At 63.2% G+C, this 55,414-nt stretch carries 56 protein-coding genes (2 of these 56 only partly in view); 27 read left to right on the forward strand and 29 right to left on the reverse strand.

Annotated features, from left to right (window positions below; genetic code table 11):
* The 3 genes from CIT25_RS03480 to CIT25_RS03490 form a co-directional block, all read left to right on the forward strand.
* Nucleotides 1–552: the 3' portion of a phosphatidylserine decarboxylase gene (locus tag CIT25_RS03480; RefSeq protein WP_095483175.1), read on the forward strand. 147 nt of this gene lie to the left of the window's left edge; the window shows 552 of its 699 coding nt (coding positions 148–699); the start codon falls outside the window, past its left edge; it ends in the stop codon at nt 550–552.
* Between the two features lie 3 nt (nt 553–555).
* Nucleotides 556–1,371, forward strand: coding sequence for a CDP-diacylglycerol--serine O-phosphatidyltransferase (gene pssA / locus CIT25_RS03485; RefSeq protein WP_095483176.1), 816 nt, complete (start codon nt 556–558; stop codon nt 1,369–1,371).
* A gap of 266 nt (nt 1,372–1,637) precedes the next feature.
* A complete protein-coding gene (locus CIT25_RS03490; RefSeq protein ID WP_095483177.1) occupies nt 1,638–1,901 on the forward strand; it encodes a hypothetical protein in 264 nt (87 codons plus the stop codon).
* Nucleotides 1,902–1,904: 3 nt separating this feature from the next.
* Here the strand turns inward: CIT25_RS03490 and CIT25_RS03495 are convergent, their stop codons facing one another.
* A complete protein-coding gene (locus CIT25_RS03495) occupies nt 1,905–4,127 on the reverse strand; it encodes an AMP-binding protein (protein ID WP_095483178.1) in 2,223 nt (740 codons plus the stop codon).
* 230 nt (nt 4,128–4,357) lie between these two features.
* Here CIT25_RS03495 and CIT25_RS03500 point away from each other — a divergent pair, with 230 nt between their 5' ends.
* The gene (locus CIT25_RS03500; RefSeq protein WP_245329754.1) at nt 4,358–6,133 is read left to right on the forward strand and encodes a tetratricopeptide repeat protein; all 1,776 of its coding nucleotides are present in this window, start codon (nt 4,358–4,360) and stop codon (nt 6,131–6,133) included.
* Here the strand turns inward: CIT25_RS03500 and CIT25_RS03505 are convergent.
* A complete protein-coding gene (locus CIT25_RS03505; RefSeq protein WP_095483179.1) occupies nt 6,108–6,515 on the reverse strand; it encodes a tautomerase family protein in 408 nt (135 codons plus the stop codon). The two genes, CIT25_RS03500 and CIT25_RS03505, sit on opposite strands and share 26 nt — an antisense overlap.
* Nucleotides 6,516–6,621: 106 nt before the next feature.
* Between CIT25_RS03505 and CIT25_RS03510 the strand changes: the two genes are divergently transcribed.
* On the forward strand, nt 6,622–7,485 hold the full coding sequence (locus CIT25_RS03510; RefSeq protein WP_095483180.1) for a LysR substrate-binding domain-containing protein: 864 nt from the start codon (nt 6,622–6,624) through the stop codon (nt 7,483–7,485).
* A 130-nt stretch (nt 7,486–7,615) separates the two neighbouring features.
* Here CIT25_RS03510 and CIT25_RS03515 read toward each other — a convergent pair whose 3' ends face one another.
* Nucleotides 7,616–8,521 (reverse strand): DMT family transporter, encoded by a 906-nt coding sequence (locus CIT25_RS03515; RefSeq protein WP_095483181.1) that lies wholly within the window; start codon nt 8,519–8,521, stop codon nt 7,616–7,618.
* 617 nt (nt 8,522–9,138) lie between these two features.
* Between CIT25_RS03515 and CIT25_RS03520 the strand changes: the two genes are divergently transcribed.
* Nucleotides 9,139–9,645: an OsmC family protein gene (locus CIT25_RS03520; RefSeq protein ID WP_095483182.1), complete on the forward strand. Its 507-nt coding sequence runs from the start codon at nt 9,139–9,141 to the stop codon at nt 9,643–9,645.
* Between the two features lie 15 nt (nt 9,646–9,660).
* On the opposite strand, the gene CIT25_RS03525 is transcribed toward CIT25_RS03520, so the two are convergent.
* The 14 genes from CIT25_RS03525 to CIT25_RS03600 form a co-directional block, all read right to left on the reverse strand.
* Complete coding sequence (locus CIT25_RS03525; RefSeq protein WP_095483183.1) at nt 9,661–9,867, reverse strand: hypothetical protein; 207 nt, start codon at nt 9,865–9,867, stop codon at nt 9,661–9,663.
* Nucleotides 9,868–9,993: 126 nt separating this feature from the next.
* A complete protein-coding gene (locus CIT25_RS03530) occupies nt 9,994–10,623 on the reverse strand; it encodes a hypothetical protein (protein ID WP_095483184.1) in 630 nt (209 codons plus the stop codon).
* An 82-nt stretch (nt 10,624–10,705) separates the two neighbouring features.
* Complete coding sequence (locus CIT25_RS03535) at nt 10,706–11,458, reverse strand: SDR family NAD(P)-dependent oxidoreductase (RefSeq protein ID WP_095483295.1); 753 nt, start codon at nt 11,456–11,458, stop codon at nt 10,706–10,708.
* Between the two features lie 220 nt (nt 11,459–11,678).
* Nucleotides 11,679–13,148 carry an amidophosphoribosyltransferase gene (gene purF, locus CIT25_RS03545; protein ID WP_095483185.1) on the reverse strand — a complete coding sequence of 490 codons (1,470 nt, stop codon included), beginning with the start codon at nt 13,146–13,148 and terminating at the stop codon, nt 11,679–11,681.
* Nucleotides 13,149–13,227: 79 nt separating this feature from the next.
* On the reverse strand, nt 13,228–13,896 hold the full coding sequence (locus CIT25_RS03550; RefSeq protein WP_095483186.1) for a CvpA family protein: 669 nt from the start codon (nt 13,894–13,896) through the stop codon (nt 13,228–13,230).
* A gap of 27 nt (nt 13,897–13,923) precedes the next feature.
* Nucleotides 13,924–15,327, reverse strand: coding sequence for a DNA repair protein RadA (gene radA, locus CIT25_RS03555; RefSeq protein WP_095483187.1), 1,404 nt, complete (start codon nt 15,325–15,327; stop codon nt 13,924–13,926).
* A 250-nt stretch (nt 15,328–15,577) separates the two neighbouring features.
* On the reverse strand, nt 15,578–17,068 hold the full coding sequence (locus CIT25_RS03565; protein WP_095483188.1) for a replicative DNA helicase: 1,491 nt from the start codon (nt 17,066–17,068) through the stop codon (nt 15,578–15,580).
* A gap of 206 nt (nt 17,069–17,274) precedes the next feature.
* Nucleotides 17,275–18,246, reverse strand: coding sequence for a small ribosomal subunit Rsm22 family protein (locus tag CIT25_RS03570; protein ID WP_095483189.1), 972 nt, complete (start codon nt 18,244–18,246; stop codon nt 17,275–17,277).
* Nucleotides 18,247–18,249: 3 nt separating this feature from the next.
* On the reverse strand, nt 18,250–18,573 hold the full coding sequence (locus CIT25_RS03575; RefSeq protein ID WP_095483296.1) for a YnfA family protein: 324 nt from the start codon (nt 18,571–18,573) through the stop codon (nt 18,250–18,252).
* Between the two features lie 85 nt (nt 18,574–18,658).
* On the reverse strand, nt 18,659–19,948 hold the full coding sequence (locus tag CIT25_RS03580) for a cyclopropane fatty acid synthase (protein ID WP_095483190.1): 1,290 nt from the start codon (nt 19,946–19,948) through the stop codon (nt 18,659–18,661).
* 177 nt (nt 19,949–20,125) lie between these two features.
* Nucleotides 20,126–20,710, reverse strand: coding sequence for a 50S ribosomal protein L9 (rplI, locus tag CIT25_RS03585; RefSeq protein ID WP_095483191.1), 585 nt, complete (start codon nt 20,708–20,710; stop codon nt 20,126–20,128).
* Nucleotides 20,711–20,923: 213 nt separating this feature from the next.
* Nucleotides 20,924–21,172: a 30S ribosomal protein S18 gene (rpsR, locus tag CIT25_RS03590; protein ID WP_006203718.1), complete on the reverse strand. Its 249-nt coding sequence runs from the start codon at nt 21,170–21,172 to the stop codon at nt 20,924–20,926.
* On the reverse strand, nt 21,172–21,666 hold the full coding sequence (gene rpsF / locus CIT25_RS03595) for a 30S ribosomal protein S6 (protein WP_029354402.1): 495 nt from the start codon (nt 21,664–21,666) through the stop codon (nt 21,172–21,174). The genes rpsR and rpsF overlap by 1 nt, the downstream gene beginning before the upstream one ends.
* A 304-nt stretch (nt 21,667–21,970) precedes the next feature.
* Nucleotides 21,971–23,896 carry an LTA synthase family protein gene (locus CIT25_RS03600; RefSeq protein WP_095483192.1) on the reverse strand — a complete coding sequence of 642 codons (1,926 nt, stop codon included), beginning with the start codon at nt 23,894–23,896 and terminating at the stop codon, nt 21,971–21,973.
* A gap of 267 nt (nt 23,897–24,163) precedes the next feature.
* On the opposite strand from CIT25_RS03600, the gene fabD reads away from it, so the two are divergent.
* Nucleotides 24,164–25,105 (forward strand): ACP S-malonyltransferase, encoded by a 942-nt coding sequence (fabD, locus tag CIT25_RS03605; RefSeq protein WP_095483193.1) that lies wholly within the window; start codon nt 24,164–24,166, stop codon nt 25,103–25,105.
* A gap of 59 nt (nt 25,106–25,164) precedes the next feature.
* Nucleotides 25,165–25,902 carry a 3-oxoacyl-[acyl-carrier-protein] reductase gene (gene fabG / locus CIT25_RS03610; protein ID WP_095483194.1) on the forward strand — a complete coding sequence of 246 codons (738 nt, stop codon included), beginning with the start codon at nt 25,165–25,167 and terminating at the stop codon, nt 25,900–25,902.
* Nucleotides 25,903–25,908: 6 nt separating this feature from the next.
* Here fabG and CIT25_RS38395 read toward each other — a convergent pair whose 3' ends face one another.
* From CIT25_RS38395 to CIT25_RS03625, 4 genes are read right to left on the reverse strand one after another with little or no spacing between them, the layout of a single operon-like run.
* Entirely contained in the window at nt 25,909–26,262 is a 354-nt protein-coding gene (locus CIT25_RS38395; RefSeq protein WP_363226978.1) for a mannan-binding protein, read from the reverse strand.
* On the reverse strand, nt 26,219–26,386 hold the full coding sequence (locus CIT25_RS37370; protein ID WP_245329755.1) for a hypothetical protein: 168 nt from the start codon (nt 26,384–26,386) through the stop codon (nt 26,219–26,221). Before CIT25_RS37370 ends, CIT25_RS38395 begins: the two co-directional genes overlap by 44 nt.
* A 9-nt stretch (nt 26,387–26,395) precedes the next feature.
* A complete protein-coding gene (locus CIT25_RS03620; RefSeq protein WP_095483195.1) occupies nt 26,396–26,692 on the reverse strand; it encodes a hypothetical protein in 297 nt (98 codons plus the stop codon).
* Between the two features lie 25 nt (nt 26,693–26,717).
* Entirely contained in the window at nt 26,718–27,119 is a 402-nt protein-coding gene (locus tag CIT25_RS03625) for a hypothetical protein (RefSeq protein ID WP_095483196.1), read from the reverse strand.
* Between the two features lie 269 nt (nt 27,120–27,388).
* Here CIT25_RS03625 and CIT25_RS38400 point away from each other — a divergent pair, with 269 nt between their 5' ends.
* The 7 genes from CIT25_RS38400 to gmk all read left to right on the forward strand — a co-directional run bounded on the left by CIT25_RS38400 (nt 27,389) and on the right by gmk (nt 33,086).
* A complete protein-coding gene (locus CIT25_RS38400) occupies nt 27,389–27,589 on the forward strand; it encodes a DUF3011 domain-containing protein (protein WP_425351727.1) in 201 nt (66 codons plus the stop codon).
* 34 nt (nt 27,590–27,623) lie between these two features.
* Entirely contained in the window at nt 27,624–28,022 is a 399-nt protein-coding gene (locus CIT25_RS03635; RefSeq protein ID WP_095483198.1) for a hypothetical protein, read from the forward strand.
* A 453-nt stretch (nt 28,023–28,475) separates the two neighbouring features.
* Complete coding sequence (locus tag CIT25_RS03640; protein ID WP_006203723.1) at nt 28,476–28,712, forward strand: acyl carrier protein; 237 nt, start codon at nt 28,476–28,478, stop codon at nt 28,710–28,712.
* A gap of 34 nt (nt 28,713–28,746) precedes the next feature.
* Nucleotides 28,747–30,009: a beta-ketoacyl-ACP synthase II gene (gene fabF, locus CIT25_RS03645; protein ID WP_095483199.1), complete on the forward strand. Its 1,263-nt coding sequence runs from the start codon at nt 28,747–28,749 to the stop codon at nt 30,007–30,009.
* A gap of 102 nt (nt 30,010–30,111) precedes the next feature.
* Nucleotides 30,112–31,338, forward strand: a complete 1,227-nt coding sequence (gene mltG, locus CIT25_RS03650) for an endolytic transglycosylase MltG (RefSeq protein WP_095483200.1) — start codon at nt 30,112–30,114, stop codon at nt 31,336–31,338.
* Nucleotides 31,339–31,515: 177 nt separating this feature from the next.
* The gene (locus CIT25_RS03655) at nt 31,516–32,406 is read left to right on the forward strand and encodes a YicC/YloC family endoribonuclease (protein WP_095483201.1); all 891 of its coding nucleotides are present in this window, start codon (nt 31,516–31,518) and stop codon (nt 32,404–32,406) included.
* Nucleotides 32,407–32,411: 5 nt separating this feature from the next.
* Nucleotides 32,412–33,086 (forward strand): guanylate kinase, encoded by a 675-nt coding sequence (gene gmk / locus CIT25_RS03660; protein WP_164759298.1) that lies wholly within the window; start codon nt 32,412–32,414, stop codon nt 33,084–33,086.
* A gap of 33 nt (nt 33,087–33,119) precedes the next feature.
* Here gmk and rsmA read toward each other — a convergent pair whose 3' ends face one another.
* The 7 genes from rsmA to CIT25_RS36135 all read right to left on the reverse strand — a co-directional run bounded on the left by rsmA (nt 33,120) and on the right by CIT25_RS36135 (nt 41,247).
* Nucleotides 33,120–33,959, reverse strand: a complete 840-nt coding sequence (gene rsmA, locus CIT25_RS03665) for a 16S rRNA (adenine(1518)-N(6)/adenine(1519)-N(6))-dimethyltransferase RsmA (protein ID WP_095483202.1) — start codon at nt 33,957–33,959, stop codon at nt 33,120–33,122.
* A gap of 22 nt (nt 33,960–33,981) precedes the next feature.
* On the reverse strand, nt 33,982–35,010 hold the full coding sequence (gene pdxA, locus CIT25_RS03670; protein ID WP_095483203.1) for a 4-hydroxythreonine-4-phosphate dehydrogenase PdxA: 1,029 nt from the start codon (nt 35,008–35,010) through the stop codon (nt 33,982–33,984).
* A 12-nt stretch (nt 35,011–35,022) separates the two neighbouring features.
* Nucleotides 35,023–35,958 carry a peptidylprolyl isomerase gene (locus tag CIT25_RS03675; RefSeq protein ID WP_164759297.1) on the reverse strand — a complete coding sequence of 312 codons (936 nt, stop codon included), beginning with the start codon at nt 35,956–35,958 and terminating at the stop codon, nt 35,023–35,025.
* A gap of 250 nt (nt 35,959–36,208) precedes the next feature.
* On the reverse strand, nt 36,209–38,503 hold the full coding sequence (locus tag CIT25_RS03680) for an LPS-assembly protein LptD (protein WP_370453344.1): 2,295 nt from the start codon (nt 38,501–38,503) through the stop codon (nt 36,209–36,211).
* Nucleotides 38,504–38,631: 128 nt separating this feature from the next.
* On the reverse strand, nt 38,632–39,714 hold the full coding sequence (gene lptG, locus CIT25_RS03685) for an LPS export ABC transporter permease LptG (protein WP_095483301.1): 1,083 nt from the start codon (nt 39,712–39,714) through the stop codon (nt 38,632–38,634).
* Between the two features lie 16 nt (nt 39,715–39,730).
* On the reverse strand, nt 39,731–40,933 hold the full coding sequence (gene lptF, locus CIT25_RS03690; protein ID WP_095483204.1) for an LPS export ABC transporter permease LptF: 1,203 nt from the start codon (nt 40,931–40,933) through the stop codon (nt 39,731–39,733).
* Nucleotides 40,930–41,247 (reverse strand): hypothetical protein, encoded by a 318-nt coding sequence (locus CIT25_RS36135; RefSeq protein ID WP_126107128.1) that lies wholly within the window; start codon nt 41,245–41,247, stop codon nt 40,930–40,932. The genes lptF and CIT25_RS36135 overlap by 4 nt, the downstream gene beginning before the upstream one ends.
* A 28-nt stretch (nt 41,248–41,275) precedes the next feature.
* Between CIT25_RS36135 and CIT25_RS03695 the strand changes: the two genes are divergently transcribed.
* The 3 genes from CIT25_RS03695 (at nt 41,276) to CIT25_RS03705 (ending at nt 44,533) form a co-directional block, all read left to right on the forward strand.
* Entirely contained in the window at nt 41,276–42,451 is a 1,176-nt protein-coding gene (locus CIT25_RS03695; protein ID WP_095483302.1) for a flavin-containing monooxygenase, read from the forward strand.
* A gap of 101 nt (nt 42,452–42,552) precedes the next feature.
* Complete coding sequence (locus CIT25_RS03700) at nt 42,553–44,064, forward strand: leucyl aminopeptidase (RefSeq protein ID WP_095483303.1); 1,512 nt, start codon at nt 42,553–42,555, stop codon at nt 44,062–44,064.
* A gap of 19 nt (nt 44,065–44,083) precedes the next feature.
* Nucleotides 44,084–44,533: a DNA polymerase III subunit chi gene (locus CIT25_RS03705; protein ID WP_095483205.1), complete on the forward strand. Its 450-nt coding sequence runs from the start codon at nt 44,084–44,086 to the stop codon at nt 44,531–44,533.
* Between the two features lie 129 nt (nt 44,534–44,662).
* On the opposite strand, the gene CIT25_RS03710 is transcribed toward CIT25_RS03705, so the two are convergent.
* The gene (locus CIT25_RS03710; protein WP_095483304.1) at nt 44,663–45,385 is read right to left on the reverse strand and encodes a haloacid dehalogenase type II; all 723 of its coding nucleotides are present in this window, start codon (nt 45,383–45,385) and stop codon (nt 44,663–44,665) included.
* Nucleotides 45,386–45,653: 268 nt separating this feature from the next.
* Between CIT25_RS03710 and CIT25_RS03715 the strand changes: the two genes are divergently transcribed.
* From CIT25_RS03715 to CIT25_RS03755, 9 genes are all read left to right on the forward strand, one after another.
* Nucleotides 45,654–47,150, forward strand: coding sequence for an SLC13 family permease (locus CIT25_RS03715; protein WP_158302505.1), 1,497 nt, complete (start codon nt 45,654–45,656; stop codon nt 47,148–47,150).
* Nucleotides 47,151–47,182: 32 nt separating this feature from the next.
* The gene (locus tag CIT25_RS03720) at nt 47,183–48,427 is read left to right on the forward strand and encodes a glycerate kinase family protein (protein ID WP_095483305.1); all 1,245 of its coding nucleotides are present in this window, start codon (nt 47,183–47,185) and stop codon (nt 48,425–48,427) included.
* Nucleotides 48,428–48,714: 287 nt separating this feature from the next.
* Nucleotides 48,715–49,455: a FadR/GntR family transcriptional regulator gene (locus CIT25_RS03725; RefSeq protein ID WP_095483207.1), complete on the forward strand. Its 741-nt coding sequence runs from the start codon at nt 48,715–48,717 to the stop codon at nt 49,453–49,455.
* The gene (locus CIT25_RS03730; RefSeq protein WP_095483208.1) at nt 49,452–50,627 is read left to right on the forward strand and encodes a PLP-dependent transferase; all 1,176 of its coding nucleotides are present in this window, start codon (nt 49,452–49,454) and stop codon (nt 50,625–50,627) included. The genes CIT25_RS03725 and CIT25_RS03730 overlap by 4 nt, the downstream gene beginning before the upstream one ends.
* Nucleotides 50,628–50,654: 27 nt before the next feature.
* Nucleotides 50,655–51,914, forward strand: coding sequence for an ABC transporter substrate-binding protein (locus tag CIT25_RS03735; RefSeq protein ID WP_095483209.1), 1,260 nt, complete (start codon nt 50,655–50,657; stop codon nt 51,912–51,914).
* A 104-nt stretch (nt 51,915–52,018) separates the two neighbouring features.
* Nucleotides 52,019–52,954 (forward strand): carbohydrate ABC transporter permease, encoded by a 936-nt coding sequence (locus CIT25_RS03740; protein WP_095483210.1) that lies wholly within the window; start codon nt 52,019–52,021, stop codon nt 52,952–52,954.
* Between the two features lie 18 nt (nt 52,955–52,972).
* On the forward strand, nt 52,973–53,806 hold the full coding sequence (locus CIT25_RS03745) for a carbohydrate ABC transporter permease (RefSeq protein ID WP_095483211.1): 834 nt from the start codon (nt 52,973–52,975) through the stop codon (nt 53,804–53,806).
* Between the two features lie 10 nt (nt 53,807–53,816).
* Nucleotides 53,817–54,917, forward strand: a complete 1,101-nt coding sequence (locus CIT25_RS03750) for an ABC transporter ATP-binding protein (protein WP_095483212.1) — start codon at nt 53,817–53,819, stop codon at nt 54,915–54,917.
* 260 nt (nt 54,918–55,177) lie between these two features.
* Nucleotides 55,178–55,414, forward strand: the start of a protein-coding gene (locus CIT25_RS03755; protein ID WP_095483213.1) for a hypothetical protein. Its footprint extends 381 nt past the window's final position; only the first 237 of its 618 coding nucleotides appear in the window; the start codon lies at nt 55,178–55,180; the stop codon falls past the right edge of the window.

Here is a 55,414-nt window from a genome sequence, read left to right on the forward strand (position 1 = left end):
TGCGTCTATTTCTTCCGCGATCCCGAGCGCGTCACGCCTGTCGACGACCGGCTGGTGGTGAGTCCGGCCGACGGCATCATCACTGCGGTCGGCCCGGCCGTGCCGCCGCGCGAACTTGGCCTCGGCGGTGGTGAAATGACCCGTATCTCGGTGTTCATGGATGTTTTCTCCTGCCATGTGAACCGCGCCCCTGTGCGCGGCCGCATCACAAGGATCGAGCATCGGCCGGGCCAATTCCTCAACGCCGCGCTCGACAAGGCGAGTGCCGACAACGAGCGCAACGGGCTGGTCATAGATAGCCCCAACGGCACGGTGGCCGCGGTGCAGATCGCCGGCCTGGTGGCGCGGCGCATCGTCTGCTGGGCCGAGACCGGCGGCACGATCGGCATCGGCGAGCGCTTCGGGCTGATCCGCTTCGGCTCGCGCGTCGACGTGTTCCTGCCGTCGACCGCGACGCCGCGTGTCGCCGTCGGCCAGACCGCGGTTGGCGGTGAAACCATACTGGCCGAATTCGGCGGCATTGCCGCAACGCCGCTCGTGCGGGTGTCCTGAGCCGTGGGCGCGCCGTTCAAGAAGTTCGAGGCACATGGCAGCGGCGGTCCGCGCATCCATGAAATCCCGATGCGCATGGTGCTGCCCAACCTTGTCACCGTGCTCGCCATCTGCGCCGGCCTGTCCGGCATCCGCTTCGGCTTCGAAGGCCGTTTCGAGCCGGCAGTGGTAATGGTGCTGCTCGCCGCCTTCCTCGACGGCATCGATGGCCGCCTGGCCCGGATGCTGAAGGCGACGTCCAAATTCGGCGCGCAGATGGATTCGCTAGCCGATATCGTCAATTTCGGCGTTGCACCCGCGCTGGTGCTCTATGCCTTCCTGCTCGACCAAGCCGGCTCGCCGGGCTGGATCGCCGCGCTCCTGTTCGCCATCGCCTGCGGACTCCGGCTTGCCCGCTTCAATGTGCTTGACGAGGACACGGACCGGCCGGTCTGGCAGACCGAATATTTCGTCGGCGTGCCGGCGCCGGCGGGCGCCGTGCTGGTGATGCTGCCGCTCTATCTGTCCTTCCTGCGGCTAGGCCTGGAGCCATCCCGCACTGCCGCCTTCATTGCCACCGGTTTCACCATTCTGGTTGCCTTCCTGTTGGTCAGCCGGCTGCCGGTGTATTCCGGCAAGAGCCTGAAAGTCCCTGGCGACAGGGTGCTGCCGATCATCCTCGGCGTCGTCCTCTATATACTGCTGTTGATGACCTACCCCTGGTACACGCTGACGGCGTCGGTCGCCGGCTATCTGATCTTTCTGCCGTTCAGCATCCGCGCCTATTCGAGGCGCGCCAAGCGCGAAGGCGAGAAGGTGCCGCCTTCGGACATCGGCTGACAGACGTGTCGCCAATTCGCTCCGAAGGTTATCTGGAGCATTTTGCAGCCAAGTGGATCACTTGGCGTCACAGAAATGCGGCTAAACAAATAGATGGAGCGGGATGCCCAGTTCAATTTGAACGCATCCCGCTCTAGCGGGAACCTGCCGGCATCTTGACCGTTCTGTCTCAGCGGGCGAGGTGCGCGACCTCGCGAAACGCCTCGCCGTCGACCTCTCAAGCTGCTGCGCCAGGCGCGGCACCTGAAGAAGTGCGAGGAGAAGAAATGGTTGTCGTCCTCATCGGTGCGTTGCTCATTGTCGCTGGCGTTGTGTACATGGCTGGCGCAGCCCTAGGGCGCGGGCGGCTCAGTGATCCGGCGCCTGTTCGCGCGGCGCCGGATCGCTCGACGCCAAATCTCGCAACGCCAGGCCCGACACTTGAGCCGCGGCGGCGCGGCCTCGGCTTCCTCGGCCTGTCGCAGAATTGGCCGGGCCTGCTGATGATGGCGGTCGGCGTCATCCTGCTGTTGTCGGTGGTGGCCCTCTAGCCCTTAAGCTGCCGCGCTGAGCCCCAGCCGGTCGATCGCCAGTTTGCGGGTCGAGACATAGTCGGTCTTGCCCGAACCCAGCACCGGGATTTCCTCGACCTTGACGATGTCGTTCGGCACCATCAGTTCGGCGGCACCTGCCTGTTTGCCGAATTTGCGCAATTCGTCGGGGTTGGCGTCATTGGCGGTGGTGACCAGCACGATGCGTTCACCGCGGCGCCTGTCCGGCACCGCCACCACGGCATGGTGCTCTTCCGGCCATAGCGACTGCACCAGCATCTCGACGGCACCCAGCGACACCATCTCGCCGGCGATTTTGGCAAAGCGCTTGGCCCGGCCGCGAATGGTGAGGAAACCCTCGCGGTCGACCGAAACGATGTCGCCGGTATCATGCCAGCCGTCGAGCGGCTGCAATTCGCCGGGCCGATCTGATGTCATGTAGCCCATCATCAGGTTTGGCCCATCGAGCCACAACCGTCCGGCGCCGCTAATGCCCTCGATCGGTTCGAGTTTCATGCGCATGGCCGGCAACAGCCGCCCGACCGTGCCGTCACGGCCGTGGATGGCTGTGTTGACGGCAACGACGGGCGCTGCCTCGGTCAAGCCGAAACCCTCGATGATCTCGGCCTGGAAGCGCTCCCGGTAAACGCGGCGTGTCTCCGGTTTCACCGCCTCGGCGCCGGCGACAATGAAGCGCAGGCTGGAGAAATCGCCGTCCTTGGCGGTGCGCGCATAATTGGCGAGGAACGTGTCGGTGCCGAACATGACGGTCGGCCTTGCATTGCGTGCGACCTCAGGGATCAGTTTGTAATGGAGCGGCGAGGGATAGAGGAACAGTTTTACTCCGGTGACCAGAGGCAGGATGGTGCCGCCCGTCAATCCGAACGAGTGGAACACCGGCAGCACGTTGAGCAGGATATCGGCCGGCGAGATGGTGATGCGGGCTTCGGCCTGCATGGCGTTGGCGAGAAGGTTCCGGTGCGACAGCACCACGGCCTTGGGCGTGCCTTCCGAGCCGGAGGTGAACAGGATCACCGCCGGCTTGGCTGCATTCTGCGGCTGCAGCGGCCAGCGCCACAGCAAGGCGGCGGCGAGCTTGTCCAGCACGGTCACGCTGGTGCGCACATCCTCCAGCCACAGCAGCTTGGCGCCGCCTCCTTCCACCGCCGCGACGATGTCTGCGAGGCTGGCCTTGTCGACAAAGGCGCGCGACGAGACCACGGTGCGGATCTCCGCCGTGCGCACAGCGGCGGTGACGCTGGCCGGGCCTGCGGTATAGTTGATCATCGCCGCCACCCGGCTCGCCGACAGCAGGCCAATGAGCGACAGCACGACGCCATTGGTGTTGGGCAGCAGCAGTCCAACCGCTTCGCCCGGCGCCGTCACAGCCTCGAAGCGGCGGCCGAGCACCCGCGCGCCGATGAACAGCTTTCTGTAGCTCAGTGCGCCGCTGATCACGTCTTCGACGATAGGATGCGAGGCGCCGACACGGTCGGCGGCGTCGCGCATGGCGAGGAACAGGCCGCGATTAAGATCGCTGCCGAAAAGCCGGGCTTCGGCGAAACGGTCGAACAGCGCATTGGTGTTCGAGGACTGATCAGCGTTTCGCGCCACCAGCTCGGTGATGGTCATCGGCTCCAGCACGCTGATCGACAGGCGGGGAAACCAGCGCCGCGGCGCCTTGTCCGCCGGCGTCAGCGATACCGGCAGAGTGCGCGCGCCGGCGACGAAGATCGGCACGATGCGGGCGTCGGCCTGCATGGCGATGCGGGTGACGGCGCGAAACAGGCGAAATGTCTTGATATCAGGCTCGACCGCATCCGGCAGATAGACGGCAAGGCGGCCCTTGCCCTTCAGCACTCGCACCAGCCGACGGCTGACGAAGACGTGCTCGGCATTGAAGGCGATGGTGCGGCCAAGCTCGCGCCATGGTTCGAGCCAGGGCGACTTGGCAGAGGCCTGGTCGAGGATATGCAGCGTGTCTTCCGGCAGCAGCGACAGCATCAGCGCCGGTTCGAGGCGCGACTGGTGCGAAATGACGTAGATGACCGGAACAGCTGCTTTGCGGGCGATCCTGATGCGATCATCGACGACCCGGTAGGCGAGCTTGAACGGCACATAGAGCAGCGCCTGGGTGAAGCGTAGGCCGAGGCGGAATTTTTCCACCACACCGATCAGCAGCCAAGCCGCGACGAGGCCCGCAAGCAGCGCCAGTGTCAGGGTCATGCCGCGTCTCTCCCAACAGATTCTCACGTCGCGGTTCTTTCCCGACCGCTTCAATGAGAACCTAGACGAAGTGGGCTCAACGTCAATGCGGAGGTCCTTTCTTCTCGCCGCCCGCCGTGCCCGACTCCGGCGCAACTACAGATACTGCCGCCGCATTCGGCACCACGCCTACACAGGCTTGCCCGGAGTAGGGCATATACGTTGCCGCTATTTGTCCGTTGGGGGGTGCGATGCACGACTATTATAACGTCGGTCGATACAGCCGGCCGGTGACGACAAGCTCGTCCGAGGCTCAGGTCTGGTTCGACCGCGGCCTCATCTGGCGTTACGCATTCAACCATGAAGAGGCGGTCAAGTGTTTCCGCAAAGCGGCCGAATGTGATCCCGGCTGCGCCATGGCTCATTGGGGCATCGCCTATGCCCTCGGCCCGTATTACAACAAGCCGTGGGCCGACTTCAACGAGCAGGACCTCAAGCAGACGCTGGTCGAGGCGCGTCGCGCGACGGAGGATGCGCTAGCGCTCGCCGACGGTGCGGCACCGGTGGAGAAGGCGCTGATACGGGGGCTGGAGCGCCGCTACCAGTCGGATCACGTGGCGGATAACGAAGAGCTGCGCGCCTGGAGCGACGCCTATGCGGGCGCGATGCGGAAAGTCTACGCAGCGTTTCCGGACGATCCCGACGTCGCCGCGCTCTTCGCTGAGGCGTTGATGGACCGCACGCCCTGGCAGTTGTGGAACCTCGCGAGCGGCGAACCCGCTGAGGGCGCCGATACAGTCGAAGTCGTGGCGGTACTGGAACAAAGCCTACGCCTATCGGATGAGCGCGAGGTCGCGCACCCCGGCCTCATCCATCTCTATATTCACGCCATGGAGATGTCGCCGCATCCCGAACAGGCACTGCGCCCGGCCGATACTCTTCGCGATCTCGTGCCGGACGCCGGCCATTTGCGGCACATGCCCTCGCACATCGACATTCTCTGCGGCGACTATCACGCAGCGCTAGTCGCCAACGAGCGGGCGATCGAAGCCGACCGCAAGTATCTGGAGCGGGAGGGTCCCTTCAACTTCTATACCCTTTCGCGATGTCACGACTATCATTTCAAGCTCTATGCGGCGATGTTCCTCGGCCAGTACCGTCCCGCCCTGGACGCAGCCAACGAAATGCTTGCCACAATCCCGGAAGCGCTGCTGCGACAGGCAACGCCGCCGATGGCCGACTGGCTGGAAGGCTATATGCCCATGAAAGCGCACGTGCTGGTGCGGTTCGGCAAATGGCAGGAGATCCTGGACGAACCGCTTCCCGACGATCCAGACCTCTACCGGGCGACCACGGCGGTCTGGCGCGCATTGCCCATGCCGCACTCGGACAAACAGCCGTGGCCGAAGCGGAGCAGCGCCGCTTCGAGGAGGCGTTCGCCCGCGTTCCGGAAACGCGCATGTTCTTCAATTACCGCTACGTCGACATTCTGGCGGTCGCCGCGGAGATGCTTCGAGGCGAGATTGCGTATCGGAAGGGCGATCACGAAGCGGCCTTCGCGCATCTCCGCGCCGCAGTGGCGCGGGACGACGGCCTTCCCTATGACGAGCCTTGGGGCTGGATGCAGCCGACGCGGCACGCACTTGGGGCCTTACTCCTCGAACAGGGCCACACCCGAGAAGCGGCGCAGGTGTATGAGGCGGATCTGGGAATGGATCGTGGCTACAGACGGATCTCGCGGCACCCCGACAACGTCTGGGGCCTGCACGGCTATGTCGAAGCCCTGCATCGGCTTGGCCGGCACGAAGAGGCCGACGCCATTCAACCTCGCCTCGATCTGGCGATGTCGCGGGCCGACGTCGACATTCGTGCGTCGTGCTTTTGCCGTCTCGGCGACAACTGCTGCGCGTCATGATCAACGCACCGTTGCGGGTATTGCCCGTTTCAGCCGTGAGACGAACGTCTGCGCCTATCCCTCGCCGCAAGGAGGGATAGGCGCCCTCACGTCGCTTTCAACCTCCCGCTGATGAAGCGGAATTCCTGTGTCTTGCCGCCGTAGCCATAGGCGGCGGCCGGCACTTCGTGCACGAAGGCGTAGCTTTCTTCGTGCATCTCACCCAGCAAGCGGCCAAAGGCGGCGAAGATCGCCTTGAGATAGGCTTCCAGTTCGAGCTTGGTGTTGGTGCCGTCGACCACCTTGATATCGAGCCAGAACGTGTTGGCGCCATGCTCGGCCAGCGACTTGCCGCCGGCGAACCAGTGCTGCGGGTCGAGATAAGATATGGCGACCGCGGTGATGGTGGGGTCCTTGCGCAGATGCGTGGCGGTCAGCTCGGTCACCTCCCTGGCGATGGCGGCGGACAGAGCGGCATCGGGCCTGCCGGTGACGGTGACATTGATGATCGGCATTTCTTTTCTCCTGAGGGGCGTCTCGCGCCGCTGGGAAAACCATGTCACGGCTGCAGCGTCAAAAAAATCGAATTGTTTTGGATTTAGAGTTCGATATAACTGAATTATGCAGGCGCTCGACCCCGATCTCCTCAAAACGTTTCTCGCCTTCGTCGACGGCGGCTCGCTTGCTAAGGCGGCATCGATCGTTGGTCGCTCGGCGTCGGCGGTGACCACGCAGATGCAGCGGCTCGAGGATATTGTCGGCGAACCGCTTCTGGTGCCGCAGGGAAGAGGCCGCGGCCTTACACCGGCGGGCGAAGATCTGGTCGGCCATGCGCGGCGCATTCTTGCTGTGCATCGCGAGGCGTGGCTGGCTCTCAAGGGCGTGCGAGCCGATGGGCGCGTGGCCATAGGCACGACACAGGATTTCGCCGACAGCGGCCTGCCGGAACTGCTCAGGACCTTTGCCGCGAGCCACCCGCGCGTCAGGATCGAACTGCGCGTCGGCCGCTCCGCCGAATTGGCGCACGCGCTGCAAACCGGCATCCTCGATCTGATGATCGCCATGCGGCAGGCTCCGGCGCCGGACGAAGTCGGCGTGCTCCGCGAGCCGATGATGTGGCTGTGTTCGCAAAGAGGCTTGGCCACACGCCAGGACCAGCTGCCGCTGGCGCTGCTCGATCCGCAGTGCGGCTTTCGTGACGCGGCGATCGCGGCACTCGACACGACAGGCCGCCGCTACCGGATCGCCGCCGGCAGCGCCAGCCTGGCCGGGCTGCGCACGGCGGTGAACGCCGGCATTGCTCTGACGCTGCGGACGGCGCGCTTTGCCCATTCCGGCATCGTCGAGGCGCCGCGCGAATTTGGCCTGCCGTCGGTTCCCATCGCCGAGTTCGCGATCCGGCTGCGCGAGGACGCCGACCCGCCAGCGCAGGATTTGGCTGCGCTACTCAGCGACAGCCTTGCCTTGGCGGGCCCACCAAGCTGATCTGCAAAGAAAAAGCCGACCTTGCGGTCGGCTGGAGGTGAGACGGGCCGAGGGGTTTGGGGGGACTTGGGGGTGGCCCGTCAAACCCAACAATGCTTGAACCCGATGATGGTTCCACGATTTTGCAAATTTATTTCAGAGGCAGACTTTCCCGGGCAGAGCGCTGCCTCGCCGCTTGCCAGTCGCGCCCGGCATGGGCGAACACCGCGCAGAGCACGATGGCGCCGCCGATCATGCTGGCGGCCGGCGGGATCTCGGCCAGGAACAGGAAGGCGAACAGGATCGCGAACGGCACTTCAGCCGAACCCAGCAGGCCGGATTCGGCCGCTGGAATGAGCCGCGCGCCCTCCGTCCACAGGATCGAGGCCAGCGCGAAAGACGCGCCGAAGGCGACGAGCAGCACTGCGTCTCTGGTTGAGACGGCTAGCGGGTCGGTGACGAACCAGCCGAGCACGAACAGGAGGAATGCCGATACCGCACCGGCCCACACCACAGGCGTGTCACGGAAGGCGCGCACCATGATCATGTAGAGCGCGGCGCCGACCGTCATCAGTAGCGCCAGCCCGTCACCGAACAGATTGCCGGTGCCGAAGCCGGACCACACCATGATCGCCACACCGCCGAGCGATACGGTGGCGGCGGCAAGCGTTTGCAGGCGGAAGCGCTCACGAACCAGCACGAAGGCAAGCAGCGCGGTGACGAAGGGTGCGGTGGCGTAGATGATCGCGACATTGGCGACGAAGGTGAATTTGAACGCTGAGATGAAGGCGATGCTGGCCAGCGCACCCTCGATCGCCAGCAGCCAGCCGCGCCAGCCGAGGCGCAGGCTTTCACGCCTGCCGGAGCGGCGGCGGCGCCACAGCACATAGAGGGTGATCAGGATCGAGCCGACGAAGCCGCGCCAGCACGTGATGGTCAGCGGGTCGGCATGGATCGACTTGGTCAACACTCCGGTGAGGCCAAAGACGGCCGCCGACGCCGAAACCAGGATGATGCCAAGGGTGCGCTCGGCGGCGGTTTCGGTGGTGGCTGGCATGCTTAGGGATCCCGTCATGTCACCAGACTATGCTGCCTTGTCCTGACACCGTACTGTCAGCAGGGGGTGCCGCATCCTACAGTCGCTTGAGGAAATGTTCGTTGCCGATGATCAGCAGGCCGGCCGCGACGATCAGGGTTTCAGCGTACGCTACACGGGTGGAACCCTGCGCGGCGCTGCGCCAGCGGCGAGCTAGCGTTGGGGCAGGGCCTGGCGGCTCGGGTATCCCGTCCGGCCGATGCGGTTGAAGGGCGCTCCCGGGGCATGGAGCCGGGCCTTGGCCGCGCACCAGACAATACTGGAAGGCCGGCTGCGCCAGCTTTCCGGCGTGATAGAGAAGATCGGCAGACTACGGACGACCTCGCTCGAGGCGAGGCGCCAACCGCCGGGGAACTGGTGCGCTCAATGGCGCCGGACGCCAGACTCAGCGGGCTCGGACGGATGGCGTCATCGCGTGGCGGCCCCAGGTCGCATGAAAAGGCACCCGGTCTAATGACGCACCAATATCCGGACAGCTTGTCACTCTGATCCAAATGTCGTGAAATCGAGGTTTAGGCCGTAGAGTCTATTCGAGTATCGTGACGAGCGATGAAGATGACTGTCGAAAAGGGTTGGACATGGATGCCACCGGACTGAAGGCCATGCAGGCGCCGCTCAAGGACGCCTATCGCGACGACGCGTCGAGCGCGCTGGTCACGCTCAGGGCCAGGGGCTCGATCGACGACCAGTCGATCGCCTGCAAAGTTGAGACGGGCCGGGCGCTGGCCGTTGCCGGTCTCCATCCGGCTACCGGCGGTTCGGGGCTCGAACTGTGCTCGGGCGACATGCTGCTGGAGGCGCTGGTCGCTTGCGCCGGCGTGACGCTTAAGGCGGTGGCGACGGCGCTGGAGTTCAAACTCGGAGCCGCCACGGTGGAGGCCGAAGGCGATCTCGATTTTCGCGGCACCTTAGGTGTGGCAAGAGATGCGCCGGTCGGCTTCCGCGCCATCCGGCTGAATTTCATCCTCGACACCGACGAGCCACAAGAGCGCATCGACACTCTGCTCAAATTGACCGAACGCTACTGCGTGGTGTTCCAGACCATCAATGCCAAGCCGGAGCTGACGGTAAGCGCGCGCCGCTGAAACGCGCGCCGCCGGCTATTCACTTTCGCCCTCGTCGGCGAAGGGCGAGGCGCTCGGCACGCACTGCACCGACCAGCCGGCCGGCGTCGGCTGCTTCTGATATTCGGTGACGGCGGAGGTGCATTGTTCGCGGGTGTCGAATGTGCTGGGCAGCACCACCATGCCGCCTTGCGGGCCGGCAATCACCAGATACCAGACCAACGCTACGCTCGAAGCCGCCATGGGAAATTCCTCGTTTGTTGTGGGATTCGGGCGATCCTATCAACTCCGCGCGGTCGACGAAAGCGCGGCTGGCGCGGTGGTTCGCCACGGCATCACGGCGTGAGGTTCGACGTTTGTTTGAACAGCTCAGTTCGCGGCAAAGCAGTAGAACAGGCCGTCGCCGCCGGTGCTCTTCAGCGCCTCCTGACTGCAGCCGCCGCGTGAAGCGTGCGAGGAATTCCACGATTTGGCGGCGGCCGAATCGTCGAGACCGGCGCGATCGTGATGGCCCGTCATTGCCGCACCTTCTGCTCCGCTGAGCGTCCAGTCGCCGCAGGTCTGGTCGGCGATTTTCGTGCCGTCGGGCTTGGAGCCGGTCAGCACGTCGTGCCGGTTGGGCTTGTCGCCGCGGCCGTTGACCACGTTGCCCTTTTCGTCGAGCGCCGTCTGCTTGGTGATGGCGTTGGCATCACTGTGCAGCGACGCGACATCGTCGGCGATCTTGTCGCCCTTGGCGTTGAACCACGGTCCCTTGCCGATGCGATCGCGCGCATCGGTGTCGCTGGTCGAGAGATAGGCGCGCCATGTCTTGCCGGTCACGCCGGCGGCTTCAGCCAGCGACCCGCAATGCGCATCGGCGCCCGCCAGGCCGCCGAGATCGGCGCCCTTGCCCGAGCCGACGCTGGTGACGAAGAAGCTCATTGTCGTATCCTGTGAGGATGCGACGCCGACGGCTGCAAGCGATGCGGCGGCGGTGACGAGAAGCAGTCTGCGCATGGTGGTCCTCCGTTTTGCGAAAACTAGGCATTCCAACAACGTCGGTGGCGGCGCAATTCTTCCGCCAAAATACGCGGTGCGTCTACTCCGGCTGCCGGTAGGCGACAAAACGGTTGTGCTTGGCCTGGAAGATCAGCCCGGTTTCCCTAAGCGCAGGGCTGGCCAGCGGCACGATGCGTTTGGCGATCTCCGAGGGATGCGGCAGCGTTCCCGGATCCTCGCCAGGCACCGCCTGCGCCCGCATGGCGGTGCGGGTGGCGCCGGGGTCGGCGGCGTTGACCCTGAGGGCCAAGTTTTCCGTCTCGTGCGCCCAGGAACGCATCATGGTCTCGACCGCCGCCTTCGACGCAGCATAGGGCGCCCAGAAGGCCCGCGCCGAATGGGCGGCGTTGGAGGAAAGCACGATGGCGCGACCGGCATCGGAGAGTCTGAGCAGCGGGTCGACCGAGCGGATCAGCCGCCATGTCGAGGTGACGTTGATGGTCATCACCTTCTCGAAGGTCTTGGCCTCGACATGGCCGATCGGCGAGATCACGCCGAGCACCCCGGCATTGGCGACGAGAACGTCGAGCTTGCCCCAGCGTTCGTGGATGGCACCGCCCAGCCGGTCGATGCCGGCCATGTCGGCGAGGTCGAGCGGCACAAGCGTGGCTTGTCCGCCCGCCGCCTTGATCTGATCGTCGAGTTCCTCCAGTCCGCCGACGGTGCGGGCAACCGCGATGACATGCGCTCCGGCAGCGGCAAGTTCCAGGGCGATGAAGTAGCCAATGCCGCGCGAGGCGCCGGTGACGACCGCGACGCGGCCGGAAAGATCGAGGGCAGGGGCGGGGATCATGCGAGAGCCTCCGTGAGTAGGCGTGAAAACACCCCCCTCTGTCCTGCCGGACATCTCCCCCTCAAGGGGGGAGATTGGCCCTCATCCGGCTCAGCGCCCGTTTTGCGACCGTCGCGATTGGCGAAAGTCGATAGTTCAGCCGATCTCCCCCCTTGAGGGGGAGATGTCCGGCAGGACAGAGGGGGGTAAACTGGGGAAGGCAAATGGTGGTCCGGCAACCCTACGACCCGCCCGCCGCCAAGAGCGACAGCGTGCGCACATTGTCGGAACCTTCGAAGTCGGCAAGCCGGGTCGGGTATTGCCCGGTGAAGCAGGCGTCGCAGAATTGCGGCTGCTCGTTGTCGCGGCCGGCCTCGCCGACAGCGCGGTAGAGCCCGTCGATCGACAGGAATCCGAGCGAATCGACGCGGATAAATTCGGCCATCTCTTCCACCGACATGCGCGACGCCAGCAGCTTCGACTTCTCCGGCGTGTCGACGCCGTAGAAGCAGGAGGCGCGTGTCGGCGGCGAAGCGATGCGCATGTGCACTTCCTTGGCGCCGGCATCGCGCACCATCTGCACGATCTTCTGGCTGGTGGTGCCGCGCACGATCGAATCGTCGACCAGCACCACGCGCTTGCCTTCGATCATGCGGCGGTTGGCGTTGTGCTTGAGCTTGACACCCATGTGGCGGATCGAATCGCCAGGTTGGATGAAGGTGCGGCCTACATAGTGATTGCGGATGATGCCGAGCTCGAATGGGATGCCCGCGGCTTGCGAAAAGCCGATCGCCGCCGGAGTGCCGCTGTCCGGCACCGGCACGACGATATCGGCGTCGACCGGACTTTCGAGCGCCAGCTCGGCGCCAATGCGCTTGCGCACCTCATAGACATTGCGGCCTTCGACAGACGAATCCGGACGAGCGAAATAGACATATTCGAAGATGCAGAAGCGGGTCTTCTGCGGCTCGAAGGGAAACAGGCTCTCGATGCCCTTGGCGGTGACGACGACCATCTCGCCGGGCTTCAGGTCGCGCACGAAACGCGCACCGATAATGTCGAGCGCGCAGGTTTCGGAAGCCAGGATCCAGGCGCCGTCGAGATCGCCGAGCACCAGCGGGCGGATGCCGAGCGGATCGCGGCAGCCGATCATCTTCTTTGCCGTCATCGCCACCAGCGAGAAGGCACCCTCGACCTGGCGCACCGCATCGATGAAGCGCGAGTTGAGATCGCGTTCCCTGCTGGTGGCGACCAGATGCAGCAGCGTCTCGGTGTCGGAGGTCGACGAGAAGATCGCGCCCTGTTTCTGCAGCGCGCGCTGCACGGTCATGGCGTTGGTGAGGTTGCCGTTGTGGGCGACGGCGAAGCCGCCATCGGCGAGCTCGGCGAAAAACGGCTGGATGTTGCGCTGGCCGGCGCCACCGGTGGTGGCATAGCGCGTGTGGCCGATCGCGCGATTGCCTTGCAGGCTGTCGATGACGCGCTGCTTGGTGAAGGTGTCGCCGATCAGGCCGACATGATGTTCGACATGGAACTGGGTACCGTCATAGGAAACGATACCGGCCGCTTCCTGGCCGCGATGCTGCAACGCATGCAGGCCAAGTGTGACGATAGCTGCGGCGTCCTGCCGGCCAAAAATACCGAACACACCGCATTCGTCGTGGAAATGATCGTCAGCTTCGGCGGAAAGCACGTCGTCTGCGTCTGCCATCTTCAGCTCCGCTAAAGTCGCTATATAGTGTGATGACTGCTCGAGAGCAACGTAGAGTTTGCGGCTTTTCACATGATCGTCAGTTTGCCGGCGCCGGATTGGCCGGTGCATTGTCGGCCGGTGGCGCGTCGGTCTCGCTGCCATCGAGCGCCGGAGCATCGTCGCCGGTTGCCGGCGCGTCCGCTGCCGGTGCATCCGCCGCCGGTGGCGTCTCGGCGCCGGTCTCGGGTGCCGGCTGGCTAGGATTGAGCCTGTTGAGGATCGCGTTTTCCGGGTCCTCGGGCAGCAGGCTTTCGAGCTTGGCGCCGAGCGATTCGAGCAGCGGCCGCGACTTGGCGTTGGCGACCCAGCCCGGAGCCTTGGGACCGGCCAGCCAGTTGAAGAACAGCAGGGCCACCGCAACGACCAGAATGCCGCGCGCCGCGCCGTAGAGGAAACCGAGCGTGCGGTCGAGCGCGCCGATCCTGGAATCGATGATCCAGTCGGCGAGTTTCATGGTGATGACGGAAACGACGATCAGCGCGATGATGAAGACGATGCCGGCGGCGGCCACCATGGCAATCTTCTCATTGTCGACATAGGGCTGAACGTAAGGCAGGACCGGTTTGTAGAAGAAGAACGCCGCCGCTGCCGCCACTATCCAGGAGATGACCGAGAGGATTTCGCGCGAAAAGCCGCGAACCATGGCGAGCATCGCCGAGACCAAGGTGAAGCCGACGAGAATTCCGTCAAGCAGCGTAATCGGCATGTCTTTTGCCCCACTTCATGAGCCGCGTCATTCTTGCTCGTCGGCGCGGCTGCGCCGTGAGCCGGCTATGCGCGCCACGAGATCGGCAAGCTCGGTGGGCTGGAAAGCGCCGGCCCCTATCCCCCCGGCAAGTTCCTCGCTGCCTAAAGGCAGAACCGCGCTTCCAAAACCCAGCTTTTCGGCTTCCTTCAGGCGCTGCTGCGCATGCGCAACCGGCCTTACGGCGCCCGAAAGGCTGATTTCGCCGAAATAGACGCAATCGGCCGGAAGGGCAAGACCGGTGAGCGAGGAAACCAGTGCGGCCGCCACCGCCAGATCGGCGGCCGGCTCCGAGATACGGTAGCCGCCGGCAACATTGAGATAGACGTCGTGGGTCCCGAAGCGGACCCCGCAATGGGCCTCGAGAACCGCGAGGATCATCGACAGCCGGGCGCCGTCCCAGCCGACGACGGCGCGGCGTGGCGTGCCCAGCGACGACGGCGCCACCAGCGCCTGGATCTCGACCAGCACCGGGCGGGTTCCCTCCATGCCGGCGAAAACCGCAGCGCCCGGCGCTTTCGCATGGCGTTCGCCGAGAAAAAGCTCGGACGGATTGGCGACCTCGCGCAGGCCCATGTCAGACATTTCGAAGACGCCGATCTCGTCGGTCGGTCCGAAGCGGTTCTTGACCGTGCGCAGGATGCGGTAGTGGTGGCCGCCTTCGCCCTCGAAATAGAGCACGGCGTCGACCATGTGCTCGACGACGCGAGGGCCCGCGATCTGGCCTTCCTTGGTGACATGGCCGACGAGCACGATCGCCGCCCCTGTGGATTTCGCATAGCGGATCATCGCCTGGGCGGCGGCGCGCACCTGGGTGACGGTGCCGGGCGCCGAATCGGCCATGTCGGTCCACAAGGTCTGGATCGAATCGAGGATCACCAGATCCGGCCGCTTGCCGTCGGCGATGGTGGCGAGGATGTCCTCGACATTGGTTTCGGCGGCAAGCTCCACCGGAGTGTCGGCGACGCCGAGCCGCTGCGCGCGCAGCCTGATCTGGGCGACGGCCTCTTCGCCTGAGACATAGACGATGCGGTGGCCCTTTGCCGCGAGTGCCGCGGCCGCCTGGGTGAGTAGCGTCGACTTGCCGATGCCGGGATCGCCGCCGACCAGAAGGGCCGAGCCGCGCACGAAACCGCCGCCAGTGGCGCGGTCGAGCTCGCCGATGCCGGAGACGATGCGCGGCGCGTCCTCGATGTCGCCGGACAAAGTCGTGAGCACCACGGCGCGGCCCTTGCGGGCATTGCGGGTGTTGGCCGGACCCGAGCCGATGCCGCCGGACGTGCCTTCCTCGACCAGCGTGTTCCACTCGCCGCAGGCATCGCATTTGCCGGCCCAGCGCTGATGCACCGAACCGCAATTCTGGCAGATGAACTGAACGCGGGACTTGGCCAAACTGCTACCTTCCCGCCAATTGGCGAGCGCCGTGATCCTTCGCGCCCCCCTCTGTCCTGCCGGACATCTCCCCCACGAGGGGGGAGATCGGATTGCGCTTCGGATTTCGCCAATTTTCGGCGTTGCAGAAAAGAAGGCTGGCGTAGATGACAGCCAATCTCCCCCCTCGTGGGGGAGATGTCCGGCAGGACAGAGGGGGGCGCCGTAGAGCGCTGCTGTCCCGCATCTTTGGTGCGGCGTCGGTCAAAAGCTACTCAAACCTCTCCGCAATATGATGCTCCTCGGCGAGGTCGGAGAAGCGGGTGAACTCGCCCTGGAAGGCGAGGCTGACCGAGCCGGTCGGTCCGTGGCGCTGCTTGGCAACGATGACCTCGGCCTTGCCGCGCATCTCGTTCATCTCGTTTTCCCATTTGATGTATTCGTCTGTGCCGGGCTTCGGCTCGCGGTTCTTCAGATAGTATTCCTCGCGGTAGACGAACATCACCACGTCGGCATCCTGCTCGATCGAGCCCGATTCGCGCAGATCCGAGAGCTGCGGGCGCTTGTCGTCGCGGCTTTCGACTTGGCGCGACAGCTGCGACAGCGCGATGATCGGCACGGCAAGTTCTTTGGCCAGCGCCTTCAGGCCAGTGGTGATCTCGGTGATTTCCTGCACGCGGTTCTGCGAGGATTTCGCGCTCGATCCTTGCATCAGCTGGATATAGTCGATGACGATGACGTCGAGGCCGCGCTGGCGCTTCAGCCGTCGCGCGCGCGCCGACAGCTGGGCGATCGAGATGCCGCCGGTCTGGTCGATGAACAGCGGGATCTTCTGCATGGTCTGCGAGCAGGCGACCAGCTTTTCGAAGTCCATCTCGCTGATCTCGCCGCGGCGGATTTTTGACGACGGGATTTCGGTCTGCTCGGAAATGATGCGGGTGGCGAGCTGTTCCGACGACATTTCGAGCGAGAAGAAACCGACGACACCGCCATTGGCCGCCTTGAACGAGCCGTCGGCCTGTTGCGCCGGCACATAGGCCTCAGCGATGTTGAAGGCCATGTTGGTGGCGAGCGATGTCTTGCCCATGCCGGGGCGGCCGGCGATGATGATCAGATCGGACGGCTGCAGGCCGCCCATGCGGCGGTCGAGATCGCGCAGGCCCGTGGCGACACCTGACAGATGTCCGTCGCGCATATAGGCGGCGTTGGCCATGTCGACGGCGGTTTTAACCGCGTCGGTGAAGCTCTCGAAGCCGCCATCGTAGCGGCCGGTCTCGGCCAGCTCGAACAGGCGCCGCTCGGCATCCTCGATCTGCTCGGACGGCGACATGTCGACCGGCGCATCATAGGCGATGTTGACCATGTCTTCGCCGACGGTGATCAGCGCGCGTCGCGTGGCGAGATCGTAGATGGCGCGGCCGTAGTCGGCGGCGTTGACGACGGTGACCGCCTCGACAGCCAGCCGCACGACATATTGCGCAACCGTCATGTCCCCGACCTTCTCGTCGGCCGGCAGGAAGGTCTTCAGCGTGATCGGCGTCGCTACCTTGCCCATGCGAATGAGCTCGGCGGCGACCTCGAAGATTTTTCTGTGCAGCGGCTCGTAGAAATGACCGGATTTCAGGAAGTCCGAGACGCGGTAGAACGCATCGTTGTTGACGAGGATCGCGCCGAGCAGCGCCTGCTCGGCCTCGATGTTGTTCGGTGCCTCGCGATATAGCGGTGTTTCCGCCACGCCGAATTTTCGTGCTGCCTCTGCCATGATGTCCCCGGTTTCGATCCCGGTCTCTCGATATCAGAACGGGATAAGTCGGTGATGACTTATCTGCATCAGTCCCCATCCAATCGGCTTTGGTGCCCGCGATTCACAGCCAAGATCTTTCGGTGGAAAGAATCTTGATTGACTCGAATCAAGATGGCGAGCCTAGCCGTTCTCTAGAGAGAACAAAACAGGAAAATAGCTGCCAATCACTCCGGCAGCGCGTCGCCCCAGTCGAGCCGCCGCGCGGTCTTGAACATCTCGCCGTCGCGCTTGGTGAACAGTTTCTCGTCGACACTGCCGTCCTTTTCGCAAAGTTTCAGCAGGACCTTTCCCGAGCCGGGTTTCGGCGGTGCTATCACCCGCGCCTGCGGGGGGTGGACGGCCGGATGGCGGGAGGCGGCGACATAGATGAATTTCTCGTCCTCCCATGGCACGTCGGCGTCCTTGGCCAGCCGGTGCAGGCGCGAGCGCGCGACACGGCGCGAAAAATGGCACCAGTCGGGCGCCGCGAGCGGGCAGGGCGCCTCATGAGGGCAAGGCGCAAGCACATGCGCGCCCGCCTCGATCAGGTGCCGCCGCACGGCAAGTATGCGCTGCCATCCGGCCGGCGTGCCCGGCTCGACGACCAGCAGCGTGTCGTCGGTCAGGTGCCAGAGCCGGTCGATGAGTTTTGGCAGCGATGCCGGCGCGATCTCGTCCAGCACATAGGCGCAGGTGACCAGCTCGGCCGGCTTGAGGTCGGCAAGGTCGATGGTGACATCGCCGGCCAGCCAGGCGATCCTGGCCGTCATCGCCTCAGTGGCAAGCGCCTCGCCGATCCGGCGCACCGCGGCGCTCGCCTCGATCAGCACCGCCTGCTCGAGGTCGGGCCAGAGATCGAGCGCGGCCCAAAGCACCGTGCCAGGGCCAGCGCCGACATCGAGCAGGGTTTTCGGCGCATAGTCGGGCCGTGCCTCGCTGACCGCATCAAGGCTGGCACGGACGGCGGCGTAGGTCGCCGGCAGCCGCGTCGCCAGATAGGCCTTGACCGCCATCTCCTCGGCCATGTGCAGGCGGCCGTCGCGCAACTCGGCGCGGTAGCGGTCCGATAGCGTCTTTGCCGCCTGCTTCAATGTCGGCAGCGGCACTTTTTCGAGGAGGCGCTCGACGCCCTGCCGAAGCGGGATAGGCAGTTCCATAGCTCACGCCCCCCGAGGCGCGAGCAGGATGACCGAGGCGCCGACGATGCAGAGCGCGGACCCGGCAATATCCCAACGGTCGGGACGCACGCCTTCCACCAGCCACAACCATCCGAGCGAGGCGGCAATGTAAATGCCGCCATAGGCGGCATAGGCGCGGCCCGCCGCACTGATGTCTACCAGCGCCAGCAGGAATGCGAACAAAGCGAGTGAGGCCAGGCCTGGAGCCAGCCACAGCGGCGACTTTTCCAGCCGCCACCACGCCCACGCCGAAAAGCAGCCGGCGATCTCGGCAAGGGCAGCAACGATATAGATGAGATAGGTCATGAAAAAAGGTCTCGCGGCGATGGCGAGACCTTTTTCAGCGTGCGGGCCGGCAATGGCAAGCGGCAATGGCGAGATCGCCGGAAGTCTATTCCGTATCCGCCACCTTGCGGCGGCGCGCGGGCTTGGCGGCAGGGGCTTTTGGGCGATGCCCCATGTCGCGCATGTCCAGCGCCTTCTCGCATTTGGCCATGTAGTCGCGCGTCATCGGCAAGGTATCGTTCTTCTTGGCAATCTGGATCTGGAAGATCACCAGGTCCTGCCAGCGGAAGGCGGCTTCAGAGGCCGCCAGATAGAACTCCCACATGCGGCAGAAGCGCTCGTCGTAAATCGCCTTGGCCTTGTCGCGATTGGCAGCGAAGCGCTGGCCCCAGTGCTTCAGCGTATCGGCATAATGCAGCCGCAGGATTTCGATGTCGGTGACGACGAGGCCCGACTTCTCGATCGCCGGCATCACCTCCGATAGCGCAGGGATGTAGCCGCCCGGGAAGATATACTTGCGGATGAAGGCGCTGGTTGCCCACGGCACACCGGAGCGGCCGATCGTGTGCAGCAGCATGACGCCGTCCGGCTTCAATAGCGTCGCCGATTTGTCGAAGAAGGTGCGGTAGTGGTTGACGCCGACATGCTCGAACATGCCGACCGATACGATGCGGTCGAAGCGCTCGTTGAGTTCGCGATAATCCCTCAATTCGAAATGCACGCGGTTTTCCAGACCTTGCGCATGGGCCCGGTCGGTGGCGACGCCATGCTGTTCGGTCGATAACGTCACACCTTGCACGTCCACGTCGAAGGACTTGGCGAGATAGAGACCGAGCCCGCCCCAGCCGGAACCGATGTCGAGCACGGTTTGGCCGGCCTTCAGCCTGAGCTTGGCGGCAATGTGGCGCTTCTTGGCAGCCTGCGCCTCATCGAGCGTCATATCCGGCTGCTCGAAATAGGCGCAGGAATACTGCATGTCCTCGTCGAGGAAGAGCCTGTACAGGTCGCCCGACAGATCGTAGTGGCGCTGCACGTTGCGGCGCGCGCGCGCCGCCGTGTTGATCTGCTGCAGGCGGCGGAAGGCGTGGCGCAGGCCCTCGATCGCTTTCGACCAGGTGGCATCGATGCCGCCGCTACCCATGTTCTGGAAGGCGATGCGCATGACCCCCAGCACGCCGCCCTCGAGTATGTCGAGTTCGCCGTCCATATAGGCTTCCGGCACCGCCAGCATCGGATCGAAGGTAATGGCGCGCTCGGCATGCGCGGTCTTGATGTGCATGTGCACCGGCTCGCCGCTGCCGTCGCCGAACATCACCGACAAGCCCTTGGGTCCGGTGACTTTGAGATTGCCGGTGCGCACCAGGCGGTCGAGAACGCGTTTCAGCAGAATATTCATGACCAAATGTCCCCTCTCGGTCAGACAGCCTGTCCTACTCTGCATCAACATATAGGGTTTCGAAAAGTTCCTGTTGGCACAAAAATGCCCGGGCGAGGCGCCCGGGCATTGGTCCAGAAATAACTGGAAGCCGACGAAATTGTTTAGAGCGCCGCGCTGACGCCCTGTGACGTGCAATCAGCCGTTGTCTTCACCGCCTTCGAACTCGGCATTGGGGTCGAAGAAGTTGTCAGGGCGCGCATTGTCATTGATGTCTTCGCCATAGATGGCTTCGGCGGTGGTCAGCATCTCGCCCTTGGCCTGGCGCTCGGCTTCGTCGGCCGTGCGGGCGATGTTGAGCGTGATGGTGACCTCGACTTCCGGATGCAGCGCGATCGCCACGTTGGTAAGACCGATGGTCTTGATCGGCTGGTTGAGCAGGATCTGGTTGCGGTTGACCGAAAAGCCTTCCGCCGTCAGCAACTCGGCGATGTCGCGGGTCGACACCGAGCCGTAGAGCTGGCCGGTTTCGCCGGCCGAACGCACGGCGATGAAGCTCTTGCCGTCGAGCTTTTCCGAAACCTGCGTGGCCTCGGACTTGCGCTCGAGGTTACGGGCTTCGAGCTGGGCGCGCTGGCCTTCGAACTTCTTTTTGTTGGCTTCGTTGGCGCGCAGCGCCTTGCCCTGCGGCAGCAGGAAGTTACGGGCGAATCCGTCCTTGACCTTGACGGTGTCGCCCATCTGGCCGAGGCGGGAAACGCGCTCGAGAAGAATGACATCCATGGTTTTGTTCCTTCGTTTGGGCGCCAAAATCACTGGCATCGACGCCGAATTGTCTGGAACAGGTCAGGAAGCAGAGGGCGTCGCCGCCAATGTCGCTGTCCTGCCTGTCGCGGCAGTTAGAGGTCTTCACCTCAACCCGGGGTTTGATGGTAGACCCCGCGGCGCCCGTCGCCGTGGGAAAAAGCGGGCGGCGAACCGCCCGCTGAAAGAGTGTTAGCGAACCACGTAGGGCAGCAGGCCAAGGAAGCGGGCGCGCTTGATCGCCTTGGCGAGTTCGCGCTGCTTCTTCTGGCTGACGGCGGTGATGCGCGACGGCACGATCTTGCCGCGCTCGGAAATGTAGCGCTGCAGAAGACGTACGTCCTTGTAGTCGATCTTGGGCGCGTTGGCGCCGGAGAACGGGCAGGTCTTGCGGCGGCGGTGGAACGGGCGCCGGGTCGGGATCTGGTTGATGTCGACCATTATTCTGCACCCCCTTCAACACCTTCGCGCGGACGGCGCGGACCACGGTCTGCACCGGCGTCGCCACCGAAGCTGCGCGGCGGACGATCGCCACGGTCGCCGCGATCGCGGTCGCCGAACGAGCGCGGGCCGCGGTCACGGTCGCCGAAGCCACCGCGTTCCGAGCGCTCTTCGCGCTTCTGCATCATCGCCGACGGGCCTTCCTCATGCGCATCGACCTTGATGGTGAGGAAACGCAGCACATCTTCGGACAGGCCCATCTGGCGCTCCATCTCGTTGAGCGCGGCCGGCGGGCAGGTGATGTCCATCAGCGTATAGTATGCCTTCCGGTTCTTGTTGACCCGGTAGGTGAGGGACTTCAGTCCCCAGTTCTCGACCCGGCCGACGGACCCGCCATTAGCTGAGATGACGCCCTTGTACTGTTCGACAAGCGCATCGACCTGCTGCTGCGAGAGGTCCTGCCGGGCAAGAAACACATGTTCGTAAAGAGCCATATTGTTCTTTTGCCTTTCTTCGTTTCTCTCCCGGTTCCCGGCGGCAAAAGCCTCTGCAACTTCTCTGACCCGCCGATCCCTAAAGGAGGCGGGGAAGAAAGGAGCATGACGAGACGGTCGAGAGCGGAGACACGGGAGGCGGAAGCGCTTCTGGCCCCACACGAAGGTTTCGAAAAACCTCCGGCCCTCCGTTCAGCCCCCAGCAAGGACCGGCAGATTGCGGGCGTCTATACAGGAATCCGGCTGGATGGCAAGGGCGAGCCGAAAATCCGCCGCTGCAAGGACGACATGTCGCGCGGCAGCTTTAGCTTGTATGCGGGACCAGCTTCTTCACCGTTTCCGGGAAGAAATCGGGCGCTGCGTGGCGCTTGCCGAACATCATGTCGTATTGCAGCAGGCGGAAATCGCGAATGGCCGGGTCGATTTTCTTCTTGCGCGCCCAGTCCGGCGTGGCTTCGCCCGCCGGCGTCAACAGCAGATTGCGGTCGACGACACGGTAATGCTCGCGCATCTGGCCGAGGAAGCCGGTGTAATAGGGGTGGCTGATCCCGGCCGTGGTCAGGATATGGTAGGGCAGGAAGGCGGGGCTTACCGCGCCCATTTCCGCGGCCGGTCCGGTGCGGTTCGACCATACGATCAGCGGCGTCTGGTGATGCCGCAGCATCTGGTCAGGCGACTCCTTGCGCGGCGCGACATTGTCCTTGAGGAAGCCGGTTTCGACATAGACCGGACCGAGCGGCGGCAGATGGTCGCCGAAGAAGGCGATGACCGTCGGCCGCTGGCGGTTCTTCGCCCATTCGACAAGGCGCTCGAGGCCCTTGTCGGCGTCGGATGCTCCCTCTGTGAAGCTCAGCAGCGAATCCTTCGCCCATTGGCTGGTCGGCGCCTGCACCTTGTGGGTCGGATTGTAGTAGCGATTCGGCTCATAGGGACCGTGGTTCTGCAGGCTGACGGCGAAGAAGAAGAACGGATCGTCGGTGGCGTCGGCCTCGCGGATGATCTCGTCGGTCATCGCCGCGTCCGAGGCCAGCGGCCCGCGCTTTTCGAGATATGGCAGGTTTTCCTCCGACTTGAAGTCGTCGAAACCGAAATCCGCATAGACCGGCGTGCGGTTCCAGAACCAGCTCGTGCCCGGATGGATGGCGCGCGTCTCATAGCCTTGGCTCTTCAGGAACGTGGCCATCGACGGCACCGGCGCGCGGACATATTGCTGGTAAGGGATGCTGCCGGCCGGCAGGAAGGCATTGGAAAAGCCGGTCAGCGCCTCGAACTCGACATTGGCGGTCATGCCGCCGAATTCGGGCGAGAACATCGAGCCCGAGCGCAGCGTCCGCACATTGGGAATCGGATCGGGCGTGATGGTGACGCCGGGCAACTCGGTCGGATCCCAGAAGGATTCGCTCATGACGATGATGACGTCGGGCTTCTCGGCCGGTACGGAGACCGTCACGTCAGGCCTGTCGATTGCCGCGATCGACTTGTCGGAATAGCCCGCAGGCGCCGAGACGTGGGCCATCGGCACGTTGAGCGCGAAGGCGAGCGCGAAGCCGTTGGAGGCGTAGTTTTCCTTCTGGTCCCACATGATCGGGATGATCTGCAACCGGTCACGCGTCCACGAGAAGGTCGCGTAATCCATGATTGAGACGAAGAAGGCGAGCAGCGGCACTGTCAATGTCAGCCGGGCAAGGCGGCCCTTACGGCTGAGCGCCGGTACCCGGCGGCGCCATAGTCGCCAGCCATAGACGAGCAGCGATAGGCCGCCAACGATGCCGACCGCCATAGCGATGGCGGTCCCCGGGCGTTCGCGCACCAGAAGCGGCATCAGCGCCACGATCTGGCGTGAATACAAGAAATCGGTCGGATAGAGCGGATCGCCGAGATAGAGCGATTTCTGATGGCCGACAAAGGCCAGCGCCAGCGTCAGCGGCGCGACGATCATCAGGCTCTGGTGGCTGCGGCCGAGCACGGCATCGAGACCGATGAGGATCAACGCGAAAATGATGATGGTGGTCCAGCCCGGCTTGAACGGCTGCAGGAAGAAGGCGACGGTGCCGGCAAAGTCGCCGCGCACGATCAGTTCGACCGCAAACACCAGAATGGCGGCAGCGAGCAGGCTGACGAGGCCATAGCGGATAACGGGCCATTTCCGGCCCGGCAGATAGCCGGTGGCCGGATCGCCTTCCAGAAACTGTGGCGCGGCCTTGCCGGCGCCTTTCCTAGTCCTTGCCAACTTACAATTCCCCCGACCATACACAAAAGCGTCATTGAGCTGTCATCGATATGTCACAAAAAGCTAGCGCCTGTGGCTGAAATAAGAAGAGCCAGCAAACGAATCGTGAGCGATTTTCATCATGAGTGATCGACAAAAAGCCTTTTGGAACAGGCACTCGGCCAGCGATGCCGAGCCGGAGCGGCCTGAGTTGGGCTGATGGCGGACTTGACTTGCCCGCCTGCCTTGCGTCACAGGCAGGAAAAATCAGCCGCTTAGGAGCCACAGATGGCCGTCGCATTCACCTTTCCGGGACAGGGCAGCCAGGCTGTCGGCATGGGCAAGGACCTCGCCGACGCCTTTCCGGAATCGCGGAAGATCTTCGAAGAGGTCGACGACGCGCTCGGCGAAAACCTGTCGAAGCTGATCTGGGAAGGGCCGGAAGAGACGCTGACGCTGACCGCCAATGCCCAGCCGGCGCTGATGGCTGTGTCGCTTGCCGCAATCCGGGCTATGGAATCGCGCGGCTTCTCGCTGAAGGACAAGGTCGCCTATGTCGCCGGCCATTCGCTCGGCGAGTATTCGGCACTTGCTGCCGCCGGTTTCGTCTCGATCGCCGATGCCGCCCGGCTCTTGCGTATCCGCGGCAATGCCATGCAAGCGGCAGTGCCGGCCGGCGAGGGCGCCATGGCGGCGATCATCGGGCTGGAACAGGCCGATGTCGAAGCCGCCTGCGCTGAAGCGGCCAAAGATTCAGTTTGCCAGATCGCCAACGACAATGGCGGTGGCCAGTTGGTGATCTCCGGCGCCAGGGCGGCGGTTGAACTGGCGGCGAAGCTGTGCACGGAAAAGGGCGCCAAGCGGGCGCTGATGCTGCAAGTTTCTGCGCCTTTCCATTCGGCACTGATGACACCGGCGGCCGAGATCATGCGCGAGGCGCTGGCCGGGGTGACGAAGAACGCGCCGTTCGTGCCTGTAGTCTCCAACGTGTCGGTCACCCCGTCCAGCGATCCCGACGCCATCGCCCGCCGCCTGGTCGAACAGGTGACCGGCCGCGTGCGCTGGCGCGAGACGGTGGAGTGGTTCGGCGCGAATGGCGTTGCGACGCTTTACGAGGTGGGCGCAGGCAAGGTGCTGTCGGGACTGGCTCGGCGCATCAACCGCGATATCGCCACAGGCGCTGTCGGCACGGCGGCGGATGTCGAGGCGGCATTGGCGGCGCTCGCATAACCGGCCACGATTTGACCCCACCCGTGTGAAGGGTGTTCTCTTAGATCAGGAGACAAGACATGTTCGAATTGACTGGCCGCAAGGCGCTCGTCACAGGCGCATCAGGAGGGATAGGCGAGGCGATCGCCCGGGTGCTGCATGCGCAGGGCGCCATCGTTGGCCTGCACGGCACCCGCGTCGAAAAGCTGGAGACGCTGGCCGCCGAGCTCGGCGACCGGGTCAAGCTGTTCCCGGCCAACCTTTCCAACCGCGACGAGGTCAAGGCGCTCGGCCAGAAGGCCGAGGCCGATCTCGAAGGTGTCGACATTCTCGTCAACAACGCCGGCATCACCAAGGACGGGCTGTTCGTGCGCATGGCGGACGCCGACTGGGATAGCGTGATCGAGGTCAATCTGACCGCCGTGTTCCGGCTGACCCGCGAGCTCACCCATCCGATGATGCGGCGCCGGCACGGCCGCATCATCAACATCACCTCGGTGGTCGGCGTCACCGGCAATCCCGGCCAAACCAATTACTGCGCTTCCAAGGCCGGCATGATCGGCTTTTCCAAGTCGCTGGCGCAGGAGATCGCCACCCGCAACATCACCGTCAACTGCGTCGCCCCGGGCTTCATCGAATCGGCGATGACCGACAAGCTCAACGACAAGCAGAAAGAGGCGATCATGGCGGCGATCCCGACACGGCGCATGGGCACCAGCGCCGAAGTCGCTTCCGCCGTCGCCTACCTCGCCTCCAACGAAGCTGCCTATGTCACCGGCCAGACCATCCACGTGAATGGCGGCATGGCGATGATTTGATAAAAGTCAGTTGCATTCACATTTGGCGTTCGTCCAGCAAACCGGCGACGTTTCCCCGTGGACCTCACCCTCTATGCATGATGCCTGCTTACCTGCCGGGCAGGTAACCTGACAGCCCCCGCAAGCCTCGTTCGAAGGCGCGTTGCAGGAGGTTTCACGACCGGTGGGAAAAGAAGAACCGGATGATCCTCTTGAACAGGAACAAACCGACATGGTCCCCCAGACGGTAGTCCGCCACAGACCGGACCAGGAACTATTTCCGCACACCTGAGGGCACTTTTTCTGAGCGTCCGCATCGTTAAAGATAGGACCGGCCTTATGCTCGTTCGGCAATCGGTGGTTCACTTCTTTTGCGTGCACCGGCAGTGCTGTCGAAATCGCGGTGACGATCAAAAGCAAGATTGCAGCAATCGAGTTTCGCATCTTTTGCCCCTCTTTTCCCACGAAGAACAGTATTCAGCTCACTGAACGTTTCGATTTCCATTTCTGGCGGTCAGAGCGTCTCGGCAGCGATGGCGCAAGCAGTCTTTTCCTCAGGTGGACCGAACTTTGCCATTGCGGCTTTTAGATCGGCTTTGTCGAGGCCAAGCTGTGCGACAAGGGAGCTTGCAAGTGTGTTCGCCTGCTCTTGCGTCATCAGCTTTTGGCCCACCGCGGTATCGATGGTCCTGCAGACCGCTCCGATTCCACCGATCGCGGAGCCACCGACTTCGCCTATGAGTCCGCCGCCCAATGCGCCTACGACTACGCCAAGGCCTAGCACCAAAACATAAGAAAAGAAGCGCAGCATCTAACCCCCTTAAGACCACAATCGGTCAGCAGCCCGCATCCGGATCGGCGGCCTTCATCGATTTGCACATCGCATCGTCGATATCTGCTTGATCTTTGCGCACAAGGTCGCTCGGCGATGTCGGCGCAGGCGCTGAATTCTCGGGACTATCGACGAGCGTGCCAACCCCATGTCCACCAATATAGTTCCCATTGGCGTCGTAGTTGGCGTTGCCATTCTTGTCGAACGCGGGTGGCCGAGACCCCGACTCGGCTTGTGTCGGACCTTTCGGAGCTGAATAGCTCACGACTGGCTGACGGTAGCCTGCATAAGGCGTCGGATTCGTTGAACCGCAACCGGAAACAACGAGTGATATTGCCGCCAGTGCGATGAGCGACTTTGTACTGCTGAGCGCAGCCTTCCGGATAATGTTCATGAAAAACAGCATAGACCGGCACAAGTTCGTTGCAAGACCTTCATCAAGTGACGTCAGGTGAACACAATATCGGTGCCTTTATTTCACTGGAGACAGGTAAAACTCGCGGGCTTTTCAGGCGACAAAAATCGTTCATTTGCCCCCGTGCGTCTGCCCGTGCCACATGTACGACTCGAACTGGGTCCGGTTGCCGCTTCCCATTTCAGGAGGAACACCTTGTGAAAAAGTTTCCATCGGCATTCTTCTCGGCGGCGTTGGTCGTCTTCCCAGGCATCTCTCTCATGCCGGCTGCGGCAGCGCCTCACACTGTAGACTGCAGTTCGGTCAAGAATAGGTATGTGGAATGCGCGGCAAGGTATGCTGCACCTGTGCTTGTTATGCAGAAATCGTGGCGCCCATGCATTCTGAACAACACATGGGGATACAACCCAGAGACAGGTTATATCTGGGTTACCGGCGGTTGCCGGGGGTGTCTTCGCTGACCAGCATGGCTACCACCACGGGCAAGCCGGCGGCATGGACCCACGTGCAAGGCGGTACAGCAACCAGGGGAATTTTATCGGCTACGGCCCTTTGATCGTGGTGAAGAGAAATACGATCAACCAGAAGGTGATGATTCAAAAGAATGAACTGACAATCATCAATAATCCTCACGATACCGCACGTGTAGCGGACCCGGAGGCAACGCGCGAGATAGATTCGACGCCACAATTCGATAGGAACGGGGAACCGAATTTCGACACGGAGGGTAACTATATTGGCCCCCACGGTCTCGGCGCGTTGGTCGACGCCCCCGAGGCGGAAAGTGCGGCTTCAAGTGGCGATGATCAATCGCTGGGTCAACAGGGCAATGGGGGTGACGTTGACGGGACCGAAGACGAGGCCTGCGGCGGCGATAGAAGTCCGTGCCCTTGACCTGCTCCTGTCATGGACACTGTTCGCGAAGTAATTTTCCTTCGCGTTCGCTCCTCGTATCCGAACAGATTGCCTCACGCTATTCGACTGTATTGAATGAACTCACGATCTGATTTGGCCTGACCCGCAAACTGCGCTTTCGCCGGTCGCCCAGCGCCGTTTTCTGCGCTTCCGCGGCCCTTGGACTTGTAGGCCGGCTCCGCTCCGGCTCTCGACAAAACGCTGCTTGTCTTGGCAGAGCGAGTTATTGGGCAAGCCTCGACTGCGACACTGGAAAAGAGACCATTTCGTCTTGGACGCGCGGCGTTTTTCGTGTAATGCGGCCCGCAACCCGGCGGTTCGGGCAAAAACCGGTCCGGTGCCGTTGCGTTTCCGGCAGGACCATCTTTCAGCTTGATTAGCGGCATTCTGCCCGCTAACGAAGACAGACAACCAAAAGACGAGGATGCCCAAATGAGTGACACCGCAGAGCGCGTCAAGAAGATCGTTATCGAGCACCTTGGCGTCGATGCCGATAAGGTGACGGAGCAGGCGAGCTTCATCGATGATCTGGGCGCGGACAGCCTCGACACGGTCGAACTTGTCATGGCGTTCGAAGAAGAGTTCGGCGTCGAAATTCCCGACGATGCGGCCGAAACCATTCTGACTGTTGGCGATGCAGTGAAGTACATCGACAAGGCTTCGGCCTGACGCTATTTGCAGTCATCACCGAGGAGGACCTGCGATGAGGCGTGTCGTCGTCACGGGCCTTGGGCTGCTTTCGCCGTTCGGCATGGGCTTCGAGCATAGCTGGAAGAAGCTTCTGACCGGCCGCAGCGCAGCCAAGCGCATCACCGAGTTCGAGGTGGAGGATCTTGCCTGCAAGGTCGCCCACGTCATTCCGCGCGGCAACGGTGATAACGCCACCTTCAATCCCGAGGCCGTTCTCGAGCCGAAGGAACTGCGCAAGATCGGCGACTTCATCCTTTACGGGATCGCGGCCGCCGACGAGGCGTTGAAGGATTCGGGGTGGACGCCGAAAACGCATGAGGAGCAGTGCGCCACCGGCGTGCTGATCGGCTCCGGCATCGGTGGCATCGAAGGCATCGCCGAGAACGCGATGATCCTGAAGGAGCGCGGCCCGCGCCGCATCAGCCCGTTCTTCATCCCCGGCCAGATCATCAATCTCGTCTCCGGCCAGGTTTCGATCCGGCATGGGCTGAAAGGCCCTAACCACGCCGTTGTCACCGCTTGCTCCACCGGCGCGCACGCCATCGGCGATGCCGCCCGGCTGATCATGTGGGGCGATGCCGACGTAATGGTCGCAGGCGGCGCCGAGGCGCCGGTGACGCGGCTTTCAATTGCCGGTTTCGCTGCCTGCCGTGCACTGTCCACCGACCGCAACGACGCTCCGGAAACGGCCTCGCGTCCCTATGATCGCGACCGCGACGGCTTCGTCATGGGCGAGGGCGCCGGCGTCGTCATTCTGGAGGAGCTGGAGCATGCCAAGGCGCGCGGCGCCAAGATCTATGCCGAGGTCACCGGTTACGGCCTGACCGGCGATGCCTATCATATCACCGCGCCGGCCGAAGATGGCGACGGCGCCTTCCGCTGCATGGTAGCGGCGCTGAACCGGGCCAAGCTGACGCCCGCAGACGTCGACTACATCAACGCGCACGGCACCTCGACCATGGCAGACACGATCGAGCTCGGCGCCGTCGAGCGGCTGGTCGGCAACGCCGCGTCGAAAATATCGATGTCGTCGACCAAGTCGTCGATAGGCCATCTTCTGGGTGCGGCGGGCGCCGCCGAGGCGATCTTTTCGATCCTCGCCATTCGCGACAACATCGCGCCGGCCACCATCAATCTCGACAACCCGGAGCGCGAAACGGCGATCGACCTGGTGCCGCACAAGCCGCGCGCCCGCCAGGTCGACGTGGCGCTGTCCAATTCCTTCGGCTTCGGCGGCACCAACGCCTCGCTGGTCTTCCAGCGCTACAATGGCTGACCGGTCCGCCGACCGGCACGGCTCGCGCGTGTCGTCAATTTTGCCATATTCGCCCCTACTCTGCCCAAGGGGATTCGTTGCAAGATCAAACGGTAGGGCGCCATGAACACAAATTCGGCGGACAACGGGGAATTCGGGCAACGGTCCGCACCGTCGGGTCCGATCGTGCCGAAGACGGCCAGCGAGGCATTGCGGCCTGAAGCCGGCACACCGCCGCCCAAGCGCTCGCGCGCTTCGCGCAGCCAGTTCGTCGTGTTCATGAATTTCGTCATCTCCTTGGTGATGCTGTTGGTTCTGGCGGCCGGCTTTGCATTGTATTTCGGCAAGCAGGAATTCAACGAGCCCGGCCCGTCGGCCAATGCCGACACCTTCCTGGTCAAGCCGAACACCGGCGTCCAGGAAATTGCCGAGCAGCTCGAGCGGCGCGGACTGATCAGCGACGCGCGCATCTTCCGCCTTGGCGTGCGTGCGTTTGGCAATGATTCTGCCCTGAAGGCCGGCGAATACGAGATCAAGCCGCAGGCCTCCATGCGCGACATCATGGAGCTGCTGAAGAGCGGCAAGTCGGTGATGTATTCGCTGACCGTCCCCGAGGGGCTAACCGTCGAGCAGGCGCTGCAGCGCATCGCCGATCAGGCAGCGCTCGACGGCGATATGCCTGCGACCATTCCACCCGAGGGCAGCCTTGCTACCGACACGCTGCGTTTCACCCGCGGCGCGACACGCCAGCAGATGGTCGACAAGCTTTTGGCGGATCAGAAGAAGCTGGTCGACGACGTCTGGCAGCGGCGCGCTCCCGATCTGCCTCTGGCCAGTGTCGATGACTTCGTCATCCTGGCTTCGATCGTCGAGAAGGAGACGGGCAAGGGCGACGAGCGCTCACGGGTCGCCGCCGTCTTCCTCAACCGGCTGGCCAAGGGCATGCGGCTGCAGTCAGATCCGACCATTATCTATGGGCTGTTCGGCGGCAAGGGCAAACCCGCCGACCGCCCGATCTACCAGTCGGACATCAAGAAGCCGACGCCCTACAACACTTATCTGATCAACGGCCTGCCGCCGACGCCGATCGCCAATCCCGGCCGTGCGGCGCTGGAAGCGGTGGCCAACCCGTCGAAGACCGACGACCTTTATTTCGTCGCCGACGGCACCGGCGGACACGTCTTTGCTGCAACGCTCGCCGAGCACAACGAGAACGTCGCCCGCTACCGGGCTCTCCAGAAGAAGCTTGCCGATGAAGCCGCCAAGGCCGGCGCTGCCAAGGCCGACGCCGCCAAAGTGGAAGGTCAGACCGATGCGCCGGTGGACGGCGATACGGGAGCGGCGCAGTAGCGCCGGACGGTTCTGGGATCGTCCCTCCGATTCGTTTGACGGCAGGGACGTGCCGATTTTTTAATCCGGAGCGCCTTGCGTCCGATTCGGCGCGAAAAGGCGCTCCAGCATTTTGAAACCGCATGATCTGGCCGGAATCGCTTCCGGGGTCATGCGCCAGGGGGTCGCAAGGGCAACATGAATTTGCAGAGCATGACCGGTTTTGCACGGGCTGTCGCCGAACATGACGGCACGTCGATCGCCTGGGAGGTCAAGTCGGTCAACGGCAAGAGCGCCGAGGTCAGGCTGCGGCTGCCGCAGGGCCTTGAGCGACTGGAGCCGGCCGTCAGACAGACGGTGCAAAAGCGCTTCTCGCGCGGCAATTTCCAAGCAACGCTGACCGTCGGCCGCGCCGCCGGCCAGCAGGCGCAGCCCGTGGTCAACGAGGCCTTCCTGAGGGATCTGGCGGAGTTGGCCAAGCGGCTGCAGGAGCAGTTCGGCGCAGCGCCGGCGACAGCCGACGGGCTGCTTTCGCTACGCGGTGTGCTCGACATCCCCGAAACCACCGAAACCGAAGAGGCGCGGGCGGCACTCGACAGCGCGATTCTCTCGGCGCTCGAAGTGTCGCTGGGCGGGCTGGAGCAGGCACGCCAGGGCGAGGGCGCCGCACTGCGCTCGTTGCTGTCCGGCCATATCGACGCCATCGAGGCGCTGACGCTGCGCGCCGAGGCCGATCCGTCGCGTGAGCCGGCGGTGATCCGCGAACGGATTGCCGAGCAGGTCCGGCTGCTGATGGATGCCTCCGCCAATCTCGACGCCAGCCGGTTGCATATGGAAGCGGCGTTCCTGGCCACCAAGGCCGACATCCGCGAGGAGATCGACCGGCTGAAGACGCATGTCGCGTCCGGCCGGGTGCTGCTGGCAGGCGGCGGCGCCATCGGCCGCAAGCTCGATTTTCTGGCGCAGGAATTCAACCGCGAATCGAATACGCTGTGTTCGAAGTCGAACGCCGCTACGGTCACCGCCATAGGGCTGGAGCTGAAGGCGGTCGTCGACCAGTTTCGCGAACAGGTCCAGAATCTGGAGTAACCCTGATGGTCGCCAAGGAGCCGATGGTTGCTAAGGATTTGGGCTCCCGTATTCGCCGACGGGGCCTGATGCTCGTGCTGTCGTCGCCGTCCGGTGCCGGCAAGTCGACGATTGCGCGCAATCTCCTGGAAAGCGATTCTAGCCTCGAACTGTCGGTCTCCGTCACCACGCGGCCGCGCCGCGGCAGCGAAATCGAGGGCGTCCATTATCATTTCCGCACCATGCGTGAGTTCGAGCGGCTGCGCGATTCCGACGAACTGCTCGAATGGGCCGAAGTGCATGGCAATTGCTACGCGACGCCGCGTGAGCCGGCCGAACTGGCGCTGGCACAGGGCCGCGACATGCTGTTCGACATCGACTGGCAGGGTGCCCAGCAGCTCAAGGAGAAGATGCGCGCCGATATCGTTTCCATCTTCATCCTGCCGCCCTCGATGAAGGAATTGAAGGCACGGCTGAAGCGCCGCGCCGAGGACCAGGAATCGGTGATCGAGACGCGTCTGAAGAACGCCCGCAACGAGATCGAGCACTGGAAGGAATATGATTTCGTCATCATCAACGACGATCTCGATCGTGCCTTCGCCGAAGTGCGCGGCATCGTCATCGCCGAGCGACTCAGGCGCGACCGCCGGCCCGGCCTGTTCGATTTCGTCTCGGGCCTGCTCGACGAGAAGACGGATTAGGCGCCTTCCTTCTCCCCGTAACGAGGAGAAGAGCTACACTGCGTTGGTCAACCGCACGAATTCTTCGATATCAAGCGTTTCGGCGCGCCGCGTCGGATCGATGCCGGCGCGCGTGAGCAGGGCTTCGCCGCCGAGGCCCTTGACGCTCTGGCGCAGCATTTTGCGGCGTTGGCCGAAGGCCGCTTCGGTGACGCGGCTGAGCTTCTTGACCTCGGCGGGCAGGGGACTTGCCCGCGGCACCAGATGCACCACCGACGACACCACCTTGGGCGGCGGCGTGAACGCTTGCGGCGGCACGTCGAAAGCGATCTTTGCTTCCGTCCGCCAGCCTGCCAGCACACCCAACCGGCCATAGGCATCGCTGCCGGGGCGGGCGACGATGCGCTCGGCCACCTCGCGCTGGAACATCAGCGTCATCGATGCGTAGAAAGGCGGCCAATCGGCAACGGTCAGCCAGCGCACCAAAAGCTCGGTACCGATGTTGTAGGGCAGGTTGGCGACGATCCTCACAGATCCGTTGCCCCCAAGCGCCCCTTGGGCAAGCGCTGCAAAATCCGTCTTCAGCGCATCGCCGGCAATGATCTCCAAACGGCCCGGATAGTGATCCGACACCTCCGCGAGCGCCGCCAGGCAGCGCTCGTCGCGCTCGATGGCGATGACCCGACCAGCGCCGTGGGAAAGCAGCGCCCGGGTTAGGCCGCCGGGACCCGGACCGACCTCGATCACCGTGGCGTCCGTCAGGTCGCCGGCGGTGCGCGCGATCTTGCCGGTCAGATTGAGGTCGAGCAGGAAATTCTGGCCAAGCGCCTTTTTTGCCTGCAGCCCATGGCGTTCGATCACCGCGCGCAACGGCGGCAGCCCGTCGATGCTCATGCGACCGCTCTCATGCAAAGCCTCATGCGATGGCAGCCTTCGTCCCGGTGTCGGCAAGCCTGCGGGCGAGCCTTAGCGCCGCGATCAGGCTGTCGGCCCGGGCTATGCCCTTGCCGGCGATATCGAAGGCGGTGCCGTGATCCGGTGAGGTGCGGATGAAGGGCAGGCCGAGCGTGACGTTGACCGCCTCGTCGAAAGCCAGCGCCTTGGCCGGGATCAGCGCCTGGTCGTGGTACATGCACAGCGCCACATCGTAGCCGGTTCGGGCGCGGGCATGGAACAGCGTGTCGGCCGGCAGCGGCCCGAAAGCATCGATGCCTTCTGCCCTCAGCCTGTCGATCGCCGGGCGGATGATGTGCTGATCCTCGGCGCCCATCGCGCCGCCTTCGCCGGCATGCGGATTGAGGCCGGCAATGGCAAGCCGAGGCTTGGCGATGCCGAAACGATGTTCGAGGTCGGCAGCGGTGATGCGGGCGGTCGCAACGATCAAGTCCGTCGTCAGCGCTTTCGGCACCTCGCTCAACGCAATATGGATGGTGACCGGGACCGTGCGCAATTCGGGACCGGCAAGCATCATCACCGGCATTGCTTCGGCGCCGGTGTGGAGCGTCGCCAGATGCGCCAGATACTCGGTATGGCCGGGGAAACGGAAACCGGCATCGTAGAGCGGCTTCTTGGCGATCGGGCACGTGACAACAGCCGCTGCGCGACCGCCAAGGCAGTCGTCAACAGCGCGGTCGATCGCCTCGATGATGCCGGCGGCGTTGGCTGGGTCCGGCCGGCCGGGGTCGTCGACGAAGCGGGCGACTAGCGGCACGATGGGCAGGGCGCGTGTAAAGACGCGCGCCGCTTCGGCTGGCATTGTCTCCGTGATTGGCATATCGGCGACGAGCCGGCGCGCCCGTGCGGAAACCAGCGCCGGATCGGCGAGAAGATAGAAGGGCGGCACACCGGCGCTGTCGCGCGCCTGCCAGGCGGCAATGGCGATCTCCGCCCCGATGCCGGACGGATCGCCGACGCTCAACGCCAGCGGAAGCTGTATCTCTGGCACGCCCAGGGTGTCTTAGCGCTCGACGATGCGGGCTTTCTTCCGCAACTCCTCGACGTACTTCTTGGAGAGCTCGTCGGCGTCCTTGCCGGTTGCGCCTTCGCTCTGGAACACCATCTGGGCGGCCTTGTCGTCGGACACTTCGCGTGACGAGCAGATGCCGATGAACTCGACCCCGCGATCCGTCTCGCGCGTGCTGGTGGCACCCCCGACCTTGGTGGCTTTGATCTGGTCGGCCCATTCCGGCGGCAATTGCGGCGCCAGCACCCGGCCGAGATCGCGAACGGTGACGTCGATCAGGCCCTTGGCAAATTCGCGCGAGGTGTTGCAGCCGTTGAAGCGGGCGCGCATGGCGTCAGCCTCGCGCTTGCGCTTGGACAGCGTAGCGCTGCGCTCGGCCGCCGGCACGACGAAGATGACTTGCTGCAGCATGTATTCCATGGCGGTCGGCTTGGCGCCGCCCTTGTCGAGCATGCGCCTGACTGCGTCCTGCTCGCTCATGGCGCCGCCGCCGCTCTCGGAGCGATGGCGCGCGGTCAGCGCCTGATTCCAGGCCATCTGGGAGCGGATGAACTCCTTGAAATGCTCCTTGCCGACGCCGGACTGCGCCATGACGCCATCGAGTTGCTTGAGCTGCATCTTGTTGGTCGTGGCAAAGCGCTGATAGGCGGCGTCGACCTGGGCGTCGCTGATGCGGATGCCGAGACGCTTGGCTTCGGCGACGCGCAGCGTCTGCTCGATCATCTCGTCGGCGGCGTCGCCTTTCTTGCGCTGCAGGCGCAGGAAGGCAGCCCGATGCTGGATGTCGCCGGTGGTGATCGGTACGTTGTTGACGACGTATTTGATCTGGCTGGCGAAAGCCGGCGGCGTCATCATGGTGATCGAGGCCGAGGTCGCCGCCACCAGCAGCGCGAACCCTGCCGAAAAGAGGTATTTCCTCATCGAAAGCATCCCAATTCTATCTCGGTTCCGGCCCAATTCTATCTCATTATGAGGGAGCTGAAACCCGTGCCTGCCCTATGCGGCGAAACGATGTCGTTAGAGCGACGTGCGTCCACTTGGGCGCACAAGGTACTCTCTAAACACTTTGAATCTACGCATCGTGCTTTCCGAAAATCAATTCCGACTTTCGGGCCGACACGTTGGCCGCCTGTTCCGGCCGTCTGCTGCTGGCCAGCCGTCTGCTACTGGCTAGTGTCTGCTACTGAATGGTGTCGATGGAGCTTTGTGACGAGCCGAAATCGCCGAGCGTGCGGAACGACAAGTTGAAACCGATGTTCTGCGACACTTCCTTGGTTTCCAGGTCGCGGGATTCTGAGAACGTCATCAAATAGGTGAAGCATGAATCACTATAGGCAAAGCCGACCCCGTCCTTGACCAGGACACTTTGCTCCAGATCGTAGGTGCCGGTGCCGAAGACACGCCAGTTCTCGGCAAGTTGCGTCGAGGCGCCGAGCGTGACCTCATGGCGATCGGTCGTGAAGCCATAGAGCGGCTGCGCCTGGATGAAGGCATATTTGGCGCTGAGCGAAATCGGCAGGCCGGAATAGGCTGCTTTCACCTCGGCGCGGCGAACCTCAAGGCTCTGCTCGTCGAAACGGCCGCTGACCGAGCCGGAAACTCCGCTGGGGCTATTAAAGCCGACGAGGCCGACATAGTCGGAGGTCTCGGTCTCAAGACCGGAATCGGCTCCAACATTGACCAGGTCCGGCGAATCGAAGGAGTTGCGACCGCCCAGCTGGTAGGATTGGCCGAACAGCGCGTTGGTGCTCCAGCCATTGTCGTAGGCGCCGGAATAGCGCAGCCCGACATTGGCGCGCGTGCCGCCTTCCATGCGATCGTAGCCGGAGAACTTGTCACGCTCGAACAATGTCGTGGCGTCGAAGACGAAGCTCTGGGCGTCCTCGTTGGGGACAGCGAGGCCACCGACATATTGCTCGTTCGGACGCACGAACACCTGCGCCATCGGCTCGAAGATGTGGCTGGAGCTGGTCGACGAGAACAGCACCGGCCAGCGCATTTCCAGCCCGGCGGTCGCCATGTAGCGGGCGAGTGATGTCCGCATGTCATCGCTGGCATTTATCTCCGGGTTCATCGCCATCTGGTTGATGGCGGTGAGCGAGGCCGAGGACGCATTCACATAACCGACGTCGCCGCGCAGCGCCAGCAGCGGCGTCAGCAGCAGCCCGCCATCGGTGGTGAAGGTGCGCTTCCATTCCGCTTCGGTGGTGAGGCGGCCCGACTGGCCCTCGATGCCGCGGACATTATTGACGGACGCAGCGTTGTTCGGATCGGAAAGGATCCTATCCAGCCTTTCACGGCTGATGGCCTGTGCGTTGACGTTGAACGACAATTGCCCGCCGCCCACAGCCATGTCGGGGATGTAGGCGTAGTCGAGCGAGGGCAGCACCCAGGGCTGCTTGCCGGCGCGCGCGGACGGATCGTCAGGGAGCGTCTTTTCCTGGACCTCGAAGCGCATGGCGCGCACGTCGAAATAGTTGCGGCCATTGAGGCCTGTCAGGTAGATCGAGGAGTGGTGCACGCTCTCGTTGAAGTCTTCGATGGCGTAGGTGCGCGAGAAGTTCTTGTCGGTCTGCAACAGGACATCCCAGCCGAAGTCCCAGCGCGGATTGATGGCGAACTGACCCTTGGTGCCCATCATGCCGCGGAACTTGTTCGGGTCGCCGGCCGAACCTGAATCGACATTGTTGCCGTGGCTGTCGATGAATTCGTCGGGGTCCTCTTGCCGGATGCCGGCGACCTTCAGGCTATACTGGCCGTTGTTGAAGCGCTGGCGCCACTCGGCCTCGCCGAGGAAGCCTTGCTTGGTGTAGCCGCTGCCGGTGACGGTGAGGTCATAGGTTGGTGAGAGCGCGAAATAATACGGGACTTTGACGCCGACGCCGAGCTCGCTCTTGTAGGCAATGCCGGGAATCAGGAAGCCGCTCTTGCGCTTAACGGTAGGGTCGGCAATCTCGAAGGCCGGCAGATAGGCAAGCGGAAAGCCGAAGAACTCGAAATTCGAATTCTCGAAGCGAACCGTCTTCTTCTCGCCGTTCCAAATGATCTTTCTGGCTTTGATGCGCCAGGTCGGCGCTTTGTCTGGTTGGTCCTCGCATGGCTCGCAGGCCGTGTACACGCCGTTGTGGAACGTCGTCAGCACGCCGCCCATGCGTTCCGCGCTTTCGGCGGCGAAATATGCCTTGTCGACGGTTTCGACACGCAGCGCGTTGACGAAGCCATCAGCGAAATCGTCGGTGATGTCGACATGCTGCGAATAGATCTTGGTGCCGTCGCTGTTGATGACCTCGACATTGCCGCTGGCGACGAGGCGCTTGGTGTTGCGATTGTACTCGACCCGCTGGGCGACAAGGCGGTTGCCGCCATAGTCGATCTGGACGCCGCCGACGGCCGTTACTGTCTGGTTGTCGTTGTCATAGACCAGCGTATCCGCCGCCAGCAGCATTTGCGAGCCGGCGGGGACGTCGGCTGCCATGTCGCTGATATCCTGGGCAGAAGCCGGAATATTCGGGACGACGCAAGCGAGCAGGCATGCCAAGGCGCTCGCCCCATAGAGGCGCGCCAAACCGGCCTGCCTATGGATGCGCAAAACCGCCCCCCTCACTAGCCGTCTTCCTTGTACAGCAAGAAAGTCACCCCGAAGAACATAGCCACGACAACCGGAACCCATGCAGCCACGACTGTGGGTACGAATCCCGCCACGCCGAATGCCTTGACCAGCACCGTCACGACATAAAGCAGAAACCCAGCCAGGACGCCACCCAGAATCATCGTCGCGGATTGTCCCATCCTCGCAAATCGCATCGACACCGTTGCGGCAATCAGCGTCATGGCGACGAGAAGGAACGGCAGCGCCACCAGCGAATCAAACTGCATGGCAAAGGCATTTGCCTTGAGCCCGAAGGAGCGGGCAACCTCGATCTTGCTGGGCAGATCGTAGAAAGGGATGGTTTCCGGGCGCGCCAGCCGCTCTTGCACGAATTCGGGCTTGAGATTGGTCGACACCCGGTCGCTTGCCACCGATTGGATGTTGCCGTCCCGGAAAACCTTGACGTCCTGCAGTTCCCAGTAGCCATCGCGCAAAAAGGCGTGCGCCGCGTCCTTGCGTTCGACGATGTCGCCTTGCGGGCTGAGGATGAAGAAGACGGCATCGGCCATCTCGAGGCCCTGATTGAGAATGGCGCGCGCGCCGATGATGGTATCGCCGGTACTGGTTTTCTGCCGGATCCAGGGCTCGGCGTCGGCCGACACGGCGTTCGACTTGCCGGAGCGGAGCTGGGTTTCGATCTTTTCGGACCAGGAAAACGCATGCGCGGCGATCGGATTGATGACGCCGACCGACAACACGCCGAACAGCAGCGCCCCGATGCAGCACGGCAGCAGGAATTGCCATGCGGATACGCCGGCGGAACGCGCGATGACCAGTTCATATCTGCGATTGAGCGAGACCAGCGTCGCCATCGCCGAGAATAGCCCGACGAACGGCACCGTCTGCAGCATGATCATCGGCATCCTCAGCGCTGAAATGGCGAACGCCGTCCCGTACGTGAAGCCCGGCAAGCCGGTCGTGCGACCGGAAAGCTCGGTGAAGTCGATCAGGAACACGAGCGCCAACAGGCCGATGAAGAACCAGATGGTGATCGTCACGTAGCGGAAGAAGAAGTATCTACCCAGGGTCCAGCCCATTAGCGTGTCCAGCCCATTAGCCGGCCCCTTGGCCAGAAGCGCCACGCCTGGCGAAGCGAAGCTTGATGGCGCTCCAGCCGTCACTGAAGCGACCGGCGAAATTCGTCATCCAGTCGGCCCAGGCGACCGGCAGCTCCATGGTCCGGTTGGAGACTATGAACCATGTCGCGACCGCGGACGCCACGATAGGAACGCCGTAGACCATATAGGCATATTGCGGAACGTTGTCGGCTTTACCGGCGGCAAAGAAACCAAGCCAACGTACGAAAAGCGCAATCGCGATGGCCGTGATCAGCGGATGGATGCGCGCCTCGCGATGGGACCGCGCATCTCCCGCGACCGCAAGCGCGATCAGCGCGAAGACAAGTGAATAGGACCATTCGGAAAAACGCTGGTTGAGCTCGGCCAGATACCTGTTCGGCTTTTTTTGGAACGCCTTGTCGTTCGGACTGGGATTGAGCAGGTATTGGGTCGTCCGGTCCTTCGGCAAAAGCAACACGTCCGATGAGGCCGACATGAAGGCGGACAGGTCGAAGGCATAGGAGGTGAATCGGATGACCGAAAGATCGCCGGTCAGCGTTTCGCGATGGATGACGCCGTCGTTCATCATCAGCACCTTCTCGTCGCCGTTTTCGATGATGGCTCCGGTCTTGGCGTAGTAGATGAGGTTAACGCCTTCTTCGCGCGAATCGGCGACGAAGATGCCGCCGAGGCGGTTGTCCGGAAGCCGCTCGCCAATCTGCAGGAACAGGCCGTCGTCGATCTTGCGAAAGGTGCCTTCCTGGATGATCAGCGACAACAGATCGGCACGCGACGACGCCACCAGCTGGCGGTTTTTCTGGCGTGCATACGGATCGACGCCGTTGTCGACGGCGAACGACAAGACGCTGGCCGCCAGCGCCAGCAGCATGATCGGCCTGACGATGGTCCAGCGCGAGGCGCCCGCGGCGTTCAAGACGGCAAGCTCAGAATCGGAATTCATCGCGCTCAGCGTCTGAGCGACGGCGACCACCAGGGCGAAGGGCACGACGATCGGGATGATCGACGGAATGATCAGCGCAGCGACCTCGAAGAAGGTCAGCGCCGACTGGCCGCTGTCGGTGACGAGATCGATGCGGGCGAGCACCTGCGTCGTCCACACGATCGCCAGCGTCCAAATAAGCGCTGCCAGGAACACCGCCAGCGCGCGACGCATGATGTAGCGTTCAACGACCTTCATAAAGGCTTTTCTCGATTTTGCCGAACGGCATCATGCCTCCAGACAAAGTAGTCGTCCGGCGACGCCTGCACAACCGGTCCCGTTTGGCGGTTCGATCTGGTTTCCCGTCCCACATCGTTATTCCCGGTGGCCGGAGTGTCGGCGGCAATGGATAAGAAAGGGCGAACATCGATGGTTAACAACAGGTTGCGGCAGGAAAGCGGGGCCGTGCCGCGACGAATCGCCGTCGATTCCATCCGCCATATGGGATCTGATTCCGGCAAAGTCTTGCCAAATGCCGGAAAACGACCAAATGTCGCGCCGATCACGGTCATGGCCGCCGTGGCCGCGACGGGTACAGACATGGAAGCAGAAGTAACAGAATTGCGCGGTCAAACCGGCCAGGAATCGATTTTTCACGGTGCGATCGTGATCGGCGCCGGCGCGGCGGGGCTGGCCGCCGCCCATGCGCTGAAAAAGGCCGGCGTGCCGACGCTTGTCCTGGAAAAGGAAAGGCGGCTTGCCGAGCCCTGGTACCGGCGGCACGAACGGTTGCATCTCAATTCGCATCGCGATCTCTCGACGCTGCCTGGCGTCGATTATCCCGCAGGCACCCCCGCCTTTCCCCACAAAACAGCAGTCATCCGCCACCTGAACGATTTCAGCCAGGCGCACAATCTGCCGATCCGGCTTGGCGTCGCCGTCGAGGAGATCGCGTTCAGCGGCGATCAATGGACCGTTGAGACCAGTGCCGGGCCCCTGCCGGCGCATCATGTCGTCGTTGCCACCGGGCGCGACCGGCAGCCGTTCATTCCGCAGTGGAAGGGCGCCGACGACTTTGCCGGCCGCATCATGCATTCGGCGGATTTTGGCAAAGCCGAGGATTATGCGGGAAAAAAGGTGCTGGTTGTCGGCGCTGGCAATTCGGGCTTCGACGTGCTCAATCATCTGGCGGGGGCGAACGCCGCCTCTATCTGGCTGTCGGCGCGCAACGGCCCCTCGCTGCTGCCCAAACGCGTCGGCAAGATCGCCGTCCACAGGCTTTCGCCGTTCTTGGCGCGATTGCCGATTTGGCTCGCCGATGCGGTGATGGCGGCAACGCAGCGCCTGGTTTTCGGCGACCTGACGAAGTTTGGCCTGCCGCCCGCGTCCTCGGGGGGCGCAAGCCGCCTGACCGACGACTACACTGCGATCGCCACCGACGACGGCGCCGTTCGCGCCATCAAGGCCGGTCAGGTCGTGGTACTGCCGCAGGTAAGGGAATTTACCCGCGACGGCGTCATCCTCGACAACGGCAACCTGATCGCTCCCAATATCGTCATCGCGGCGACCGGCTACCGCACCGGGCTCGAACGCATGGTTGGCAAGCTCGGCGTCCTCGACGGCAGGGGCGTTCCCCTTTTCAACGGCGGCGAGACCGACCCGAAATTGCCCGGCCTGTGGTTTACCGGCATGCGGCCAAGCATTCGCGGTTGCTTCGCCAATGCCCGAATTCAGGCCAAGGCAATCGCGCAGCAGATCGTCAGGCAGAGGCGATGAACTGAAAAATAGGGTGGTGCTTGCGGTCGGAAACGGCCAAGTATCGGGTTTCGTCAAGGCACTCTTCCAAAACCCAACGCCGTTCCCGAAAGCAGGACATGATGACTTCGAGACCTTCGATCGCCTTCGCCAAATTCGCAGCGCCCAAAAAGGGCAGTGTCTTCGTGCTGGCGGCCAACGATGGCGGTCTCGGCGATGCGGCAAAGGCTTGCGATCCGGCAAAGACCCTGGAGCGGGCGTTTCCGGTGGCCGACTTTTCCGGCAAGTTCGCCAGCCTGGTCGAAGTGCTGGCGCCGGAGGGCACATCGCTCGACCGGCTGGTGGCGGTCGGCGTCGGCAAGGTCTCGGGGCTCGACGACCATGCCTGGCTGAAGCTCGGCGGCACGATCGCTGCATCCTTGCGCAAGGCCACCGAGGTGACCGTCGTGCTCGATCTGCCGGATGCTGACGTCGGCGGCAGGCAAGCGGCACAGCTTGCCGCGGGCATCCTTCTGCGCAGCTATACCTTCGACAAGTACAAGACGAAAAAGGACAATAATGACGGCCAGCGCGATGGCAAGAAGGCCGAGCCCAAAAAGCCGGTCAAGGTGACCATCCACACCACCGATCCGGCGGCGGCGAAAAGGGCCTTCGCCGACGAGGTGGCGGTGATCGACGGGGTGCTCCTGGCGCGCGACCTGGTCAACGAACCGGCCAATATACTCGGGCCGGTGGAATTCGCCGCCCGCGTCAGCGAACTGGAAGCGCTCGGCGTCACGGTCGAGATCCTGGTCGAGAAGGATATGAAGAAGCTCGGCATGGGCGCGCTGCTCGGCGTTGCGCAAGGCTCGCCGCGTGGCGCCCGCATAGCCGTCATGCGATGGAACGGCGGCAAGGCCAAGGACAGCCTGGTTGCCTTCGTCGGCAAGGGTGTCACTTTCGACACCGGCGGCAATTCGATAAAGACGGCCTCCGGCATGGAGGACATGAAGGGCGACATGGGCGGCGCGGCCGCCGTGACAGGGCTGATGCACGCGCTGGCCGCGCGCAAGGCCAAGGCCAACGTCGTCGGCATCATCGGGCTAGTGGAAAATGCCGTCGACGGCCACGCGCAGCGTCCCGGTGACATCGTCACCTCGATGTCGGGTCAGACCATCGAGGTGCTCAACACCGACGCCGAAGGCCGCCTCGTTCTGGCCGATGCGCTGTGGTATTGCAACGATCGCTTCCAGCCGAAATTCATGGTCAATCTGGCGACGCTGACCGGCGCCACCATGGTCGCGCTCGGCCAGCACTATGCCGGGCTGTTCTCCAACGATGACGAATTGGCGAACAGGCTGACGAGCGCCGGGCAGGCGACGCAGGAACGAGTGTGGCGGATGCCGCTCGGCGCCGAATACGACAAGCTGATCGATTCGAAAAATGCCGACATGAAGAACATCGGCGGCCGCTACGGCGGCGCCATCATCGCGGCGCAGTTCTTGCAGCGCTTCGTCAAGGATACGCCCTGGGCGCATCTCGACATCGCCGGCACCGCGATGGGCGCGCCGTCCAGCGAGATCAACCAGTCATGGGCCTCCGGCTTCGGCGTCAGGCTGCTCGACCGACTGATGCGCGACAATTACGAGGGGTGAGGCCTTTCAAGGCGCAATCATGGCTGACGTCCTATTCTATCACCTGACCGAATCGACGCTGGAGGATGCGCTCCCCGGCCTGCTCGAGCGCAGCGTCGATCGCGGTTGGCGCGCCGTGGTGCAGGCCGGCACCGAGGAGCGGCGCGACGCGCTGGACCAGCATCTGTGGATATTCAGAGACGATTCGTTCCTGGCGCACGCGACGGACCGCGAATCCCATCTGGCCGAGCAGCCGATCCTTTTGACCACCGGCCAGGACAATCCGAACGAGGCGCAGATACGCTTCCTGGTCGACGGCGCGGCGCCGCCGGAGCTTGGTAGTTATGAGCGCGCCGTGTTCCTATTCGACGGCCACGATGCGGCCCAGGTCGAGGCGGCGCGCATGCACTGGAAGACGATGAAGGAAGCCGGCCACGCGGTCACCTACTGGCAGCAGACTTCAGATCGGCGCTGGGAACGCAAGGCGTGAAGCTGCCGCCTTGGCTATCGTCAACCTGGGATCAGATCGCCGAGCAATCGGGTCGCGATGTCGAATAAAGAGCATCGGACCAAAAGTGGAAGAACCCTGAAAGGGTGGTTTGCTGATCGTTGAGACGCGCTACAACTGAAGCCGTTCAGCCAATTCAATGAAGTCGCTGATCACCAGGTCCCAGGCCTGATCAGGGTGCAAGTCCGTGGTCTGCGCTAATCCGTGCTCGGTCGGACGCGGGACAAAGGCTGTTCGCAATCCGCATGCCCGAGCCGCTGCAAGGTCGCCATTGTGAGCGGCCACAAGACAGATCTCATCTGGCTTCATTGCCAGGACGTCAGCGGTGCGAAGATAGGCTTCCGGCATCGGCTTGTACGCTCGCACGACTTCGGCGCCGAGGATCGCATCCCAGGGGATGCGGCTACGCTTCGCCATGTTGAGCATGAGGACGATGTTCCCGTTCGAGAGCGGCGCGATGATATAGCGGGCCTTCAGCCGTGTGAGGCCTGCCACCGCGTCCGGCCATGGCTCCAATCGGTGCCATGCCAGGTTCAGTTCGTCCAGCTCGGACGCCGGCACCGACGCCGGGTCGATCCCGAATTCTGGCAAAACAGCTTCCAGATTCTCCCGATGCAGCACGTCGAGCCGTGTAAAGGGCCGTCGGCCGCTGCGCACCTCCTCCATCGCTGGGGAGTAACGGCGGCGCCACGCATCCGCGAAAGCGGTAGGAATGGCCGTTCCGGCTCCATGCCGCTTCAGGAACGGTTCAGCTTCGCGCGCCACGCCGCTGCGCCAATCGACGACAGTGCCGAATACGTCGAATACCAAGGCACGTACACCATCCAATGGCATCACATTCGGCTCCTTGATCCGCACACTGCGTCTTTGGCATGGATCGGCCTGAGAAGTCGACCGCACGGACCCGGTCGGAAACGGGCTGGTTCGCCAACTCAGCTTGCCCTTCATGGATTAACCGGCCGTCGATCTTCTGGCAGCACCGGTTCCGTGTTCTCGACCTCATCGCCGTCATCTACCTGTCAAAAAAGTGTCAGGTGAGCTGGAATAGGCCTCGGCTTGGCCCGTTAACCCGCCATCTCAACCGGAGATGGAAGGTGCTTCCATGCTGCATAGCGTTCCCACGACGAGGGCCACAGTCGGTGCATTCGCCGATGCCGAAGGGCGGCAGGCATGGTTGTTCCGGCCGCTATCACCCAGATTGGTCATCGGCTTGCTTTCCCTGCAAGCTTGCACCTTTGTCATTCTTTACGGATTGGACGGCCTGCCGATTGAAGGCCGACTGTCGCTCTCGGTCTTCGCCGGGGTCCTGATCGCCTGGGTAGTGCTCGGCCTGCCCGACATGCCTGTGGCGCTCGCCGGCGCGCTTGCCCTTGTTGTTTCGGGTGCGGTCGACGAAGAGGCCCTCTTTGCCACGCTCGGCAGCGAAATCATCTGGCTCCTGATTGCCGCTTTCGTCATGGCGTCGGTCATGCGCAGCAGCGGTACCGCCGAGCGCCTGGCAGGCGTCGCGCTGACGCGCTGCAGGACGGTTTCCCGAATGTTCTGGGGCGCGACGCTGGTCATTGCGCTGACCGCCTTCGTGATTCCTTCTACCTCAGCCCGCGCGGCGATCCTCATGCCCGTGTTCTTCGGTCTTTCGAGTGCGATCGGCAGACCATCCGTGACCAGAGGGCTCGCGCTTCTGTTTCCCTCCGTCATCTTGCTCTCAGCCTGTGCTTCGCTGACCGGAGCTGGCGCACATCTGATTGCCGCCGATTTCATGAGGCGTGTCAGCGACACAGACATCGGCTTCGCCCACTGGGCGCTTCTCGGCGGGCCGTTCGGGTTCGTCACGAGTCTGCTTGCCTGCGGCCTGATCCAACTTCTGTTTCTGTCCGCCGAAGACCGCAGGGCCGCGATCGGCACGCTACCGGTCAGGCACCGTTCAAATTCATGCAGCGATGCTACCGTGCTGACAATCATGGGCGCGACCGTCCTGCTTTGGGCGACGAACGCGCTGCATGGACAGAATATTGCCGTCATCGCGCTCGTCGGTGCCTTGCTTGCCGCTTCCAAGCCGGTGTCGGGGATTTCGCTTAAAGAGGCGCTTAAGGGTGTCGAGTGGAACCTGCTTCTGTTCCTCGCGGCCACGCTTTTGATCGGCGAGGCGCTGCTCACCTCCGGCACCGCACGCTACCTCGTCGACCAGACGCTTGCGGCGCTCGGCGGCCACCTGTCACTAGCCCCATGGATGGTCATCGCCATCGCTGCCGTGATCTCAAGCCTGGCACATATCGTGATTATGTCTCGCACTGCGCGCGCGAGCGTCCTCATCCCAGCGGTTGCCTTGCCGCTTTCGGCGTTCGGCGTCGATCCATCGGTCCTAATCTTCGTGACGACGATCGGCAGTGGCTTCTGTCAGACGCTGATGGTCTCGGCAAAGCCGGTTCTCCTGTTCGGTTCTGCGGAGACCCTAACCTTCACACAGGCAGACCTCCTCCGGCTGGCTCTGTTCCTCTTGCCGCTCTTCGTCGCTCTGCTCGTCGCCTTCTCCTTGTTCGTCTGGCCGCTCCTTGGCCTGCCGATCGAAACACTTTCCACAATGCCCGCCAAGGCATGACTTCCGCCTGCTATTTTAGAAAGGAAACCAAAATGTCGATGACGATCCTGATTGCGCCTTCCGGTTTCAAGGAGAGCCTGACTGCCGATGAAGCGACGGCGTGCATCGCTGCCGGAATTCTACGGGCGATGCCGGACGCGACCATTCTCAAGGCGCCGATGGTCGATGGCGGGGAGGGCTTCACCAACGCACTGGTCAATCTGACCGGTGGCACGCTGCACCGGTTATCCGTCACTGGCCCGGTGGGGGACCCGGTAGACTCCTTCATCGGATTCATGGGTGGTCAGCCAGTCCGCACCGCCGTGATAGAAATGGCCGCAGCGGCGGGCCTGCGTCTCGTTCCACGGGATCGCCGCGACCCGTGCCTGACGACAAGCTTCGGCGTCGGCGAGCTCATCGGCGCCGCCCTCGATGCCGGTGCCGAGCGAATCCTGCTTGGCTGCGGCGACAGCGGCGTCAATGACGGTGGTGCCGGCATGGCCGAGGCGCTCGGCGTGCGGTTTCTCGACGATAGCGGCCGCCCGCTCGCGCGAGGCGGGGCCGCGCTCCGGCATCTCGCTTCTATCGACATGACGGGCATCGATCCCCGCCTCGCGAAGGTGCGGATCGATGCGGCCGTCAACTGGCACAATGTGCTGCTCGGACCCAAAGGTGTTGCCCGCGTGTTCGGTCCCCAGAAAGGAGCAACGCCGGCGCAGGTCGAGGAGCTTGCTGCAGCGATGGAAGTCCATGCCAAGGCGATCGAGCGTGCGACCGGCATTCAGGTTGACACCGCTCCGGGTGCCGGCGCATCGGGCGGCCTAGGAGCAGCCGTGCTCGGCCTTCTTCTGGGCCGGCTCCATCCGCGCTACGAGATCGTGATGCAGTATCTTGACCTCGACGCGTTGATCGATCGCGCGAACCTGGTGATCACCGCCGAGGGAAGCCTGGATGGCCAAACGCCCTATGGCAAGGTGCCATCCGAGGTGGCGCGCCGCGCCAAGCTGCGCGGCCTGCCCGTCATTGCACTCGCCGGAACGATTGGCAAAGGTGTGACGCTCAACTTCGAGCACGGCATTGATGCCTTCGCCAGCATTCTCAAACGGCCGTGCTCACTGGAGGAAGCGATCGAAAATGCCGGCAAGCTGCTGACGCGAGCCGCCGAGGATGCCGTGCGCCTGATGAGCGTTGGTATAAGGCTCGCCCGACCTCCAGCCCGCATTGTGCGGCGCATGGCAGAAAACGGCCTGGTATGCCACAGCGGCGACACCGGACTATTGCGGCCTCATAGCGATTAAAGGCGAAAAGGGGCTTTAGAGATCCGTCCTACCCGGCGATTTGCCTTAGCGAATGCGAACTCCGACCCACGAGCGCCAGTTGCCTCTAACGTCGGCTTTCGAGATGCCATCTCGGCAGGGGGGAATGACCGACTAGGGTCACGGCTTCCGCTTAAACTTCTCCGCAGGAATGGCAGAGAAGGGTCGTGAGCCGAAATTCAACTGAGACACCGCCCAGCCCACTTGACGAAAGGTCGACCGCGCGCAAAACTGCTAAGATGTCAGACCAATTTTGGATCTAAGTGCCCATGCGAGCGCGCGGCGAACTGCCCGGGGCACCTGCCACGCGTGTGGCAATCGCCACGCTCCCGCCGCTGGATCGCGGCAAGCAGGTCATGGAGGCGCTGGCCGACTATGTCGAGCGCGCCGCGCTGAAGAGCGGTGACCGGCTTCCGACCGAACGCGAATTGATGGCCGCGCTTTCCGTCGGGCGTTCGACGATACGGGAGGCGATGGGGCGTTTCGAAGCGCTCGGCGTCACCGAGACCCGCAAAGGCAGCGGCACCTACCTGCTCAAGCCGATATCCGCCGGCACGATCCATTTGCCGCTGTCACTCAATACGGCAGAGCTGCGTGACGGTCTCTTGCACACCCTCGAGGTGCGCCGCGGCATCGAGGCCGAGGCAAGCATGGTTGCGGCGCGGCGGCGGACAGCCGACGATCTGCGGACGATCGAGCAAAAACTCATCGAGATGGAGCGCGTCCATCTTGCCACTGGCACGTCGGGCCCGGAAGACCTGGCCTTTCACCTGGCTGTTTACGACGCCACCCACAACCCGCTTTTCCGGCAGCTCCTGGGGCAGATGCGCGAAGCGTTCGAGCGCTTCTGGGATCATCCTTTCGACCGGCAGGATTTCGCGCGGCGATCGTTCCCGCATCACCGCGAGCTGTTCGATGCCATCGTCGCCAGGGACGCGGAGCTGGCGCGCGAAAAAACGCTGAAGATCCTCGAGATCGTGGAAGAGGATATCGAGGAAATGTCGAAATGAACGGTCCCGATTTTTTCGACCAGGCATCGCTGATCGCCGCGCATGACGAGGGCAACGCCTTCGATGCCGTCGTGCCGCCGATCGTGCAGACCTCGCTCTTCACCTTCCCGAACTATGACGAGATGCTCGAGACATACCGCGGCGAAAAAGTGAGGCCGACCTACACGCGAGGGCTGAACCCGACCGTGCGCATGTTCGAGGAAATGCTCGCAAAACTGGAAGGTGCCGAGGACGCTATCGGTTTCGCAAGCGGCATGTCCGCCATCTCGTCGGCGGTCCTGAGTTTCGTCGAGCCGGGCGACCGCATCGTCGCAGTCAGGCATATCTACCCGGACGCGTTCCGGCTGTTCGGGACGCTGCTCGCGCGCATGCGCATCGAGGTGACCTATGTCGACGGGCGCGACGAAGATGCCGTCGCAAGCGCCCTGCCTGGCGCCAGGCTGTTCTATATGGAAAGCCCGACCAGCTGGGTCATGGAAACGCATGACATCGGTGCGCTCGCTGCGCTGGCAAAGTCCCATGGCATCCCGACCATCATCGACAACAGCTGGGCCAGCCCGGTCTTCCAGCGGCCGCTGTCGCTCGGCGTCGATATTGTGGTCCACTCCGCATCCAAGTATCTGGGCGGCCACAGCGATGTCGTGGCCGGCGTGGTCGCGGGCTCGAAGGATTTGATCGGCCGCATCCGCGGCGAAGCCTATCCATATCTCGGCGGCAAGCTGTCGCCATTCGATGCCTGGCTCTTGATCCGTGGCTTGCGCACACTGCCGATCCGCATGCGCGCGCATCAGGCCTCCGGCCTCGAAATCGCACGGCGTCTGCAGGATCATCCGATCGTCGAGAAGGTCTGCCATCCGGGTTTGGCCAACCTGCTTCCCGCGGGGCTCACCGGCACGTCGGGCCTGTTCTCGTTTGTCTTCCGCGACGGCATCGACATCCGGACGTTTGCGGACCGCCTTAAGCTGTTCAAGCTGGGCGTGTCGTGGGGCGGCCACGAAAGCCTCATCGTGCCCGGCGAGGTCGTGCTGCAGCAGAAGGCCCAACCCAATTCCGCGATGGCGTTCGGCGTCCATCCGCGGTCCGTGCGTCTCCATGTCGGCCTCGAGGGAACCGAGGCGCTGTGGAGTGACCTGGAAACGGCGATCGACGCCGCTTCCGAAGAAAAGACCTGAAGCAACCAGACAAGAAGGGAACGGAAAATGAAGAAGCTTCTTATCGCGGCATTCGCCACCGTGCTGATGTCGGGTGCTGCACTCGCCGACACGACGCTGAAGCTCGTGGAGGTGATCACCAGCCCCGAGCGCACCGAAACCCTGAAATCGATCGTCTCCAAATTCGAGGCTGCCAACCCGGGCACAAAGGTCGAGGTCATCTCGCTACCCTGGGGCGAGGCGTTCCAGAAATTCGCGACCATGGTGTCCGCCGGTGAAATTCCCGACGTCATGGAGATGCCGGACACGTGGCTCTCGCTCTATGCCAACAACGGCCTTCTCGAAAGCCTAGAACCCTATCTTGCCAAATGGGAGCACACCTCGGGCCTCACCGATCGCGCGCTAGAGCTCGGCCGCGACGTGAACAACACCGCCTACATGCTGCCCTATGGTTTCTATCTTCGGGCGATGTTCTACAACAAGAAGCTGTTCCAGGAGGCTGGTGTCGCCGAGCCGCCCAAGACGATGGACGAGTTCGTGGCGGCGTCGGAGAAAGTCTCCAAGCTTCCGGGCAAATATGGCTACTGCCTGCGCGGCGGGCCGGGTGGTCTCAACGGCTGGATGATGTTCGGCGCAACCATGGCCGGCTCCAACAAATTCTTCAATGAAGACGGCACCTCGACGATGAACAGCGAAGGCTGGGTCAAGGGACTGACCTGGGTCGTCGACCTCTACAAGAAGGGATTGGCGCCGAAGGACAGCGTCAACTGGGGCTTCAACGAAATCGTCGCCGGTTTCTACACCGGCACCTGTGCCATGCTCGATCAGGATCCAGACGCGCTGATCGCAATCGCCGAGCGGATGAAGCCGGAAGACTACGGCGTCATGACCATGCCGAAGGGGCCGTCCGGCAAGACGTTTCCGACCATCGGCTACGCCGGTTGGTCGATGATGGCGGCCAGCCAGAACAAGGACCTCTCCTGGAAGCTGATCGAAACGCTCGAAGGGCCCGAGGGCAATGTCGAGTGGAACAAGCGCACCGGAGCGCTGCCGGTCCACAAGTCGGCCGAAAAGGATCCGTTCTACGCGAGCGAGCAGTTCAAGGGCTGGTTCGCCGAACTCGAGGACAAGGATGCGGTGCCGACGGTCATGCCGACCTACCTCGAGGAGTTCGCCTTCTTCAAGGACTCGATGGTCATCAAGACCAGTCAACAGGCCCTGCTCGGCGACATCACGCCCGAGGAAATGGCCAACCAGTGGGCCGACTATTTGACCAAGGCGCAGCAGAAATTCCTGGCCAAGAAATAAACGGCGCACCGCGAGCTTCGGAGCCGCTTATCGCGGGCGGCTCCGAATAGGTCTCGTCCATGGTCGATTGGAAGGATGGCGAATTGGAACGAAAGCGTTAGCTGATGGTTTTTGACGCCACCGCCGGCCTCCCGGAATCGCGCCGCCAGTCGCTGGTCGACCGGATCACGCGCCACGCCGAGCCATATCTTTACACCGCCCCGGCGCTGATTCTGATCGTCACCATCATGCTGGCACCGCTGGTGCTTGGCCTGTCCTACGCCTTCCGCGACGTGCATTTGCTCAATCCCTTCTCTGGCGGCTATGTCGGGCTCGATCATTTTCGCACCCTTTATGACGATGACAATTTCTATCGGGCGCTGCGCAACACGTTGTGGTGGACCGGCGCATCCGTCTTGCTGCAATTCGTGTTCGGCCTGATCCTGGCGCTGTTGCTCGACCGGCCGTTTGCCGGCCGCGCCATCGCGCAGGCGCTGGTGTTCCTGCCCTGGGCGGTGCCGACCTTCCTGACCGGGCTCAATTGGGCGTGGCTGTTCAACCCCGTCATCGGACCGCTGCCGCATTGGCTTTATGCCCTCGGCCTCATGAGTGAGCCAGCCAACATCCTTTCAAATCCGCAGCTTGCCATGTGGGGACCAATCATTGCCAACGTCTGGTGGGGCATTCCCTTCTTCGCCATCACGCTGCTGGCCGCGCTCCAGGCCATCCCGCGCGACCTCTACGAAGCGGCGGCGATCGACGGCGCCGGTGCGGTCAGGCGGTTCACATCGATCACCTTGCCGTTCCTTGCGCCGACCATTGCGATCACCGTGCTGTTGCGCACCGTCTGGATCTCGAATTTCGCCGACCTGATCATCGTCATGACCAGCGGCGGGCCGGCCGACCGCACGCAGATCGTCGCGAGCTACATCTTCACGCAAGCCTTCAGGGCCCTTGATTTCGGCTATGCCTCGGCCATTGCGCTGGTGCTGCTCGTCCTGCTGCTCGCCTATTCGATGCTGATCGTCATGCTGCGGCAAGTCCTGATGGACAGGGCCTGACGGATCGGGGATGACCACATGAACAGGTATTCGATCTTCGGCACCGCGCTGCACCGCCTGGCGATCCTCTGCTACGTGGTCTTTGCGCTGTTCCCGCTGTTCTGGCTGTTGAAAGTATCGGTCACGCCGAACGACCTGCTCTATTCGGAGGGCGTGCGGATGTGGCCGTCGCGGATGAGCTTTGAACATTTCCGCTTCGTGCTGGCCCACAGCGCATTCCCGGTCTTCTTCAGGAACAGCATGATCGTTGCCGGCGCGACGGCCGTGATCGTGACACTGCTCGCGTCCCTCTCTGGCTATGCGCTGTCGCGCTTCACCTTTCGCGGCAAATACTGGCTGGTCGCACTGATGCTGCTCACCCAGATGTTTCCATTGGTGATGCTGGTCGCGCCGATCTTCAAGATGCTCTCGCCGCTCGGGCTGACCAACAGCCTGACCGGACTGGTCGTCGTCTACACCGCCTTCAACATTCCCTTCGCGACATTCCTGATGCAGTCGTTCTTCGACGGCATTCCCAAGGAGTTGGAGGAGGCGGCCAAGATCGATGGCGCCACGCAGTTCATGGCATTTCGCCAGATCGTCCTGCCGCTGACGCTGCCGGGCATTGCCGCGACGCTGGGTTTTGTGTTCACCGCCGCGTGGAGCGAACTGCTGTTCGCGTTGATGCTGATTTCGGGCAACAGCGCCGCCACGTTTCCGGTCGGTCTGCTCACCTTCGTGTCGAAGTTTTCGGTCGATTTCGGGCAGATGATGGCGGCCGGCGTGCTGGCGCTGATCCCGGCCTGCCTCTTCTTCCTGTTCATCCAGCGCTATCTGGTCCAAGGCCTGACGGCCGGCGCGGTCAAGGGCTGAGTGAGGTTTCATGGCATCGATCGACATCCGCAACGTTCGCAAGAATTTCGGCATCGTCTCCGTGCTGCACGGCGTCGATCTGGCGATAAAGAACGGCGAGTTCGTGGTGCTCGTGGGTCCGTCTGGCTGCGGCAAGAGCACGCTGCTGCGGATGATCGCCGGGCTCGAGGAGGTGACCGAAGGCGAGATCCGGATCGACGGAGTGCGCGTCAATGAGCGGGCACCTAAGGACCGCGACATCGCTATGGTGTTTCAGTCCTACGCGCTCTACCCGCACATGAACGTCGCCGAGAACATGAGCTATGGCCTGCGGATCCGGAAGGCCGCCCGCGAGAAGATCACAGCCGCCGTCAGCAATGCGGCCAGGAAGTTGGAGCTGCAGCCGCTGCTTGCGCGGAGGCCGAAGGCACTGTCGGGCGGTCAGCGCCAGCGCGTGGCGATGGGCCGCGCGATCGTGCGACAGCCCAAGGCATTCCTGTTCGACGAGCCGCTGTCCAATCTCGACGCGCGCTTGCGTGAGCAGATGCGGGCAGAGATCAAGAAGCTGCACCGCGATCTCGGCGCGACCTCGATCTATGTCACCCACGACCAGATCGAGGCGATGACACTGGCCGACCGGATCGTCGCCATGCATGAGGGCGTGGTGCAGCAGGTTGGCAGCCCGCTGGAGCTTTACGACCGCCCGGCCAACCTGTTCGTCGCCGGCTTCATCGGATCGCCGGCCATGAATTTTCTGTCGGCACGCTACGAGGTCACTGGGAGCACGGCCGGCGCACGACTGCCTGATGGAACGCTGATTGCGCTGTCGTCAGCCTATCAACTCGAGGAAGGCGCGGCGGTGACGCTCGGCATCCGGCCGGAGCATGTCGAGATGTCGCCGGCCTCGGAGAGCAGCCTGAGGGCGACGGTCGACCTGATCGAGCCGACCGGCTTCGGCATCATTCTGCACCTTGGCCTGCATAGCCTGCCGTTCAATGTCTTCACGCTCGATCGGGCTGCGCTTACGGCCGGTCCGACGGTGACGGTCGCTTTCCCGCCGCAACATTTGCATTTGTTCGATGGGACTGGAAAGCGCGCATTGGAATCGGGCCTCCAGAAGAGGAAGAGCTGATCCTCCGTTCGGTTTCAGATCATTCGAATTTTCCCAAAACCGGTTCCCACCCTTGAGGCCGATGCTATTGTCTATCTTGGCACCGCCGAATTCGATACGACATTCGATCTCGGCCTCGACATGGGTCCTGGACGAGATGGAACGCGCCCGCGACGGCGCTAGACCATGATCCCGAACCGAAGGTCAGCGAAGCAAAAAGTGGGAACCGGTTTTCGGATAAGATCATGGTCAAACAACAAGAGGGCTAGGTAGTTGAGCGCATGCGCTTTCTGTTTCTTCTGATCCTGCTCGCCGGCACCGGCATCGGCGTCGTCTATCCCTGGGCGATGACCAATTTCTCCGGCCATGAGATCGGCACCTGGCGGGTCTACGAACAGGGCCGGTTCAAGCCGGTGACAGTGCCGCTGGCCGCTCGCGATGCGCCGGTGCGGGTGCTGGTCGACCTCACCGCCAGGACCGAACGCATCGTCGTCTCGCAACAGCGCACCGTGCTGACG

Origin of the sequence: Mesorhizobium mediterraneum (assembly GCF_002284565.1) — a bacterium.
Classification (GTDB): domain Bacteria; phylum Pseudomonadota; class Alphaproteobacteria; order Rhizobiales; family Rhizobiaceae; genus Mesorhizobium; species Mesorhizobium mediterraneum.

Excerpts from the sequence above, each read along its gene's own strand:
- CIT25_RS03655 (WP_095483201.1), top strand. The coding sequence starts at position 31,516 with ATGAATTTGCAGAGCATGACCGGTTTTGCACGGGCTGTCGCCGAACAT.
- CIT25_RS03520 (WP_095483182.1), top strand. The coding sequence starts at position 9,139 with ATGGATGCCACCGGACTGAAGGCCATGCAGGCGCCGCTCAAGGACGCC.
- CIT25_RS03745 (WP_095483211.1), top strand. The coding sequence starts at position 52,973 with ATGAACAGGTATTCGATCTTCGGCACCGCGCTGCACCGCCTGGCGATC.
- fabG (WP_095483194.1), top strand. The coding sequence starts at position 25,165 with ATGTTCGAATTGACTGGCCGCAAGGCGCTCGTCACAGGCGCATCAGGA.
- fabF (WP_095483199.1), top strand. The coding sequence starts at position 28,747 with ATGAGGCGTGTCGTCGTCACGGGCCTTGGGCTGCTTTCGCCGTTCGGC.
- CIT25_RS03580 (WP_095483190.1), bottom strand. The coding sequence starts at position 19,948 with ATGAATATTCTGCTGAAACGCGTTCTCGACCGCCTGGTGCGCACCGGC.
- lptG (WP_095483301.1), bottom strand. The coding sequence starts at position 39,714 with ATGGGCTGGACCCTGGGTAGATACTTCTTCTTCCGCTACGTGACGATC.
- CIT25_RS03640 (WP_006203723.1), top strand. The coding sequence starts at position 28,476 with ATGAGTGACACCGCAGAGCGCGTCAAGAAGATCGTTATCGAGCACCTT.
- CIT25_RS03500 (WP_245329754.1), top strand. The coding sequence starts at position 4,358 with ATGCACGACTATTATAACGTCGGTCGATACAGCCGGCCGGTGACGACA.
- gmk (WP_164759298.1), top strand. The coding sequence starts at position 32,412 with ATGGTCGCCAAGGAGCCGATGGTTGCTAAGGATTTGGGCTCCCGTATT.
- CIT25_RS38400 (WP_425351727.1), top strand. The coding sequence starts at position 27,389 with ATGCCGGCTGCGGCAGCGCCTCACACTGTAGACTGCAGTTCGGTCAAG.
- rpsR (WP_006203718.1), bottom strand. The coding sequence starts at position 21,172 with ATGGTCGACATCAACCAGATCCCGACCCGGCGCCCGTTCCACCGCCGC.
- purF (WP_095483185.1), bottom strand. The coding sequence starts at position 13,148 with ATGGCAGACGCAGACGACGTGCTTTCCGCCGAAGCTGACGATCATTTC.
- rpsF (WP_029354402.1), bottom strand. The coding sequence starts at position 21,666 with ATGGCTCTTTACGAACATGTGTTTCTTGCCCGGCAGGACCTCTCGCAG.
- CIT25_RS03730 (WP_095483208.1), top strand. The coding sequence starts at position 49,452 with ATGAACGGTCCCGATTTTTTCGACCAGGCATCGCTGATCGCCGCGCAT.
- rsmA (WP_095483202.1), bottom strand. The coding sequence starts at position 33,959 with ATGAGCATCGACGGGCTGCCGCCGTTGCGCGCGGTGATCGAACGCCAT.
- CIT25_RS03620 (WP_095483195.1), bottom strand. The coding sequence starts at position 26,692 with ATGCTGCGCTTCTTTTCTTATGTTTTGGTGCTAGGCCTTGGCGTAGTC.
- fabD (WP_095483193.1), top strand. The coding sequence starts at position 24,164 with ATGGCCGTCGCATTCACCTTTCCGGGACAGGGCAGCCAGGCTGTCGGC.
- CIT25_RS03550 (WP_095483186.1), bottom strand. The coding sequence starts at position 13,896 with ATGCCGATTACGCTGCTTGACGGAATTCTCGTCGGCTTCACCTTGGTC.
- CIT25_RS03515 (WP_095483181.1), bottom strand. The coding sequence starts at position 8,521 with ATGCCAGCCACCACCGAAACCGCCGCCGAGCGCACCCTTGGCATCATC.
- CIT25_RS03490 (WP_095483177.1), top strand. The coding sequence starts at position 1,638 with ATGGTTGTCGTCCTCATCGGTGCGTTGCTCATTGTCGCTGGCGTTGTG.
- CIT25_RS03525 (WP_095483183.1), bottom strand. The coding sequence starts at position 9,867 with ATGGCGGCTTCGAGCGTAGCGTTGGTCTGGTATCTGGTGATTGCCGGC.
- CIT25_RS03575 (WP_095483296.1), bottom strand. The coding sequence starts at position 18,573 with ATGACCTATCTCATCTATATCGTTGCTGCCCTTGCCGAGATCGCCGGC.
- CIT25_RS03495 (WP_095483178.1), bottom strand. The coding sequence starts at position 4,127 with ATGACCCTGACACTGGCGCTGCTTGCGGGCCTCGTCGCGGCTTGGCTG.
- CIT25_RS03720 (WP_095483305.1), top strand. The coding sequence starts at position 47,183 with ATGTCGATGACGATCCTGATTGCGCCTTCCGGTTTCAAGGAGAGCCTG.
- CIT25_RS03735 (WP_095483209.1), top strand. The coding sequence starts at position 50,655 with ATGAAGAAGCTTCTTATCGCGGCATTCGCCACCGTGCTGATGTCGGGT.
- CIT25_RS03635 (WP_095483198.1), top strand. The coding sequence starts at position 27,624 with ATGGACCCACGTGCAAGGCGGTACAGCAACCAGGGGAATTTTATCGGC.
- CIT25_RS03750 (WP_095483212.1), top strand. The coding sequence starts at position 53,817 with ATGGCATCGATCGACATCCGCAACGTTCGCAAGAATTTCGGCATCGTC.
- CIT25_RS03695 (WP_095483302.1), top strand. The coding sequence starts at position 41,276 with ATGGAAGCAGAAGTAACAGAATTGCGCGGTCAAACCGGCCAGGAATCG.
- CIT25_RS03510 (WP_095483180.1), top strand. The coding sequence starts at position 6,622 with ATGCAGGCGCTCGACCCCGATCTCCTCAAAACGTTTCTCGCCTTCGTC.
- CIT25_RS03705 (WP_095483205.1), top strand. The coding sequence starts at position 44,084 with ATGGCTGACGTCCTATTCTATCACCTGACCGAATCGACGCTGGAGGAT.
- rplI (WP_095483191.1), bottom strand. The coding sequence starts at position 20,710 with ATGGATGTCATTCTTCTCGAGCGCGTTTCCCGCCTCGGCCAGATGGGC.
- CIT25_RS03680 (WP_370453344.1), bottom strand. The coding sequence starts at position 38,503 with ATGGCAGCCGACGTCCCCGCCGGCTCGCAAATGCTGCTGGCGGCGGAT.
- CIT25_RS03700 (WP_095483303.1), top strand. The coding sequence starts at position 42,553 with ATGACTTCGAGACCTTCGATCGCCTTCGCCAAATTCGCAGCGCCCAAA.
- CIT25_RS36135 (WP_126107128.1), bottom strand. The coding sequence starts at position 41,247 with ATGACCGTGATCGGCGCGACATTTGGTCGTTTTCCGGCATTTGGCAAG.
- CIT25_RS03675 (WP_164759297.1), bottom strand. The coding sequence starts at position 35,958 with ATGCTTTCGATGAGGAAATACCTCTTTTCGGCAGGGTTCGCGCTGCTG.
- CIT25_RS03725 (WP_095483207.1), top strand. The coding sequence starts at position 48,715 with ATGCGAGCGCGCGGCGAACTGCCCGGGGCACCTGCCACGCGTGTGGCA.
- CIT25_RS03625 (WP_095483196.1), bottom strand. The coding sequence starts at position 27,119 with ATGCTGTTTTTCATGAACATTATCCGGAAGGCTGCGCTCAGCAGTACA.
- CIT25_RS37370 (WP_245329755.1), bottom strand. The coding sequence starts at position 26,386 with ATGGAAATCGAAACGTTCAGTGAGCTGAATACTGTTCTTCGTGGGAAA.
- lptF (WP_095483204.1), bottom strand. The coding sequence starts at position 40,933 with ATGAAGGTCGTTGAACGCTACATCATGCGTCGCGCGCTGGCGGTGTTC.
- CIT25_RS03710 (WP_095483304.1), bottom strand. The coding sequence starts at position 45,385 with ATGCCATTGGATGGTGTACGTGCCTTGGTATTCGACGTATTCGGCACT.
- CIT25_RS03505 (WP_095483179.1), bottom strand. The coding sequence starts at position 6,515 with ATGCCGATCATCAATGTCACCGTCACCGGCAGGCCCGATGCCGCTCTG.
- mltG (WP_095483200.1), top strand. The coding sequence starts at position 30,112 with ATGAACACAAATTCGGCGGACAACGGGGAATTCGGGCAACGGTCCGCA.
- CIT25_RS03740 (WP_095483210.1), top strand. The coding sequence starts at position 52,019 with ATGGTTTTTGACGCCACCGCCGGCCTCCCGGAATCGCGCCGCCAGTCG.
- CIT25_RS03570 (WP_095483189.1), bottom strand. The coding sequence starts at position 18,246 with ATGGAACTGCCTATCCCGCTTCGGCAGGGCGTCGAGCGCCTCCTCGAA.
- CIT25_RS03565 (WP_095483188.1), bottom strand. The coding sequence starts at position 17,068 with ATGGCAGAGGCAGCACGAAAATTCGGCGTGGCGGAAACACCGCTATAT.
- CIT25_RS03535 (WP_095483295.1), bottom strand. The coding sequence starts at position 11,458 with ATGATCCCCGCCCCTGCCCTCGATCTTTCCGGCCGCGTCGCGGTCGTC.
- CIT25_RS03530 (WP_095483184.1), bottom strand. The coding sequence starts at position 10,623 with ATGCGCAGACTGCTTCTCGTCACCGCCGCCGCATCGCTTGCAGCCGTC.
- CIT25_RS03715 (WP_158302505.1), top strand. The coding sequence starts at position 45,654 with ATGCTGCATAGCGTTCCCACGACGAGGGCCACAGTCGGTGCATTCGCC.